This window comes from Allorhizobium sonneratiae, assembly GCF_023700755.1.
Lineage (GTDB): Bacteria > Pseudomonadota > Alphaproteobacteria > Rhizobiales > Rhizobiaceae > Allorhizobium > Allorhizobium sonneratiae.
Genome location: NZ_JAMKOJ010000006.1, coordinates 1 through 57671, shown reverse-complemented (window position 1 = coordinate 57671; position 57671 = coordinate 1). Strand labels below are relative to the sequence as shown.

The window sequence follows — 57671 nt, the reverse complement described above, 5'->3', positions numbered from 1 at the left end:
CCCGGTTCATAAGCATTCGATCAGTGGACATCGCGTATGGGAAACCGGAATATGGACGGCAAAAATGACGACCAGCTTCACCCTTTCATCAAGGCCGATTGCTTTTATCATGATCTTCACGACGGTGCGGAGAGCCGGATCTATCGCATTTTTGTCCATTTGCCGAGAAAGGCCGCGCCGGAAACCGGCTGGCCGGTGCTCTATCTCACCGATGGCAATGCCTGTTTTTTGACAGCGGTTGATGCGATGCAGGTGCAGGCGAGCTATCCCCAAGGCACCGATGTCGAGGATGGCGTGGTGGTGGCCATCGGCTATCCGACCGACGAGCCCTATGACCCCTTCCGCCGCTCCTGGGATTTGAGCCCGCCGCCGGTGAGGGCACATCCGCCGTTTTTTGCCGGGGGGCCGGAGGTGATGACCGGTGGCGCCAATGAATTTCTGGATTTTATCGAAGCGCAGCTAAAGCCCTGGCTTGCCGGTCTCGTCCGCATCGATCCCGCACGCCAGACCTTGTTCGGCCATTCCTTCGGCGGGCTGTTCACGCTGCATGCTTTGTTTGCCGGACCGGAGCGGTTCCAGCGCTATGTTTCGGCAAGCCCGGCGATCTATTGGGAAAATGCCGAAATCCTCGATGAGGAACAGCGTTTTCTGGCACGCGGCGTCACCTCACCCATCGAACTGCATCTGTCTGCCGGAGAATATGAAGGCGACCGCATCGCCCCCTTTCATAAGGGGACAGCGGAGGAGGAAAAACGGCTGGAAAATGCCCGCAAGATCCGCACCGTCGGCATGGCCCGCGACATGGCAGAGCGGCTGAATGGCGTCATGGCGCTGAAAGACCGGGTGGTGTTTGAAGAATTTGCCGGAGAAAACCACATGTCCGTCCTGCCGGTTGCCGTCAATCGCGCCGTGCAGATCGCCTTTCGCCGCCTGATACCAAGGCGCGAAGATTTTGACGCATCCTCGTCTTGAAAAAATTTAGAAGATCTCAAATGCTATCCGAGTGCTTGAGATATTCGAAAATGGCATAGGAAGAGCCATTTTTAATGACTCCTCCTATGACCAGTCCGGCATGAAGCCGGGGCGTGCTGCAATGGGCGGCGCTTCGGTAAGACCGGCGAGATCGACGGACGGAACGCTAAAGACCGGATCGTCTTTGAGCATGGCTTCCAGATCGGCGGCGATGGCCAGAACGCCGAGATCGTCATGGCGGCGACCGATAATCTGCAGGCCGAAGGGCATGCCGAGCGCATCGCGGCCAACCGGAATGGTGATCGAGGGATGGCCGGAGAGCGTCGAGGCATAGGCCATGGCCAGCCAGTGATAATAGCTTTTTGTCGGCTGGCCATCGATCTCGGTCGGGTAAAGCTCGCGCCAGTCGCGTGGGCTGATGGTCACTGCCGGGCAGAGAATGAAATCCCAATCGTCGTAAAATCTCTGCCAGTTGCGGTAATAGACGGTCTGGGCGCTCATCGCCTCATAAATATCGCGGGCGGAAAAGCTTAAGCCCTCGGCAACATTGACGGTGACATTCGGCCCGACCTTGTCTGCGGCCATGTCGAGATATTTTTGATGGCCTATGAAGGCAATGCCGCGCAGCACGGAAAAGATCCGGTCCGCGCCGGAGCAATCGGGATGGATCGCCTCTGTCTCTCCAAGCTCGGGGGCCAGACGGGCGATGACCTTCTGAAAGGCTTCGCGCACCACGCTTTCCGTCGGGGCGAAACCGAAATCCTCAGTGACGGCGAAGCGGAATTTTTTGCAGTTGAGCCGGGGCAGCGCCCGGAAATCTTCCGCCTGCCACGGTGTCCTGCCGTCAAGAACCATCGTATAGGGGTCCATGCGGTCGGCTCTGGCCAGAACGGAAAGCATCAGCCCGGTATCGGCCACCGTGCGGGCCATCGGGCCGCTGGTGGAAATCGGCAGCAGTCCGAGAGCACGGGTATCGCCGGGAACCACGCCGGGAGAGGGGCGAAAGCCGACCACACCGCAAAAGGCGGCGGGATTGCGCAGGCTGCCACCGGTGTCGGAACCGGTGGCCAGCGGCGCCATGCGGGCGGCAAGCAGCGCGGCAGAGCCGCCGGAGGAGCCGGCCGCACTTTTTTGCGGATCATGCGGATTGCCGGTGGCGCCATAGACCTTGTTGATCGTGTTGCCGCCCGCACTCCAGTCCGGATTGTTGGTCTTGCCGAGCGGGATCGCACCTTCGGTCCGCATGGCAGCGACGATGGCGTCATCCTTGACGGCAATATTGTCGCGAAAGATTTCCGATCCGAAGGTGGTTGGCAGGCCGATGACGTCGATCATGTCCTTGACGCCGAAGGGCAGCCCATGCAGCAGACCGAGCGGTTCATCTCGCATCACCTTGTCCTCGGCCTCTTTTGCCTGCTGCATCACGGCGTCGAAGTCCTTGGCCACCACGGCATTGATCGCCGGATTGAGGCTTTCGACCCGCTCGATTGCGGCCTGCGCCAGTTCGACGGGCGAGAGCTTCCTCTCGGCAATCAGGCGAACGGCATCGGTTGCAGTCAGATCGGCGGGATGGGTCATGGGATGTGCCTTTTTGTCAGGTCAAAGCGGCAAGGTCTGGTGCTTCCCAACCTCTGCCGGGCATGGCTGCGAGCAGTTGCCGTGTATAATCGCGCTGAGGATTGCCGAAAACCGAATCAACCGTACCATATTCCACTGCCTCGCCTTTTTGCATCACCAGAAGATGATCGGAGATTTCGGCGGCAACACGCAGATCGTGGGTGATGAAGATCATCGTCAGCCCGACCTCCTGCTTGATATCGGTGAGCAGCTTGAGCACATCCTTCTGCACCGAGACGTCGAGCGCAGAGACCGCTTCATCGGCAATCAGGATTTTCGGCTCGACCATCAGCGCGCGGGCAATCGAGATGCGCTGGCGCTGGCCGCCGGAAAATTGCGCCGGAAATCGCTCCAGCGCATCCTCTTCCAGCCGGACGATTTTCAGCAGTTCCCGCGCTTTCTTGAGCGCTTCTGCCTTCGCAACGCCGAAATTCAGCGGACCTTCGATCAACAGATCGCCGATGCGGCGGCGCGGATTGAGCGAACCGTAAGGGTCCTGAAACACGATCTGGATGTGTTTTCGAAACGCGCGGCGGCTTTGGGCCGTGCCGGTTTCCAGCCGCTGATTGCCAAGCCAGATCGAGCCCTCATCCGGTTCGACAAGACCCATCAGGCAGCGCACCAGCGTCGATTTGCCCGAACCCGATTCCCCGACAATGCCGAGTGTCTGCCCCTCCAGCACGGTGAAATCCATTGGGCGGACAGCCTGAACCGTGCGGGCCGGTTTGAACAGGCTGGCCGGTGAGCGGAAGGTTTTTTCAATGCCGGCCACCCGCAGACCGATCGGGCGGTCAGTCTGAGGCGCGCCCTTGGTTGCATGGCGGCGTGGTACCGCATCGATCAGACGTCGGGTATAGGGATGGCGGGGCCGGTTCAGAACCTCGTCCGCCGTGCCCTCCTCGACGACGACGCCTTTCTGCATGACCAGAACCCGGTCGGCGATTTCCGCCACCACGTCGAAATCATGGGTGACGAAGAGAATGCCGGCTTTGCGGCTTTCCTTCAGCGCCTTGAACATGTCGAGGATCTGCATCTGGGTCGTCACATCCAGCGCCGTGGTCGGCTCATCGGCAATCAGCAGGCGCGGCTCCATGGCAAGCGCCATGGCGATGACGATGCGCTGGCGCTGGCCGCCGGAGAGTTGATGGGGAAAGGCGTGATAGAGTCGTTCCGGCTCCGGCAGGCGGACTTCGTCCATGAGCGCAAGCGTGCGGGCGCGCTGCTCGGCCCGCGACAGCGCCGTATGGGCGCGGAAAATTTCCGCGATCTGTTCACCGACCGTATAGCAGGGGTTGAGCGCCGTCATCGGCTCCTGAAACACCATGCCCATGCGCCGTCCGCGAAGGGCGGCGTGATCCTGGCGGGGCAGTTTCAACACGTCCTGTCCGTCGAACAGGATTTCGCCCGATGAAGGTTTGAGCACCTTCGGCAGAAGCCCCATGGTGGCGAAGGAGGTGATCGATTTGCCGGAGCCGGATTCGCCGACGATGCAGAGGATTTCCTTCTCACGAATGGTGAGCGACAGATTGCTGACCGCGTGCGGTCGGTCTCCGCCTTGCGGCAGGTCGATGGTGAGGTTTCTGATCGAAAGAACCGGGTTATCCGCAGAGAGGCTCATCCGTTTCTCCCTTCCGGCGTGGTGATGTCGCGAATGCCGTCGCCGAGCATGTTGATGGCCAGCAAGAGAATGAAAAGGGCACTGCCGGGAATGGCGATCAGCCAGCTTTCAAACAGCAGCATGTCCTTGCCTTCGGAAATCATCAGGCCCCAGGACGGGGTCGGCGGCTGCACGCCAAGGCCGAGAAAGGAGAGGGCGGCTTCGAGAATGATCGCATGGGCCATTTCCAGTGTCATCACCACGATCAGCGCGTTCATGATATTCGGCGCGATGTCCTTGAAGAGAATGCGCAGCGTGCTGGCGCCCAGCACATCGGCGGCGGCGATATAATCCATCTGCTTGATCTGCATGGTCGTTGTCCGCATCACCACGGCGAACCGGTCCCAGAGCAGGAAGCCGAGCACGAGGATGACGACGGTGAGCGAGCCGCCGAACAGCGCCACCACCGCCAGCGCCACCAGCGTGGCGGGCAGCGCCAGCCGCACAGAGAGAATGAACATCACCGCGGCATCGACCTTGCCACCGAAATAGCCACCGAGAACGCCCAGCACCGTGCCGATCACCGCCGAAATCAGCGCGGCAACGACGCCGATGGTCATAGAGACCCGTGCGCCATAGATCAGCCGGGAGAGATAGTCGCGTCCCAGCGTGTCGGTGCCGAGAATATGGTTCCATTTGCCGCCGAGAAAGACAGGGCGCGCCATGCGGGCGAGAAGATCCTGCTTGTAGGGGTCGTGAGGGGCAAGCAGCGGCGCAAAGATGCCGATAAGCGCGATCAGCACGACAATAGTAAAGCCGATCATGAAGCCGGGATGACGAAGCGCTCGTTTCAACAGCACGAGAGCGGGTCTTGGGCGGGCGGTGGCGGTGAGGGAGGCGGTCATGTCCGTCATGTCAGGCAGTCCTCAGGCGCGGATCGAGCCATGCATTGAGAATGTCGGCGAGAAAGGTGGCGAGGATATAGAACATCGAAAAAATCAGAATCAGCGCCTGGATGGTCGGCAGATCGTTGCGCGAGATCGATTCCCAGGCAAGAAACCCGGCGCCATGCAGGGCAAACACCGTTTCGACCACGACCGAGCCACCGAACATGAAGCCGAGTTGCACTGCCGCCAGGCTGACGACAGGAATGATGGCATTGCGCAGCGCATGTTTGAACAGGATGAGGCCACCGTTCAAACCCTTGGCGCGGGCCGTGCGGATATAGTCGGAAGACAGCACGTCCAGCATACCGGCGCGCGTCAGCCGCATGATGGCTGGCGTGGCGTAATAGCCAAGCACGATGGTCGGCAGGATATAGCCGGTCCAGTCGCGCGTGCCCGAAGCCGGAACCCAGCCGAGATGCACGGAAAAAAACACGATCAGCAGCAGTCCGAACCAGAAGCTCGGGATCGCCTGTCCCATCACCGCCACCGTGAGTGCCAGCCGGTCGATAAAGCTGTTGGGAAAGGCTGCAGCCAGAACGCCCATCGGAATGGCCAGCAGCAGCGCAAAGCTCATGCCGAGCGCGCCGACCGTCAACGTGACCGGCAGCCGTTCCGCTACAAGCGCCGAAACCGGCATCTTGAAATAATAGCTCGTGCCGAAATCGCCTCTCAGCGCATGAAAGAGCCATTCGCCATATTGCACCAGCATTGGCCGGTCGAAACCGTATTGATGGCGCACAGCGGCGATCACATCGGCGCTGGCGCTTTCTCCGGCAATCGAAATCGCCGGATCACCGGCCATATAGAGCAGCAGGAAACTGATGAAGGAGACCGTCAGGGCGACGGCGAGTGCCAGAAGCAGTTTTCTGAACAGGAACCTTGCCATGCGTTCCTCTTTACAAAGCTGAAGGGCGGATGATGCCGGGCGGCTGTTGCATCACGCCCTGAAGCACAATCGGCTGAAGGGCACTTGATGCAGTCACAACCGCACGGCGCTTTAGTGACGTCGCCTATTTCCAGCCGATGTCGTAGAAGCGGATCAGCTCATCCGGCGTCGGAGCAAATTTAACATCCTTGGCCATGATGTAATTGCTGCCATAGGTCCAGAGCGGCACCCAGTAGGCCTTGTCGGCAATCATCTTCAGGGCTTTGGAGTAATTGTCTTTTCTGACGTCGGGATCGACAGAATTGTCACCCTTTTCCAAAAGTGCTTCAACGGCTGGATCGCGAGCGTCGTCCTCGCCCGAGCCGCGGAAGAAAGCGCTGGTGATGGCGGAAATATCGGCGACGGAATTGGAGCCCCAGGTCATGAAGGCCATGGGCACGCCATCCTTGATGCGTTTTTCACGCAGTGCTGAATATTGCAGGTAATTCAGCTTGGCAGTGATACCGATATCGGCCAGCATGCCGATCATCGCTTCGGCGATCGGCCGGTCGCGATAGGCGTAAAGCTCGGTGGTAAAGCCCTTGGGATAGCCTGCCTCAGCCAGAAGCGCCTTGGCCTTGTCCGGATCGTAAGGATAGGTTTTCACCTGCTGTTCACAACCGAACTGGATCGGCGCGCAGGCGCTGTTGATCACCTGGGAAGAGCCCTTGAGCAAGGCATCGACAATACCCTGACGGTTAATGGCCATGTTGATTGCCTGACGAACGCGCAGATCCGTCATCGGGTTTTTCGCCCCGGTGCGCCCAATGGCATCGAGACTGATATAGCCGACGCGCATGGTCGGCGCATTGATCACCTGAAACTTGCCGGTACCCGCCATTTTATCGGCCTGATCGGAAGGAACGCCCCAGACCATGTCGAGATCGCCATTGAACAGTTCCGCCATCTGGGTATTGGGATCGGGTACGGTACGGATATCGATAGTGCCGATGGTGGCCTTCGGTTTGACGGCGGCAAAATAATCGGGATTGCGCTTCAAAACGAAATGCTTGCCCGGATCGACGCTGACCACCTCATAAGGGCCGGTGCCGATCGGCTTCAAGGCTACGCCCTCAGGGCCGACCTTTTTGAAATAGGTATGCGGTTCAATGATCAGTGGACCGGCGAGATATTCCAGCGCTGCCGGAAAAGGCCCCTTGCTGTGAATGCGCACGGTGTAATCGTCGATCTTTTCGGCCGATTTGATCCACTGGCTGTTGGTGAGCGATTTGTTGCCGTTGGACGGATCGATGATGTAGTTGAACGTGAAGACGACATCGTCGGCGGTAAAGGGTTCGCCATTGTGAAATTTCACGCCCTTGCGCAGCTTCAGCTCCAGTGTCGTCGGGTCGATCCATTTCCACGACGTGGCAAGATTGCCTTCGTAAGCACCGGTTTTGGGATCGCGGTACAGCAGACCGTCCCAGACAGCGGAACCGAGGATAACGCCTTCGCGTGCGGTGTTGAAATAGGGATCGACACTTTCAAGCTCCTTGGTGAAGGCGAGGTGGAGCGTGTCATCGGCTTTCCCAGCATGGGCGGCGGTGGAAAAAAGGCAGGCAGGCAAGAGCATGGCCGCAAGGGCGAGAGCATGTTTCATAGCGTTCCCCTATGCATATTAATTATGCAGATTTTTTTCATTGATTATAGTCTATGCAATTTTGTAGGATTGTACACAAAGAAATCGAGATTGAATGCAAAAAGTGCTCCTTAGGCGATAAAAGTGAATGAAGCTCTCGATCCACCGGAGAATAATGACTTGAACTCGCTTCCTGTTGCAACTGCAGATATGATTTATGAACGGTTGGAGGCGATGGTCGCCGAAGGGCGCTTTGCCGATGGCGAGCGTCTTGATGAGGTGCGGCTTTCCCAGGAATTCGGGGTCTCGCGCACGCCCCTGCGCGAGGCCTTGCGCATGCTGGCCAACGCGGGACTGGCCCGGGCCGTGCCCAATCGCGGCACCTTTGTACGGCAGCCGGATTTCACCCGGCTGGTGGAGATGTTCGAGGTCATGGCCGAGCTGGAAGCCTGGTGCGCGCGGCTTGCGGCAAGCCGCATCACCAGTGCCGAGCTGTTATTGTTGCGCGAGACGGCGTTGAAATGCGAGCGGGCGTTGGCAGTGCAGGATTCCCACCTCTATTACGCCGAGAATGCCAGCTTTCACGATCTTATCTATAGAGCGGCCGGAAACGGTTTTCTGGCGGAGGAGGCCCGCAGCCTGCAAAGGCGGCTCAGGCCCTTTCGCCAGGCGCAGCTGTTTGTTGCCGATCGGCTGGAACATTCCATGGAGGAGCACCGCCAGATTCTGGCGGCGCTTGAAAGCCACAATGCCGTGGAGGCTGAAAACAGGATGCGCGACCATATCCGCATTCAGAGCGTCACCTACCGACAGTTTCGCGGGTGAGGGCCTGTTTTATTTGGTCGCTCCCGCTGTCAGGCCCTCGATGAATTTGCGCTGGAAAATCAGGTAGACGACGATGATTGGCAGGATGACCAGCACAGCGCCTGCCGTCAGCACCGGCGTGTTGACGGTGTAGCGGCCCTGGAAGAACAGCATGCCGAGCGGCATGGTGCGGTACACATCGTCATTGACCAGGATGAGCGGGATCAGGAACTCGTTCCATGTCCAGATGAACAGGAAGAGGCAGAGCGTCGAAATCGCCGGTTTCAGCAGCGGGATCATCACCCTGCGCAGGATCAGCGGGCGCGATGCCCCATCCAGCACCGCCGCTTCGAGAATTTCCTGCGGTAACTGTTCCATGGCGCTGGCCATGAACAGGGTGGCGAAAGGCACCGACATGGCAATCTGCGGAATGATCATCGCCCCATAGGAATTCAGCAGGCCCAGATAGCGCATCTCATAATAGAGCGGGATGATGAAGGCTTCCGTCGGCACCATCATGCCGATGGTCAGCACGGCAAAGACGGCTTTCTTGTAGGGAAAAGATAGGAAGGCGAAGGCAAAGCCGGTCATCAGCCCGATGATGACGCTGATGACAACGACCGGAATGACGACGATGATCGAATTCCAGAAATAAATGCCGAAATGCCCGTCCACCCAGGCGCTGACATAGTTTTCAAAATGCGGATATTTCGGCAGGACAAAAGCGCCGCGAAACAGGTCTTCCTTGCTTTTGATCGAGGTCAGGAGCAGCAGGCCGAAGGGAAACACGGTAATGAGGGCAAAGCCCCACATGACCAGCCGGAAGGAAACGGTTTGCAGCGTGCGGGAGGAAGATTGCGCCATCATCTGGCTCCTTCGGTTTGTGGCCGCACGAAGCGATGGACGGCGTAATTGACGATGAAGATGATGATGGCGCCGATAATGGCGACAGCCGCCGCATAGCCATAGCGGTTCAGATGGAAGCCAAGCTCATACATGTAGATATTGGGAACCAGCGTGGCATTGGCAGGCCCGCCGCGGGTCATGGTGAAGACCAGATCGAAGCTCTTGATCGAGGCGATGATGGTCAACAGCAGCACCACACGGATCTCCGGCAAAAGCAGCGGCAGCGTGATGCGCCGGAAGATGGTGAAGGGGCTTGCGCCATCGACGCGGGCGGCCTCGAACAGCGACGGATCGATCCGTTGCAGGCCGGTGAGGAAAATCACCATGCAGAAGCCGAAATAATACCAGGCGGCAACCGCACCGACCGCCGGAAGCGCAAAGGTGAAATCGCCGAGCCAGGGCAGTGCGATCGCGCCGAGGCCGATGATCTTCAGGCCCTGATTGATCGGGCCGAAGGCCGGATTATAGAGCCATTGCCAGATAATGCCGAGCACGGCGGACGGCATGATATAGGGCATGAACAGAAGCGTGCGCAGTGCCAGTTGCTCGCGTGTCTTGATCGAGCGGATGATGGCGGCCAACACGATGCCGAGAGCAAGCGGTGCCAGGCAATAAAACAGCATCAGCACGGCATTGTTTTTCAGCGCTGTGAAGAAGCGGCTGTCGCTGAACAGCTCGATATAATTGCCGAAGCCGACGAAGCTTGGCAGGCTGAGACCGTTCCAGCGGGTGAAGCTGATCACGACGGCCGCTACGATCGGCCCCAGAACGAAAGCGCCATACAGGATGAGCCCCGGCAGAACGAAGATCAGGTTCTTGCGGACAGGCGCATCGAGGACTGAGATTTTCATGGATTTTCCCCGAAGGCTGCGGCCGCAGGAATGCGGCCGCGTATAAAAGGCAGTGGAAAGCCGTTATTTCTTGCTGGCCAGATAGGCGGAATAATCCTTGTCGAGCGCAGCAACGAACGCTTCTGGCGTCTCGTCATTGGCCATAAGTTTCGGCGTATTGTCATCGAAGGTCTTCAGCATGGTGGGGCTTGCCCAGTCAGGATAATGACCGATGGCATTTTCTGCATTGAGGGTCTTCCACATGGCAATGCCTTCGGAGAGCAACTGCGGCAGCTTGATATCGGCATTGGCGGGCAGCGCCGTGGACGGCAGATAGCCTGCCTTTGCCCATTCCACGGCGGCTTCCGGCGAGACCATGTAATCGATATACTGACCGGCCAGATCCTTAGAGGCCTGATCCTTGGCGAGCGAGGTAATCGCCCAGGCGAGATCGACGCCGCCGACCGTCAGCGGGTCCTTGACGCCCTTCGGGGCGGGGATAGCCATGAAATGGATATCGGGATTGGTCTTGACGTCGCCGAAATACCAGGTGCCTGAAACGAGGAAGGCAGACTGTCCGGCAATGAAGAGCTGCACGGCGTCATCGCCGGAAATGCCCTGATAGCCGGGCGTGAAATAACCATCCTTGGCCCAATGCTGCACCAGTTTTGCGGTTTCGAGATTGCCCGGTGTTTTCCAGCTGCCGCCGCGGCCATAGATCAGGTCGTCCAGCGATTTGCGGTCCTTGGCATCGATATGCGCCTGGGCGATGGCCGCAATCAGATGCAGCGCCAGATGCTGTTTCGACGTGCCCATGGTGATTGGCGTGATGCCCTTGGCCTTCAGCTTATCGAGGGCAGCGAGAAAATCATCGAAATTCTTGAGCGGCAGGGAAACGCCTGCGTCTTTAAGCAGTTTCTCATTGTAAAACAGGCCGACCATTTCGCCCAAGCCGGAAATGCCATAGGTCTTGCCGGTGCCGAAATCGCCCTTGTCCGACCAGCGGTCGCGGGCCAGAATGCTGTCGGACTGGCGCTTGTCCCAGCCATATTTGGCAATATAGGGATCGACCGGCTCCAGCAGATGTTCCTTGACCATCAGGCCCATGTCGCCCGCGCCCTGATTGACCTTGGTCACCATCGGGCCGTCACCGGCGGAAACGGCCAGCTTCAGCGTCAGCGCCATGTCGTCGAAGGTGCGCTGGGTGCGCTTGATGGTCACGCCCGGATGGGCGGCCTCGAAATTCTTGTTCAGCGTCTGCATGACGGCGCTCTGGCCCTCATAGGTGTAATCGTCCCAGACCGGCAGATCAGCGGCGGAGGCTGCCTGGGAAAGTGCCGCGAAAGCCACCACGGCCAGCGCTGTCGAAACGTTTGCTTTTGCCCGCAAGGACGATGTCTTGCGCATCAGGAAATTGGTAAGCATGGTCTGACCCTTCTGAAGTTAACCCGTTCTTGTTGTTCTCTTTCACATCCGAACCTTTGGACGGGGCGTCTGTATTCACTGACAGTTTTGCCGCAGAAATTTTCCTAATTTTGCCTTCTTTATCTTGCAAGAAAAGGCAAAATCTAAATGAAAAATTCTCACTTTTGTCCAATTATATTCGATATAGATTTATCCATGAGTATTTTTATGGATTATATCGAAAATCTTGTCCGGAGTTTATTTCAATTGGAATTTTATTCCAGTTTTTTTCTCGAATTTTTGGTTTTTCATATTTTACATCCTCCCTTTTTATTGTAGTCAACTTATTGATTCAGAGGTTTCCCGATTTGATCTTTCCCGGCGTGCCATAGGTTTTGCGACCGGTACAAGGATGAAAACCTGCCAGACTTGCTCTTACCATCCGCGCGATAAGGACCCATCAGATGAGCCATTTCTCTTCCAGACTCTTTCTTCGTCCGCTGGCTGAGGCGGATATGCCGGCTTTGTTCGATATCTGCCTGAGAACGGCGGATGGTGGAAAAGACGCAACGGCGTTGTTCAGCGATGCTCGCCTGCCGGGGTTTATCTGGGCGGCACCCTATGGACAGTTCGAGCCGGATTTTGCCTTCATTCTTGCCGATGGCGACAAGGCCGTCGGCTATGTCATCGGCGCTCCGGATACGGGAGCCTTCCTCGACCGGCTCGATGCCGAATGGTGGCCTTATGTGCGCGAGGAGCTCAAGACAATTGCGCCGAGCCGACCGCTGGATGAAATGGCACTTGCGCGCATTCATGCGCCGGAAAGAACGAAAGGCTGGCTGCTCAAGGACTATCCGGCTCACCTTCATATCAATATTGTCGAAGAGGCGCAGTCTTCCGGCTGGGGCCGCAAAATGATTGAGGCTGAATTGAACGCCTTGAAAAGCCATGGTGTGGCCGGTGTTCACCTTGGCGTTCACCCTCTGAATGAACGCGCCAAGGGTTTTTATCGCCATATCGGATTTGAGGATCTGAGCCGCGATGGCAATGTGATTTTCGCCATGAAATTGAACGGCTGATGCTGCCCGGCTTGTGTTCGCGGCGTGAAGAGTTTTTTCGGATCCATGTCGATGGTCGGCACCATCGACATGTGCCCCTTCGTTTGGGCAAACAGGGTCGTCTGTCAGGCTGGTATCGGCGTCGAATGGCGCTGAATTGACCTTGTCTTCATAGGTTTTTTCGGCAAAGCCGGTTTCTGCTCTTTCCGCCAAAACTCTATTCGTGCCTGTGAAGCCAGAAAGACCTTTCCCAGCGTCGAGCCAATGCCGTTTTTCCCCTCTGATGACCATCGCGATTTCCGTTCATATCGGTCAACGATGTCTAACGGTACAAACAGGGCAGCCTATTTGTCAAGGTGCTGAACAAATTAATCCGGAGTCACGCTTGTGGAACAAAATGATGGCAAGGGGGCTGCGTATCCGGGACGGCCATGCCACGTTGCGACAAAAAAACCTGCCCGACTCGTGAGGGGCCGGGCAGGTTTCCAGATCATATCATGCCACTTTGCTTGTGGGATGAGAGGCAGAGATGCGGCATGATATGAGTTCGTGAAGATCAGGCTTTCAGATCAAAGCGATCCGCATTCATGACTTTCGTCCAGGCGGAGACGAAATCCTCCACGAATTTCTTTTGATTGTCCGACTGCGCATAGACTTCGGCAAGCGCGCGAAGCTGCGAGTTGGACCCGAAGACCAGGTCGACGCGGGTGCCGGTCCACTTGACCTCGCCCGTCTTGCGGTCGCGGCCTTCAAACAGGCTTTCCTGTGCATTGACCGGCTTCCAGACCGTGGCCATGTCGAGCAGGTTGACAAAGAAGTCATTGCTCAAAGCGCCCGGTTTCTTGGTGAAGACACCATGCTGCGTTCCACCGTAATTGCCGCCGATGACGCGCAGACCGCCGACCAGAACGGTCATTTCCGGTGCCGTCAGGGTCAGAAGCTGAGCCTTGTCGATCAGGAGTTCTTCCGAGGAGATGGTAAACTCGGTCTTCTGGTAGTTGCGGAAGCCATCGGCAACCGGTTCCAGCACGGCAAAGGACTCAGCATCCGTCTGCTCGGCGCTGGCATCGGTGCGGCCCGGCGCAAACGGAACCTCGATCTCGTGACCGGCCTGTTTTGCTGCCAGTTCAACGGCAGCCGAGCCGCCCAGCACGATGAGATCGGCGAGAGAAACCTTCTTGCCACCCTGTGCCTGCGCATTGAATTCTGCCTGAATGGTTTCAAGCTTGGTCAGAACCTTGGCAAGCTGGGCTGGCTGATTGGCTTCCCAGTCCTTTTGCGGGGCAAGGCGAATACGTGCACCATTGGCGCCGCCGCGCTTGTCGGAACCGCGGAAGGTCGAGGCCGAAGCCCAGGCCGTCTGCACCAGTTCCTGCTGGGTCAGGCCGGAGGCAAGGATTTTCGCCTTGAGAGTGGCGATATCGGTCTTGTCGATCAACGGATGGTCGACGGCGGGAACCGGGTCCTGCCAGATCAGGTCTTCTTTCGGCACTTCCGGGCCGAGATAGAGCACTTTCGGCCCCATGTCGCGGTGGGTCAGCTTGAACCAGGCGCGGGCAAAGGCGTCGGCAAATTCCTCGGGGTTCTGATGGAACCGGCGGGAAATCTTCTCATAGGCCGGGTCCATGCGCATCGCCATATCGGCGGTGGACATCATGATCGGCACACGCTTTGTCGGGTCTTCGACATCCGGCGCCATGTCCTTTTCAGCCAGGTTTTTCGCATGCCACTGCCATGCACCTGCCGGGCTCTTGCCAAGCTCCCACTCATAGCCGAACAGCACGTCGAAATAGCTCATATCCCATTTGGTCGGTGTCGGTGTCCAGGCGCCTTCAAGGCCGCTGCTGATCGTGTCGCGCCCATGGCCCTTGCCAAATGTGCTGACCCAGCCCAGGCCCTGGTCGGCAAGGCCTGCTGCTTCCGGATCGGGGCCGACATGGGCGGCATCGCCGGCACCATGGGTCTTGCCGAAGGTGTGGCCGCCGGCAACCAGCGCCACGGTTTCCTCGTCATTCATCGCCATGCGGCCAAACGTATCGCGAATGTCGCGGCCGGAAGCAATCGGGTCGGGCTTGCCGTCCGGGCCTTCCGGATTGACGTAGATAAGACCCATCTGCACGGCAGCCAGCGGGTTTTCAAGATTACGATCGCCGCTGTAGCGGCTGTTGGCCTTGTCGCTGGTGGCGAGCCACTCGGTTTCGGAGCCCCAGTAGATGTCCTCTTCCGGCTCCCACACATCGGGACGACCGCCGCCGAAGCCAAAGGTCTTGAAACCCATGGATTCCAGCGCGCAATTGCCCGTCAGGATCAGAAGATCGGCCCAGGACAGCGCATTGCCGTATTTCTGCTTGATTGGCCACAACAGACGACGTGCCTTGTCGAGGCTGACATTGTCCGGCCAGCTGTTGAGCGGGGCAAAACGCTGGGTGCCGGAGGTTGCCCCCCCACGGCCGTCGCCGGTACGATAGGTGCCGGCGCTGTGCCAGGCCATGCGGATGAAGAAGGGACCATAATGGCCGTAATCGGCGGGCCACCATTCCTGGCTGTCTGTCATCAGAGCATAAAGATCCCGCTTCACGGCAGCAAGATCGAGTGTCTTGAAAGCCTCGGCATAGTTGAAGCCGGTATTGAAGGGGTTGGACAGGGCAGAATTCTGATGCAGAATTTTCAGGTTGAGCTGATTGGGCCACCAGTCGCGGTTGGAGCGCATCGACATGTTTGTCGCGCCATGAACCACCGGACATTTTCCGGCGGCAGTCGATTTGGTCACGTCCATTTTTCCCTCCTGTGGAATAGGTTCTTCTTCTTCCTACCAAAGTCTCACGATTAGTGTAATTTGGAATAACTGATCGTTTCGATAGGAAAAGGTTATGATAAACCTGACTTTGCGACAATTGCGTTATTTTGAGGCGCTAGCGAGGCTCAACCATTTCGGACGGGCGGCGGAAGACTGTTCAATCTCGCAACCGGCGCTTTCGGTGCAGATCAAGGAACTGGAGGAGGCGCTGGGGGTCGAGTTGCTTGAGCGTGGTATGCGCCAGGTGCGGCTCAGCCCTTTCGGCGAGGAATTTGCCCGCCGGGCTCGCGATATTTTAAGGTCGGTCGACGATCTGGCCGATCTGGCGCGGGCGTCGCGGCAAACGCTGGTCGGGAGGCTGAGGATCGGTATCATTCCGACGATTGCGCCTTATGTTCTGCCGATGATGATCGCCAGCCTGAACCGGACCCATGCCGGACTGGAGCTGCATCTGCGCGAATCCGTCACCTCCAAACTGCTGCATGAATTGATGGATGGACGGCTGGAGACCGCCATTGTCGCCTTGCCGGTTTCGGAGCCGTCTCTGGTAGAAATGCCGCTTATGGAAGAAAATTTCCTGCTGGTGCGGCCACAGGAGGACAGGGTGAAACCTGTTCCTCATCCAGACAAGCTCAAGGAGATGCGGCTTTTGCTGCTGGAGGAGGGGCATTGCTTTCGCGAACAGGCCTTATCCTTCTGCAACATGGAGGCGGTCAGGCCACGGGAGCTTCTGGATGGCAGCTCTTTGTCAACGCTTGTGCAGATGGTGGCGGCCGGAATTGGCCTGACGCTTATTCCCGAGATCGCCGTTTCAGTGGAAACGCGGCTGGCCGATGTCTCGATTGCCCGTTTCGAGGAACCGCAGCCTTCGCGCACGATTGGCATGGTGTGGCGCAGAAACACCCCTTTTGCCCGGCAGTTGGAAGAGATCGCCGCCGTGGTGCGCAGTTCGGCAGAAAAGGCGCGCGCGGCTGCTGCTCAAATAGCGGCCTGACGGCGCGCCCATTCGACAGCGGCAACGATGCCGCCTAGCGGAAAAAGATGAAACTGGCTGATCAGGCTGTCGGGATGGCTGTTCTTGTAGGCCATGAGGTGATCGGCAACCTCGGTTGGCTCGTAGGGCGAAAGCAGGCGTGTGACATCGAGCGCCCGTTTCTGCAACACCTTGAGTGAGGGGCCAACCCCGCAGGTGACGGCATATTGCAACAAGGTCTTCAATTTGGCCGGGCCAGCCAGCCCGACATGGATGGGCAAGGTCACGCCGAGATCGCGGATGCGCTCGCTCCAGTCGATCACCGGCTGCGCATCGAAGGCAAATTGGGTGACGATGGCCATGGCGGCATCGGTTCGGCTGGCAAAACCGGTTTTCCATAGCAGAGACTGATCAACATTACGGGTTGAGCCGTCCTTGTCTATATCACGGCTGCCTTCCGGGTGGCCGGCCACGTGCAGTCGTTTGAAACCGAAACGATCGAAGAACCCGGTTTCGATCATCTGAATACTGCTATCGAAATCTCCGGCGGGGCGGGAATCGCCGCCGCCCAGCAGCAGGGCCTCGGTCACATCGGCTTCGCTGCGATACCGGTTAAGCCAGAGCTCCAGCATGGTTCGGTCGGCAATGGCGCGGGCGGGTAGATGTGGCATGACGGCAAAGCCGTCTTGTCTCAGACGTCTCGCCGTCTCCACCATGTCATCGATCGGTGTTCCTCCGATATGGGCGATATAGATGCGCGTTTTTTCCGGCAGGATCGGCTTGAAATCGGAAATTTTTGCCGCCGTGCGTGGCATGACCTCAATCGACCAGCCGCTATGAAGATTGGCGCGACCGCTATCACGCGGCAGACTGGCGGTATCATCCTCGAAGTTCATGAAGGCCATGGCGCACTCCTCTTCCTGGTTTATGTATACATCTTGAACGTTAAGCTGCGCAAGATCGTTCTTGTCAGGCCAAAATTGCCTTGGAAAGCCACTCCGCTCTGGCGTATATTCTGACATTCAAATTCAGAAGAATACATCATGGATGAGGCGGGGCCGATGCAAATGGTGGAAGGGACGACCCATGGTCGGCGGGCTGTGGTCTTGCTGCGTGAAATGATCGTCAAGGGTGAATTTCCAGGTGGCAGCCGGCTCTTCGAGGTCTCCTTGACTGAAAAGCTTTATATGTCTCGCACGCCGGTGCGCGAGGCGCTGTCGCGTCTGGCAGAGGAGGGATTGCTGGAGCGCCTGCCGAATGGAGGCTTTGTTGTGCGCCGTTTCGGTTATCGCGATGTGGTCGATGCCATTGAACTCAGAGGTGTGATGGAGGGCGTTGCCGCCCGGCTTGCCGCCGAACGTGGCGTGACGCAGGATATGTCCGATGCGCTGCGTCGGACTGTGGATGAACTGGACGGATGTTTCGGTCCGGGTCTGGATGATGTCGATTTCGATCGTTATGCGCAAGGCAATGAGGCGTTTCATCAGCATCTGGCGCAGGCTTGTGGCAGTGAGGTGATTCGTCGTGAGGTGGAGCGCGCCGTGGCCTTGCCCTTTGCCTCGCCATCGGCCTTTCTGCCCTCCGGCATCGGCATTCTCGCCTTCAGCCGTTCGCTGCGCCGGGCTCAGGAGCAGCATCATGGTCTTGTCGAGGCGGTCCTTGCCCGCGAAGGTGCGCGCGCCGAGGCGCTGGCGCGCGAGCATGCCCGGATCGCCAGGGCCAATGTCGATTATCTTTTCCATGTAAAGCCCGATCTCATCGATAAAATTCCGGGTCTTGCGTTGGTCGAGCGATAAGGTCGACCGATCCTTCATCAAAAAACAGGCTTGCAATCGCGGGCGTGATGGGCATTCATGTATACATCGCCTGTACAAGCCTTGGAGGAAGGAAAATGGCAAACACCAGTCTCAGCGACATCATGCGTGAAAATCCCGATATTGTCGGGCGGTTGCGCAATTCCAAAATCGGCATGTATGTATACCCGGTGGTGGCGCCGGAATTCAACAACTGGCGCGCCGAACAGGAAGCCTGGCGCAAATCCGCCGTGCTGTTCGATCAGTCGCATCATATGGACGAACTGATCGTCGAAGGGCCGCAGGCGGAAGCGTTTCTCAGCCATCACGGCATCAATTCTTTTGCCAATTTCGGTTTGAACCGCGCCAAGCATTTCGTGCCCGTCACGCCGAACGGCCATGTGATCGGTGACCACATCATTTTTCGCGAGCGGCAGGATAAATTCATCCTCGTCGGTCGTGCCCCGACCTCGAACTGGCTGATGTTCTGCGCCGCTTACGGACAGTGGAATGTGCGCATCCGGCATGATCCGCGCTCGCCGTCGCGGCCCGAGGGCGAGCGTGTCTTGCGCACCCATTACCGCTATCAGATCCAGGGACCGGATGCGCCGAAGATCTTTGAAGCGATGAATGGCAGCCCGATCCCCGAGATCAAGTTCTTCCATGTCGATTGGATCAATGTCGGCTCGAAAAAGGTGCAGGCCCTGCGCCATGGCATGTCGGGTGCGCCGGGACTGGAAATCTGGGGTCCTTACGAGGACAAGAACTACATTCTCTCCTGCATTCTGGAGGCGGCGCAAAAGGCAGGAGTCGATCTGGTGCGCTGCGGCAGCCGTGCCTATTCCACCAATACGGTCGAATCCGGCTGGATTCCCTCGCCGCTGCCGGGCATCTACACCGGCGACGGCATGCTGGCGGCCTATCGCGACTGGCTGGGCGCCGACAGCTACGAGGCCAATGGCTCGATCGGCGGCAGTTTCGTTTCGGGCAATATCGAGGATTACTACGTCAATCCCTTCGAACTGGGCTATGACTTCTATATCGGTTGGAAAAAGCCGGATTTCATCGGCAAGGCCGCGCTTGAAACGATGAAGGGCCAGACGAATCGCAAGAAAGTGACCTTCGAGTGGAATGCCGAGGACGTGGTGGATGTCATCGCCTCTGCTTTCCGTCCGGGAGAAGAGAGCTATAAGTGGATCGATTTCCCGGTTCTGAATTATGCCTCCACCAGCGCCGACATGATCGTCAATGATGATGGTAAAACGGTCGGCCTCTCCATGTTTGCCGGTTATTCCTATAATGAGCGTTGCGTTCTGTCGCTTGGCATCGTTGATGCCGATGTCAAGGAAGGCGATGTGCTGACCCTGATCTGGGGCGAGCCGGATGGCGGCAGCGGCAAGACCTCGACGGAAAAGCCGCATAAGCAGGCGAAAATCCGCGTGCGCATCTCGCCCACCCCCTATGCCCGCGAAGCCCGTGAAAACTATGCCGAAAGCTGGCGTACCAAGGGGAAGTAATCCCCGTTACGTGTCGTGATAACTCTGAAGCCCGGCGTGAAAGCGTCGGGTTTTTTCGTTTCGTGACCCGTCTGTCACACGCCTGTTATGGAAAAATGGCAATATGGAAACGTTTCCAAAGGGGGATTCTCCATGCCGGATCGGGTGACAATCAGGGATGTGGCGGAAAGGGCGGGCTGTGGCGTGGCCACGGTCAGTCGCGTCCTCAATCAGTCGGGTTCAGCAAGCCCTGAGACGCGGGAAAAAGTGCTGGCGGCTGCGGCTGAGCTTGGGTTTGAATTCAATGAGCTTGGCCGGTCGCTGCAAAGCCGTCGTTCACGCTCGCTTGCCGTGCTGGTGCCGTCGCTTCGCAACGAGGTGTTCGCCATGGCCATTGAAGGACTACAGCAGGCTGCTGCCGAGGCCGGTTATCAGATGCTGCTGGCCTGCGTGAATTATGACGAGGCAAGCGAAATCGAAGCGGTGCGCACCTTTGTCGCCAAGCAGGTGGACGGCATCGTGCTGACAGTGGCCAATCCGGACAACAGCCGGGCGCTGGACTATCTGGAGCGGCAATCCATTCCCTACTGTCTTATGTTCAATCAGCCGTCGGGCGACCGGCCAAGCGTGGGGGTGGACAATATCGCTGCCGCCGCCATGGCCGGGAAACTGCTCATCGAGGCCGGTCATCATGAAGCGGGCTTCGTTGCTCTGCGCTTTGGCATGTCGGAGCGGGCGCGCTTGCGTTTTGAAGGGTTCCGCTCGATCATGACCGCGAGCGGTCGCAAGCCGCCGCATCTGCTGGAGCTTGATGGTGATGCCGGTGAGATATTGCCACAGCTTCAGAGCTTTCTGGTCGAAAACCCTGGTGTGACGGCTATTTTCGCCTCCAATGATCTTCTGGCGCTGGCGGTGATCAAGGCGCTGCGCAAACTGGATCGCCGCGTGCCGGACGATATTGCCGTGATCGGCTTTGACGGGATCGATATCGGCGAACTTGTCGATCCGACGCTTGCGACCATCGTTACCCCTAATGTCGAAATGGGCGTTCTGGCCGCCAGAACGGTGATTGCCGCGCTCGATAACAAAGGGCCGACAGCCTCGGCCGGTCAATTCCTCTCTTTCGACTATCGTCCGGGGGCAAGCCTTGGAGATGTCAAACCGCCGGTGGATGAGCTGCCACTCAGCCACCGGCCCGTCCAACCCTAACCCATCAGGATCAGGAAGCAGACCTCATGAAACTTAATCTATCAGCGGTGGTTGCCGCAAGTGCAATGCTGGCCTTTGCCTTAAGTCCCGTGACATTCTCTCCGGCCCATGCCGAAGACCAGAAGGCTGTGTGCTACAATTGCCCGCCGCAATGGGCCGATTGGGGCACGATGCTGAAAACCATTCACGACAAGCTCGGCATCGACATTCCGGAAGACAACAAGAATTCAGGTCAGGCGCTGGCCCAGCTTATTGCCGAGAAAGCCTCTCCCGTGGCCGATTTTGCCTATATGGGCGTGACCTTTGGCATCAAGGCTGCGGCTGACGGTGTGGTACAAGCCTATAAGCCCAAGGGGTTCGAGGATATTCCTGCCGGTCTCAAGGACCCGGAAGGTCGCTGGTTCACCGTGCATTACGGTACGCTTGGCCTGTTCATCAACAAGGCAGCCCTTGGCAAGACGCCGGTTCCGGCCTGCTGGTCCGATCTCCTGAAGCCGGAATATAACGGCCTTGTCGGTTATCTCGATCCGTCGAGCGCCTTTGTCGGTTATGCCGGTGCCGTTGCCGTCAACCGCGCGCTTGGCGGTAATCTCGATAATTTCACTCCGGCCATCGACTATTTCAAGAAGTTGAAGGCCAACGGCGCCATCGTGCCGAAGCAGACCTCTTACGCCCGCGTCGTTTCCGGAGAAATTCCGATCCTTTTCGATTATGATTTCAACGCCTATCGGGCGAAATATACAGAAAAGGGCGATTTTGTTTTCGTCATTCCCTGCGAGGGTTCGCTGTCTGTGCCCTATGTCATGAGCCTTGTTGCCCATGATCCGCATCCGGACGCGGCGAAAAAGGCGCTTGATTTCATCCTGTCGGATGAAGGCCAGACCATCTGGGCCAAGGCCTATCTGAAGCCTGCCCGCCCGGTGAAACTGCCGGAAGATGTCAAGGCCCGCTTCCTGCCGGACAGCGACTATGCCCGCGTCAAGCCGGAAGACTATGCCCGGATGGAAAAGGTCGAAAAAGCGTTCAGTGAGCGCTATCTGGCCGAAGTTCACTGATTTTTGCGGGATGGGTCTTGCCGGTGTGAGGGATGCCCTCCCTTGGCGGATCACGCACCGGCCACCACCGTTTGAAAACAGGTACACCGCCGGCTCCGTCAGACAGATGATCTGACGGAGCCTCTTGTGACATTCCTCTCCCCGATGGTTTTGATGACGAGAAATCGCTCTCTTTTTATCTGGCTTGTGCCGCTGGCCGCTTTCAGCCTCGCCTTTCTGGCGTTGCCGCTGGTCCGGCTGTTTGCGTCCTCGGTTTCCGGCCCGGATGGCTTTGCCATCTATCGCGCCGTTCTGACCAATCCGCGCTATCTCAACACGTTGTGGAATACGTTTGTGATTTCCGCTGCCGTGACCTTTGCGGCGCTGGCCATTGCCACGACGGCTGGCCTGTTTCTGGCGCGTCACGATTTCTTTGGCCGCAATGCCCTGATTTCGCTGATGACCTTTCCGCTGGCCTTTCCCGGCGTGGTGGTCGGCTTTCTGATCATCCTGCTTGGCGGTCGCCAAGGGCTGATGAACGATATCTCCCGCGAGCTGACCGGCATGCGGCTGGTTTTTGCCTATTCCTCTTTCGGGCTGTTTCTCGGCTATCTCTATTTCTCCATCCCGCGGGTGATCCTGACGATCATGGCGGCGGCGGAAAAGATCGATCCGCATCTGGAAGAGGCGGCCCGCTCGCTGGGTGCCTCCAGCCTTCGCATCGCTTTTGACATTCTGCTGCCGGCGTTGATGCCTGCCCTGATCGCGTCCGGCGCCGTGGTCTTTGCCACCGCCATGGGCGCCTTCGGCACGGCTTTCACGCTCGCAACCGATATCGATGTGCTGCCCATGGTGATCTATACGGAATTCACGCTGTCGGCCAATATTGCCATGGCCGCAGCACTCTCCGTGATGCTGGGGAGTGTGACATGGGTATCGTTGCTGGTGGCGCGCCATTTTGCCAGCGGCCCCATGGTCGCGGCGGGGTAAAATCATGAAAAGACGTGGAATATCCTATTATCTGCAATGGCTTGTGACATTGCTGACCGCAGCCTTCATGGTGGTTCCGGCGCTTCAATCCATTGCGGCCGGAGTGACCGTGGATTATTTTCATGGCCTCGCCTCCGGGGTCACGCTGAAATGGCTGATCGAGGTCTGGGGGCTTTATCAGTCCAGCATCTGGCTGTCGCTCTGGCTGGCGTTTGCCTGCCTCATCGTGACGCTGGTGATCGGCGTTCCGGCAGCCTATGCGCTGGTGCGCTGGAAGGGCTGGGGCGCGCGGATCATCGAGGAATTTGTCTCCCTGCCATTGGCCGTGCCGGGACTGGCGATTGCGCTGGCGCTGTTGCAGCTTTATGGCGGCTTTCGCGAGTTTCGCAATTCCTGGCTGTTTATTCTCACCGGTCATGTGGTCTATACCTTGCCCTTCATGATCCGCTCGGTCATGGCCGTTTTATCGATCATCGATCTCAAGGGCATGGAAGAGGCGGCGGGCACGCTCGGCGCGGGTGCATGGCGCAGGTTTTTCGATATTGCCGTTCCCAATGCCGTGCCGGGTATTCTTGCCGGTGCGCTGACGGTGGTGACGCTGTCGATTGGTGAGTTCAACCTCACCTGGATGCTGCATACGCCCTATATGAAAACCCTGCCGGTGGGCCTTGCCGACAGCTATGCCTCGATGCGCCTTGAGATCGCCTCGGCCTATACCCTGATTTTCTTCCTGATGATCGTGCCACTCTTAAGCCTGCTGCAGTGGGTAACGGCGCGTGCCAACCGATATGCAAAGGCTGTGCGATGATATTTAAGCGAAACGGAACCCCCGTTCATCTTGTCTCCTGCGCCAAGACATTTGCTCATGGCAACCGTGCGCTGGAGCCGACAAGCCTGTCTGTCGCGCCAGGCGAGATCATGGCGCTGCTTGGCCCTTCCGGTTGCGGCAAAACGACCCTGCTGCGCATCATTGCCGGGTTGGAAACGGCGGATCCGGGCGCGAAAATCCTCTTTGGCGAGGACGATGTCACGGCGGTGCCGATTGAAAAACGCTCTGTCGGCATGGTGTTCCAGTCTTATGCGCTGTTTCCCAACATGTCGGTCCGGCAGAACATTGCCTATGGGTTGAAGGTGCAGCATGTGCCCAAAGCCGAGGCGGAAAGTCGTATCGAGCAATTGCTCGATCTATGCCGGCTTCAGCCCTATGCCGAACGGTCGATCTCGGCGCTGTCCGGCGGCCAGCGGCAGCGCGTGGCGCTGGCGCGTGCCGTGGCCCCCCAACCGCGGGTACTTTTGCTGGATGAGCCGCTCTCGGCGCTGGATGCGGCACTGCGCGATCAGTTGCGCAACGAACTGGCCACGCTTCTCAGGCAATTTGCCATGACGGCGATTTTCGTCACCCATGATCAGGCCGAGGCACTGGCCATTGCCGACCGCGTCGCCGTCATGCGGCAGGGCCGTATTCTGCAGATCGACAGTCCGGAAAATCTTTATCGTCGCCCGCAAACCGGCTTTGTCGCGGAATTTCTCGGGGGTGCCAACCGCCTTGAGGGACAGGTCGAGGGAGAGGCTCTGCGCCTGAAAGGCGGGCTTTTGCCTCTGCCGCGCGGCTTGAAACCCGACGAGGCCGTTTTTGTCCGGCCCGAACATATCCGCTTAAGCCCAGCCGCGGATGCTCGCCTTAAAGGCAAGGTCGTTTCGGTCATATTTCAGGGCGCCCATTCGCTGGTCACGATAGATGGGGTCACCGAGACGCCGCTGATGGTGAAGGTCTCCGGCAGCGAAACGCCCGGCATTGGCCGCGAGGTCGATCTCACCATTCATCCTTCCGACATTCTCCTCCTCCCTTGCGAGACAGACAAAGCATGACAAGTATTCTTCAGCTTTCCGACACCCATATCGTTGAAGAGGGCAGCCTTGCCTATGGCGTGGTGGATACCGCCGCAGCACTGGAAAAGGCGGTCATCACCATCAATGCCGCACTGGAGCGCATCGGACCGGTCGATGTCGTGATCGTCTCCGGCGATCTGACCGATTTCGGCAGCCCGCAGGAATATCGTCGCTTTCGCGCCATCACCTCCGCTTTGACAATGCCGATCCTGGCGGTGCCGGGCAATCACGACCGCCGTGAGGCGATGCGTGCCGCCTTTGCCGATGAGGATTTCATGCCGCAAGACGGGCCGATCAACTGGCACCGGACCTTTGAACATCTGCATGTCATCGGTCTCGATACGCTGGTGGAGGGGGAGCCTTACGGGCTCTTGACCGATGAGACGCTTGCCTGGCTGGAAAAGGTTCTCAACGGACTGGATGACCGACCGGTGCTGATTGCGCTGCATCATCCGCCTTTCATCACCCGCATCGGCCATATGGACCGGCAGAACCTGAAAAACGGCGATGCGCTGTTTGCCGTTTTGGCGCAGGCAAAGGGCGAGGTGCGGCTTGCCTGCGGCCATGTGCACCGGATGATTGCCACCGTTCAGGCCGGCCATGCGGTGTTCATCGCCCCTTCGCCGTCCCATGCCGTGGCGCTGGACCACAGACCGGATGGACGGCCGGATCTGATGCTGGAGCCGGGCGGGATGTTGCTGCATCATTATCAGCCGACGGCGGAGTATAGCGCCATCGTGACGGAGCAATTACCGGTTGGCGATTATCCGGGACCCTATCCGTTTTTCCCCGATTGATCGGTGAGCGGGGTATCGGTGACAGACGGCAGGTCCTTTTCCGCGAAAGGGCCGCCCAGCAGCGGACCGATGACGTCACTTTCCCGGTTTTCCGCCATAGGTGCGTCTTCGGAGCGGTCTTCAGCCTGCCAGCCGAGTTTTTCGGCATCGGCACTCTGCATCACGCCGCGCGCATTGTTCGAGACGCCGTACAGCATCAGGCAGCCGAGATGATCGACGCTAAACGCGCGGTCGATCATCGATGTCAGGTCGCGGGCGCTGATCCAGGTGGTCAGCATCCGGAAACTGCGCACCGTCTCGAAACAGGAGCCGATGCGGATCGACAGCGACTGGATGCCGCATTTGTCGTGATAGGTGCGGGCGAGCATTTCGCCATAGGCTTTCGACAGGCCGTAGAAACTGTCGGGCCTCAGCGGCGAGGTCTCGTCCACCGGCGCTCCGGTGGGATACATGCCGACGGCATGATAGGAACTGGCCAGCACGATGCGCCTGACGCCCAGTTGCCGTGCCGCCTCGAAGACGTGATAGGTGCCACGGATATTGGCGTTGAGCACTGTCTCGAATGGGGCTTCCGTGGCCATGCCGCCAAGATGGACCACACCATCCACCCCCGCCATCACGCGGGCAATAGCGGGATAATCGCCAAGATCGGCAGCGACAATGCCCTTTTCGGCATCGTCCAGCCGGTCGCTCAACACCAGCTCATGGCCGAGCGCCTGAAGTTTTGGCGCAATCATGGTGCCGATATTGCCGGCAGCGCCGGTGATCAGTAGGCGGGCCATGGGTTTTTCCTGTCGTTGCTGTAAAGGTCTGCCGGGCGGCCCTGATAGGGCAGGGAGACGGCGAAGACCGATCCGGCAAGCGCATCGCCCCCCTCCTGCGGATTGAGGCTGGTGAGATAGGCGGTTTTCAGATCACTGCCGCCGAAGGTGATATTGGTGGGATTGCGGGTCGGTACGCGGATTTCCGCATCCAGCCTGCCATGCGGATCGAAGCGCAGGATACGGCCGCTGTCGGAGGCGGCGATCCAGTAACAGCCATCCGCATCGAGCGCGGCACCATCCGGCCTGCCGCCATAGGCGGAAAGATCGAGAAAGGGCTGACGCTCTTCGAGGGGCATGCCCTCATCGTCGAGCCGCATTGTCCAGACCCGGGCAATACCTGGAAAACTGTCGGAGACATAAAGCCGTCTGCCATCGGCGCTGAAGGCGAGCCCGTTCAAGGTTTTGAAGCCCTCCATCACCTGACGGGCTTCGCCGTGATCCAGTAGATATAGTCGTCCGAGCCCCTTGCGGTCACGTTCGATCGTGCCGGACCAATAGCGGCCTTTCGGATCGGCAATGCCGTCATTGAAGCGGATACCGGGGCCGGGCGCGAAGGGCGAGGCGACAAGATCCCGTGCAAGACCCGATTGCGACAGTGTCAACAGCTCAAAACCGCGCTCCGTGCCGGCCATCAGCCGGAGGTGATCCTCGCGGGTATCCTGTCCTGCGACGGGGGCAAAGGCTCCAAGTTTGCCGTCGATCTGCCAGCTATCGTGTGCGCCGGTTGCGGGATCGAAGCGCATAAGCGCGCCCGCCTCGATATCGCAGTACCACAGCCTGTCGGCAAACCAGACGGGGCTTTCGGCAACACCCGCTTTCGGGCAGGCAAGCGGTTCGGCGTCAAAGCGTTTCATGACGGAGCCATCAGGGATTGAGCGCGCCGGTCAGAGGTTTGCGGCGTCTGGACAGGTCGGGTTGCGGCACGGAGGCGATCAGGCTTTGAGTATAGGGATGTTGCGGGTTCAGGCAAATCTGATCGACCTCGCCGATTTCGACCACCCGGCCTTTCTGCATCACCGCCACACGGTCGCAGAAATAGCGGATAACCGTCATGTCGTGGCTGATGAAGATGAAGCTGATGCCGAATTCAGCACGCACTTCCGCCAGAAGATCAAGCACCTGATGGCGCAGCGACACATCCAGCGCCGAGGTCGGCTCATCGGCAACGATCAGCCGTGGATTGGGCGCAATGGCGCGGGCAATGGCGATGCGCTGTCGCTGGCCGCCGGAAAAGGCATGCGGATAACGATTGGCCGCATTGGCAGGCAGACCGACCCGGTCGAGCAGATAATGGACTTTCCTGCGCATCTCGTCTGCGCTGAGATTGAGCATTCGCAAGGGTTCGGCAATGGTTTCGAACACGGTCAGCCGTGGATTGAGCGAGGAATGCGGGTCCTGAAACACCATGCGCATATCCGCATAGAGGCCGCGCATGGTTTTGCGGGAGGCGCTCGCAATGTCCACAAGACCTTGCTGGCCGGAGCGATAGCGGATCTGGCCTTGTGTCGGGTCATGGATCTTCAGGAGCGCCCGCCCGAGCGTCGTCTTGCCGGAGCCGCTTTCTCCGACAATGCCCAGGGTCTCGCCGGTTTTGAGCGTGAGATCGATACCGTCGATGGCCTTGACGCCGAAGCTTTTCCTGCCGCCCCACAGGCTCTTGCCGCCGAAGGTCAGCCCAAGACTGTCGATCTCGACAAGGGCTGGTGTCTCTTGCGGCAGGCTGCGGCGCGGCAGGGGTGTTTCAAGCTTCATCACCGCACCGAGCAGCGCGGCTGTATAGGGAGCGGCAGGACGGCGCAGCACCTGTTCGACCGGGCCTTCCTCCACCTTTTCGCCGCGATACATCACCATGACCCTATCGGCGATTTCGGCGACGACGCCGATATCATGGGTGATGAAGAGCACGGCCATACCCCGCTCACGTTGCAGCGTGACGATGAGATCAAGGATTTCCGCCTGGGTGGTGACATCGAGCGCCGTCGTCGGCTCATCCGCGATCAACAGATGCGGATTGCACGAGAGCGCCATGGCGATCATCGCGCGCTGGCGCATGCCGCCGGAATATTCGAACGGATAGCGGTCGATGGCCTGTTCGGGATCGGGAATGCGCACCTGACGCAACAGGTCGATGGTGCGCTTGCGTGCTGCGGCAGGATCGAGGTTTTCGTGCAGGAGAATGGCTTCGACAATCTGGTCGCCGATCTTGTGCACCGGCGATAGCGAAGTCATCGGCTCCTGAAAGATCATGGCGATCCGGCTGCCACGCAGCGCCTGCATCTGACGGTTGCCGGCGGCGGTGATGTCGATCTCGGGCCTGCCGTTTTCTCCGGCAAGCAGGATCCTGCCGGAAGTGATTTTTCCCGGTTCCGCCAGAAGTTTCAGGATGGCGCGTGCCGTCACGCTCTTGCCTGAGCCGCTTTCGCCCAGAACGCAGAGGGTTTCGCCGGGATAGACGCTGAAGGAGACATCCTTGACCGCCGCGATCACCTGTTTGTGGACCGGAAATTCAACGCTGAGATGGCTCACCTCGAGCAAGGGTTTCTGGGGGGCGTCCATGGTTTGTCCTTCACGCATAGGGGTCGGCTGCATCACGCAGGCCGTCACCGAGAAAATTGAGCGCCAGAACCGCAACGATCACGGCGACACCGGGGGCCAGCAGCCAGGGCGCCTGCGTCAGCGCTCTCAGATTTTGCGCATCCTGCAACAGCACGCCCCAGCTGACGATGGGCGGTTGCAGGCCAAGACCGAGAAAGGACAGCGAGGTTTCGGCCAGAATCATATTGGGAATGGCAAGGGTCGCCGCAGCGATGATATGGCTGGTAAAGGAGGGCATCATGTGCCGGGCGATGACCCTGAATTCGCTGACGCCATCGAGCCTTGCGGCAATGACGAAATCTTCCGTGCGCAGCGATAAAAACCGTCCGCGCACCACACGCGCCATTTCCGTCCAGCCGATCAGCGACAGGATGACGAGAATGACGAAATAGACCTTGAGCGAGGACCAGTCTTTCGGCATGGCTGCGGCCAGACCGAGCCAGAGCGGGATGGTCGGAATGGAGCGTAAAAATTCGATCACCCGCTGAATGGCGCTGTCGATGACGCCGCCGAAATAGCCGGATATGCCGCCGAGCGCCATGCCGATCACAAGGCTGAGGGCGACGCCGATCAGTCCGATCGACATGGAAATGCGTGTGCCATAGATCAGCCGGGTCAAAAGATCGCGGCCCAGCCGGTCAGCGCCGAGAAGATAAAAGGGCTGGTTACTCTCCAGCGGACCGATCAGGTGGATATCGCTGTCGAACAGACCCCAGAAGGAATAGGGTTCACCGCGCACGAAAAGGCCGATGGGAATGATCTTCGTCTCGTCCACCTTGTAGACGCGGCTGTAGGATTTCATGTCCACCACGCTTTTATAGCCTTCGACATGCGGCAGGAAATGGCCGTCGTGAAACAGGCTGATCGGTTGCGGCGGGGCAAAGGTATATTGCGGCTTGAACGTGCCCGGCAGGCTGGGAGCGATGATTTCGGCAAACAGCGCCACCGTATAGATGAGAAGCACGACTGTCAGCCCGGCCATGGCCAGCCGGTGGCGGCGGAATTTATGCCAGATCAGCGCCCATTGCGAGGCAACCACCATGCGGTCGCCGCCGGTCTGGTTGTCGAGCAGCTTTTCCGGTCCGGGAGCGGACGGGGTGATCGACGCGGTGTGGGGGGATGTCATCTGAGCCTGATCCTCGGGTCGATAATGGCAAGCAGGATGTCGGAAAGCAGGGTGCCGATCAGCACCAGCGCGCCGTTCAGCAGCAGAAAGGCCCCGGCGAGATACATGTCCTGGGATTTCAGCGCCTGCAGCAGGAGCGGTCCTGCCGTCGGCAGATTCATCACCGTGGAAACGATCAGTTCGCCCGAAATCAGCGAGGGCAGCACCCAGCCGACCGTGGAGATGAAGGGATTGATGGCAAGGCGCACCGGATAGCGCAAAATGGCGCGGCGGTTCGACAGGCCTTTGGCAAGCGCGGTTTCGACATAGGGCTTGCGCAATTCATCGAGCAGGTTGGCGCGCATGACCCGGATCAGCGCTGCCGTACCGCCCGCACCAAGGATCAGCACCGGGATCCAGACATGTTTGAGAAAGTCCCATATCCGGGCAAGAGACCAGGGCGCATCGACGAATGGCGGCGAAAACAGACCGCCCACGCTCTGGCCGAAGCCGATGGTGACAATATACATCATCAGGATCGCCAGCAGGAAATTCGGCGTTGCCATGCCGATGAAGCCAAGCAGCGTGACAATGTAATCGCCCGGTGAATATTTCCGCACCGCCGAATAAATGCCGATCGGCAGCGCAGTCACCCAGATGAAGACGAGCGTCAGCAGCGACACCAGCGCCGTCATGCCCATGCGCTGCATCACCAGCGCGCTGACCGGCTGGTTCCACTCGAAGGAATAGCCGAAATCGCCCCGCACCACGCCGCCGATCCAGTGGAAATACTGCTTTACGACCGGTTGACCGATGCCGTAACGCTCGCGCAGCGTCTGCATCTGCGCCTCGGTCATGGTGTTGCCTTGTTCTGCCGACTGAGCGGCCAGCGTCGTGACGAAATCGCCAGGCGGCAGCTGGATCACCACAAAAGACAGGATGGAAATGGCGACCATGGCCGGAATCATGCCGGCAAGGCGCATCAGAATAAAACGAGCCATGGCTTATCCTTTCCGTTCGCAGGGTTGGGGCGACTGCTCTTGCCCGAGAGCACAAGTCAGGCGTCCATCGGGTCGCTGTTCATTTCTGAATGAACCACTGCTCGGTGTTGGAGGGCGCCGGGCTGGGATAGATCCATGAGGTCGGCGCGACAGCCATGACATTGTGCAGATCATTGGCCTTGACGGCGAATTGCTGCGGCATGTCGGAAATGCCGATCTCGTAGAACTGGTCGGCGGCTATATCGAGGATCTGTTTGAACAGGGCCGTCTGCTTGTCGCTGTCGGATGTCTGTTTGATCTCAGCGTAAAGCGCCCACTGTTTCTTCACGGCTGGTGGCGGTTCTTCGCCGCCCGGCAGGCCGAGATAGGTGTTGGCCCAGGCGATGGCGAAATTCGATTCCTGTGAGTAAGGCATATAGGAGCGCGGGTCGAGCAACGCATCGACACCATAGCCCTCGCCGGACCAGACGGTGACGTCCTGATTGTTGTTGCTCTTGATGTCATAAAAGCGCGTGCGGTCGACCGACTGGAAACGGGCATCGACGCCGACCTGCTGCCAGTAGCGCACCACAAGTTCGGCGACATCCGAATAACCGGTCAGACCCGCCGGGGCAATCACCGTGAAGGTCAGCCGCTTGCCGTCCGGCCTCAGACGAAAGCCCTGAGCGTCGCGTTTGTCGAGGCCGATGGAATCGAGCAGCCTGTTGGCCTCTTTCACATCATATTTCGTATATTGTTCAGCCAGCCTCTTGTTGGCGTAAATGGTGTTTTCGCCGGGTGCGACCTGTTTCGGCTTGGTCAGGCCCAGATAGACGGCATCGATGATCGACGGGCGATCGATGGCTTCCGACATGGCGATGCGGAAATCCTTCGTGTCGAAAATCTTGCGCAGCACCGGGTCCTTATGCGTCAGGTTGAAGCTGAAGGCGGTGTCGGAGGCATTGGCAGGAACCCGGTTGACCAGCGTATAATTGCCCTTTTGTTCTCCCTCCGTCAGCACGGCGCGGTACTGATTGATGCCGATATGGCGCTCCTGATAATTGATCTTTCCGGCAAGAGCCGACAGAAGCACCGTCTGCACATCGGCATTGATGGTCAGCCGGGCGCCATCGAGATAGGGAAGCTGCTGGCCCTTGGGATCGACCTTGAAATAATAGGGATTGCGGGTGAAGGTGACCTGGCTTGCGCCCGAAACATAGGGCTGCACGATTTTCCAGGGGCCGAGAACCGGCATGTCGGGATTGCGCCAGCGCTGGATGTTCTCGATCTCCAGCCCGCATTTGTTGGTCAGTTCCTCAACCCAGCCGGAGGCGCCATCGGCCTTGGCGAGATCCACGGCCTTCGGGTTGAATTTCGGCATATAGCGGCTGCAATAGTCCTTGGACATCAGGGTCAGCTGCGTGCCGAAAACCCCGGCGACATTCTTGATGAACAGCCCGTTCGGACCGTCGAAGGTGATGGTGATGCTGGTCGGGCTGTCGATGGTGGCCTTTGGCAGCTTGCCATCGACCAGCAGCCAGGACGGCTTGGCCGGAAAGAGCTTGTCATCGGGCAGCACGTCATTGATCATGAAGGCGATGTCGGCGGCGGTGAAATCCATGCCGTTCGACCATTTCATCCCCTTGCGCAGGTTGAAGGTGAAGCTACTGGCATCGGGACTTGCCGTATAGCCCAGTGCGACATTGGGAATGATCTTGCCGCTCCATTCCCGGTCCCAGGCCATCAGCGGCTCGTAACCGGTTAATTTCGCCAGCATGTTGCGATCATTGCCGCCCACCATGCCTCCGGTGCGTTCGCCGCCATAGACGCCGACGCGCTCGACCATGGTTTCGACAAGCGGCTGCTGCGGCAGCCTTGCCTCGACCGGCGGCAGCTTCCCGGCCTTCACCAGCGCATCCAGCATCGGCGCTTCTTTATAGGTTTCAGCCGCAGCCGGAACGGTTGCAAGGCAGGCCAGTGCGGCGCTGCACAGCAAGGTCAATCGCATCATCGTCTCCTCCCGATAGATAATCCGCCCGATGGCGGTTTTCTTTATGGTCTGCGCCGCCAGGGTGCGATCAGCGCCTCCAGCATAACGACTTCTTCTTGCGTCAGATCGGTCAGCGGCGGGCGCATATGGCCGGCATCGAAACCCTGAAGGCGCACGCCCGCCTTGATGGCCGAGACGGCATAGCCTTTCTGGCGGCTGCGCAGATCCATGAAGGGAAAGAAGAAGCTTTTGAGAATGCGTTCGCATTCGCCACGCTCGCCGCTTAACAGCGCGCGGTAGAAATCCTGTGCCAGTTGCGGCACGAAATTGAACACCGCCGAGGAATAGGTGGAAAAGCCCGCTCCCAGATAGGCCTCGGCAAAGAGTTCCGCCGTCGGCATGCCGCCGATATAGGTCAGCCGGTCGCTGAGCGTCGCGGTGATGCGCCGCACCAGGCCAAGCTCGCCCGTGCCGTCCTTGAAGCCGACCAGATTGGGGCAGGCATCGGCAAGTCTTTGCAGCGTCTTAGTCTGGAGAATGGCGTTGTCGCGGTTATAGACGATGACGCCGATATCGACGGCGTCGCAGACCGCTTTCACATGGGCAAAGAGCCCCTCCTGCGGCGCTTCCATCAGATAGGGCGGTAAAAGCAGTATGCCGTCGCCGCCCGCCTTTTCGATCCCCTTGGCCACCGCGACGGCCACATGCGTGCCGCCGCCGCAACCGCCAACGATTGGCACGCCATTGGAGGCGGCCTTGGCATGGGCGACGACTTGCGGGATTTCCTCGGGCGTCAGCGAAAACATTTCGCCCGTGCCGCCGGCGGCAAACAGAACCTTGGCGTCATAACCCGACAGCCAGTCGATATGGGCACGATAGGCCTCAGGTTTGAAGGCCCCTTCGGCATCAAAGGGGGTGACTGGAAAGGAAAGCAAGCCGGAGCCGAGCGCCGATTTCAGGGTTTGCGGATCCATTGCTTACTCCTTCTGTTGCAATCGCACCGTGCGGGTCTTGAATGACGAGCGATTCTGATGCTTTATGATGATAGCTTTAATGTCGTATCATGAATTTTGTCGAAGTCATAATATGAATTTATCATCCTGTCCAGCCTCTTCCGGCAGTCGGATGGTCTTGGTGTGTCGATGAGAAAAGAGAGGCTGAATGGACAAGAGCCCGGTTAAAGGTGAGGGCCCGATGAAAAGCGAGGGCCCTATTAAAAGCGAGGGGCAGAGAAAACCCCGCCTTGCTGAAACCGTGATTGAGGCGTTGCGCGCCGATATCATCGGCGGTCGATTGCCGCTCGGGGCGCAATTGCCGACCGAGCCGGGACTGATCGAACGCTTTGGCGTCAGCCGCACCGTCATTCGGGAGGCGCTTGCAGAGTTGAGGGCGGCGGGCCTTGTCCATGCGCTTCAGGGCAAGGGCGTTTTCGTTGCCGATGATCTACCCGGACAGGCCATGCGGCTCAGTGTGGAAGAGCAGCGCTCCATCCCGAAAACGCTGGAAATGCTGGAGTTTCGGGTGGCCTTCGAAAGTGAGGCCGCCGCCCTTGCCGCCCAGAGGCGAAATGCGGCACAGGATTATGAAATTCGTCATGCCCATGATGTCATGGCCGATCTCGTTGCGGAAAAGACCGCAGCGACCCGGGCTGATTTTGATTTTCATCTCGCGATTGCCCGCGCCACCAACAACAGTTTTTATATCGACGCCATGCAAAGTTTCGGTGCCAGCGCTATTCCGCGCGCCAAGCTACCCAATCTGGCCTCTTCGCGCAGCGAAACCTATCTGAACCAGGTCGTTGAGGAGCATGGGCGCATTGCTGACGCTATTTCTGGTCAGGATGCCGAGGCCGCGCGCAAGGCCATGCGGCTTCATATTGAAAATTCCCAGCAGCGCTATCGCGCCATTGCCCGATCGGTGCGAAGCTGAGACGGAATATCATCATATGAATTTGGGTGCAGTCCTGCGTTCTGTGCGGATTTCTACCGGCGTTCTTCAGTTTTCGTTCGTCGATGACTGATTCAAGGCCCAACAAAGACTGAGAGGATGTTGGCTGAGGCTGATAAGCCGCAATATGTTGCGGCGGTGTAACAATAAAGATACATAATCTAAAGTTGACTTGTTTGTAGAATTTATGCAGGTTCCTTTTCGTAGGTTTGAATCGGTCGGATGTGCTTGTTGCAAAGCGCGCCAAAGCATATTTTTTGTGTTTTGCTAAGAATTGGTGTTGTCCTGCAGATAAGTTCTATGACTGTGACGCATATTTAAAACAACTTTATAAATCTTTCAGGCGTGGCACAGGGGGATCTTGCGTGGCCGACCATCACACCAAAGAGGTAACTTTCTATCTGAACGGCGAAAAACGGGTGATTTCGTCACCTTCGCCCGATCTGATGCTGATCGACTGGCTGCGCAGCCCCGAAGTCGGGCTGACCGGGCCGAAAAAGCCCTGCGGGCAGGGCGGTTGCGGCGGCTGCACGGTGGTGCTCTCCCATTGGGATGAGGAGGAGGGCAAGCCGGTTCATCTGCCGATCAATTCCTGTCTCAGGCCTGTCGCGGCCCTGAACGGGCTTGCGGTCACCACCATCGAAGGCACGGGCAGCGTGCGCGAATGCATGAACAAGGTTGCCTATCGGGTGGCCAAGAACAACGGTACCCAATGCGGTTACTGCACCAATGGCTGGGTCATGGCGATGACCGGTTTTCTGGCCAATGAGCCGGACAACCGCAGCAAGAAGGATATCGAGGAACTGTTCGACGGCAATCTCTGTCGATGCACCGGCTATCGCGCCCTGCTCGACGGCATGAAAACCTTCGCCAGCGACTGGACGGCCGAAGACGAAGCCAAGCTGATGAAATGCTATGTCGATCCGGCTTTTGCTGCCGCTGCCGTGGCGGAAAAGGTCGAGATCGCCTTTCCCGAAGGCGCAAGACGTCCGGTCAAGCCGGTCGGTTACGAGCATGACGGCAAGCGCTGGATCGAGGCAGGCAGTGTCGATGAAGCCATCGCGCTTGTCCGGGGCAATCCGCGTGCAAGGCTGGTCAATGGCAACACCTCCTTCGGCATCTATAAGGATGAGGTGCTGGAGGCGGAAGTCTACGTCGATATCGGCGCGATCGAGGATCTGCGCGGCATTGTCCTAGACAAGGGTGAGCTGTCGATCGGCGCAGGGGTGACCTATGGCGAATTGCTGGCCTATCTCGGACCGAATGGCCGCGAAGGTCATGGCGTTCTCGCCATGCTGGATTATATGGGTCGGCGCACGGCGGGCAGTCTGGTGCGCAATGCCGCTTCGCTTGCCGGCAACACCATGCTGGTCCTGCATCATATTCATGACGGCGAACCTTTCCCCTCGGATCTGGCCACGGCCTTTTGCGCCGCCGATGCTCTTGTTGACTACGTCCTGATCTCAAAAGGCGAGCGCCGGCAATCGAGCCTCAGCGCGCTGATGTCAGCCTGTGCGGCAGATCCGCATCTTGCCGGGGATCTCTTCCTGTTGCGCTACCGGGTGTCCGTAGAGCGCGACGGGGTGTTCTGGGCGCAGAAGACGGCGTTGCGCGAGGTAAATTCTCATAGCATCGTCAATTCCGGCTCCTGCATCACACTGGAGACGGCAGGCGGACAGGAACCGAAGATCGCCTTCGTCAATCTGGTGTTTGGCGGCATTGCGCCCTATGCTTGGCGGCCGGAGCGGACCATAAGCTTCCTGCAGGGGAAAAAGGCCAGCCCCGACGTGGTGGCCAAGGCACTGCACTGTCTTACGGTCGAGGTGAAGGACGAGCTTGCCGCCTGGGCCAAACGCATGGCAAGCGTGCCGAATGAAGGTTTCACCGACGCCTATCGGCTGGAGCTGGCTCAGTCCTATCTTTATAAGGCAGTGCTGAATGCACTTCTCGTCGTCGATCCGGCGCTGGTGCCTGAGGAGTTGCGTTCGGCAGCCGTCACTCACTGGCAGAACTGGCCGGTCAGCGGTGGCAGCCAGAGCTATCAGACCAGCCATTACATGGAGCCATTGTCCGAGCCCTATATCAAGCTGATGGCCATGTATCAGGCCCAGGGCGAGGTGAAATACACCCATGAGACGCCGGTGGTGGCCGGCACGCTTTTTGGCGCGATGATCGGGGCGCAACGGGCCGTTGGCACCTATCGCTTCATCGATCCGTCCAGTGGAAAGACCGTCAAGCCCGAAGCGCTGGGAGAGCATCTGAAGGAGCGGCTTGGCGGGTTCTCCCGGCTGGTCACCGCCGCCGACATTCCCGAAGGCGGCAGCAACATGGCCGGTGACGCCAGCGATCAGCCCCTGTTTCTCGAGCCGGGCGATGCGATCATGTATGCCGGGCAATCGCTGGCCATGGTGCTTGGCACATCGGAGCGCAGCGCCGAAGCTGCCGCCGATTATGTGGCGGAGCATTGCATCGCCTATGACAATCATGGGGATAGCGAACAGCCGGTGCTGTCGATCGAGGATGCGCTGGCCAAGGACTGGATTTTCCCCGATTGCCCGCAGACGGCAAGCTGGATGGCGCATATCTGGAAGGTGAAACGGCCCGGTACGAAGACTGATTGGGTCTTGCCGCGCACACCGGGTGACATGACGGTGGTTGTCCGCGAGAAAGAGCGGGATGGTGTGTTCTACAAGGTGGTTGCCACCGGCCAGAGGGTCGGCAGCCAGCTGCATTTCTATATGGAAACCCAGGCGACCGTCATTCAGCCGCGCGATGATGGGTCCATCACCGTGCATTCCTCGACGCAGAGCCCGAAAAGCGTGCAGGATGCCGTGGCCAAGGCGCTGGGCATGCCGCATAACGAGATCGGCGTTCAGGTGCGCCAGCTCGGCGGCGGCTTTGGCGGCAAGACCGGGCCTTCCACCTTCACCGCCTGCATGGCCGCCATTGCCTCGCGGGCGTCCAACCGCCCGGTGCATATGGCGCTCACCCGCGAAAGCGACAGCGGCATGATCGGTCGGCGTCACCCCTATCTCGGCCAGTATCAGCTTTTGGTGGATACCGGCGCAACCGATCCGGCCACCAAAGGTTTGATCCATGGTCTGAAGGGCGATCTTTGGGGCAATGGCGGCGCGTTTTACGACTGTTCCTTCATCGTCTCGGATTGCATTCAGCTGCGCGTCGACAATGCCTATAATATTAAATATTATGAAACCACCATCGATGTCTGCCGCACCAATACGGCGCCGAATACGGCCTATCGCGCCTTCGGTGACATTCAGGGCACGCTGATCCTCGAAAACGCCATTGAGGATGCCGCTGTGGCGCTCGATATGGATGTCACGGAACTGCGCGAGAAAAATCTCTATAAGGAAAAGGATCTAACGCCCGGCGGCCAGCAGCTCGACTATTGCTATCTGCGCGATGTCTGGAAATATGCCAAGGAAAAGAGCGATTTCGAGGCGCGCAAACGCAAGGTGGAGGATTATAACCGCGCCAACAAATGGCGAAAGCGCGGCATTTCGCTGATCCCGTTGAAATATGGCTCCGGCTTCAATCTCGTCATGCTGGAGCAGACCACGGCGCTTCTCAGCATCTATGAGAGCGACGGCACGATCATCATCCAGCAGGGTGGTGTCGATATGGGCCAGGGCATGATCACCATGCTGACCCAGATTGCCGCCTATGCCCTGAATGTGCCGCTATCGACGGTGAGGGTGGAAAGCAGCGATACCCGCGTCATTCCCAACCCCTCCAGCACCGGCGCATCCACCGGCACGCAGTATAACGGTACGGCGATCAAGAATGCCTGCACGGAAATGAAAGCGCGGATGGAAGCCTTCGTCGAGGGTATTCGCAAGATCAAGGGCGACGATTACTGCAAGTCCAAGAATATCGACTACTGGAACTATAACAACGGCTGGCAGGCGGTTCCCGCCAACAATAACGGCAAGACCATCTGGCAAAACATCGTCTCGATGGCCTTTAACGAGCGGGTCAATCTTCAGGTTCAGGCAAATGCGAAGATCACCGGCGGCGATCACAAAGTGCCCAATGTCGAGTTCAGGCCCTATGCGCTGCAACCGACCGGAACCGGCATTGCCATCGACAGCACCGCCTCCTTCAGCGAAACGGTCAATACCTATATCGGCTTCACCTATAATGCGGCCTGTGCCGAGGTTGAGGTCGATATCCTGACCGGCGAGACGAAGATCCTGCGGGTCGATCTGATCTATGACATGGGCAAGAGCCTCAACCCGGCCATCGATGTTGGCCAGATCGAGGGCGGTTTCATGCAGGGTGTCGGCTATGTGCTGAGCGAAAACATCGTCTATGAGGACAAGGGCGAGAGCGCCGGGGTGATGACCACCGATAATACCTGGCGTTACAAGCCGCCGGCGGTCTCGACCGTTCCGATCGAGATGAATGTCATGCTCTTCCCGCGTGAACTGGCGAAGAATGTACCGGAAGATCCCCACCTGCTTTATTCGTCCAAGGAGGTCGGCGAGCCGCCACTGGTTCTGGCCAATACGGTGTTCTTCGCGGTGAAATCGGCCATTCGCGCCTCGCGTGTCGAGCGTGGCCTGAGCCCCTTCTTTGAACTGCCGGCGCCGGCAACGGTTCAGGCGGTCAGGACGGCGGCAGACGTTACGGCCCTGGCATAAAGGGCAGGGCGGGCAGGCAACTGGCTGGAAAGGTCAATTGCCTGCCCGCACTTGCCGTCCTTCTTCCGATGGATTGTCGAAAGAGCTGGTCATGACCTTCATGGAGCGACCTATGTCTATGGAGAGGCCGTCTTCGCCTCACCCGAAGACGGCGCAGGTGCGCGCCTGCGAAATTCCGCTTGTTGCGGGCCGAACACCGGTGGCCATGGCCTTCATCATCGGTGTGGAAGGGCCTTCTTACCGACCGCCCGGCGCCTGCATGATCGTCTGGGATGATGGGCATCGCACCGGTACGCTCTCCTCCGGCTGTATCGATCAGGATATCGCCGCCCATGCCGAGGCGGTGGCAGAGACCGGCAAGGCCAAATGTCTGCGCTATGGGCTGGGATCGCCGTTTCTCGATCTTGTCCTGCCTTGCGGCGGCGGGCTGGATATTCTTGTCGTGCCGCCGCCAAAGGCCGAGCATCTTCAAAACATTTTGGCGGATGTCGCCGCCCGCCGCAGCTTTTTTCTCTGGCTGGGACTGGAGGGCGTCCTGAACGAGCCAAGCGCTTCGGCCAAACTGGCTCTCACCGTTCTGCCCGATCCGCGCTTTCTCGTCTTCGGCAAGGGGCCGGAGGCTGTCGCTTTTACCGCCATGGCTGCAGGCGCAGGCTATGATACCGTGCTTGCCTCGCCGGATGAGGAGACATTGCAGCGTGCGCCTTCGGCCAGCCGCAGGGTTCACCTGACGGGGCCATCCTCTTTCACCAGCCTCGATCTTGATGCGCAGACAGCAGGCGTGCTGTTTTTCCACGATCACGATATGGAGACGGTGATCCTGCAATGGCTGTTGGCCAGCAATGCCTTTTACATCGGCGCGCAGGGTAGCCATCGCGCCGCGGCCCGACGGCTGGAACGATTACGGGCGGCAGGTCTTGGCGAGGACGCCTTGCAAAGGCTGCACGGACCCATTGGCGTCATTCCTTCGGCGCGCGACGCCCGCACCCTTGCCGCTTCCGTTCTGGCGGAAATTCTCGGCCTCGCCACCACGGTGCAATAAGGCTCGGACAAGCCAGACAGGGCCTAACTGGCGTTATCGAAGACGGATGATCGACACGCCTTGGCATCTCAAGGCAGGTTTATCAAGCCCGGTTGAGATGCTGTAAAGGTTTGAATGCACTGGATAATCTCAGAGATGCGGTTTTCCGGCCTCGCATTGTGCAGAAAGGGATTGCCGCTTGAGAAACGCCTCTGCAGAAAAGGATGAGTCGCCTGCCGGGCAGCCAGGTTTCGTGCCGGCACGTTTTCAGGACATGCATCTACAGAGACTGTCTGGCCTTGCTGATCAACAGGGGGCGTCCTATCTGTTGATGCTGCTGCAGGAGGGCGGCGATCAGCGCATTCACTGCGATCCCCTCAGTGGTCGCAACCGATACGGCACGCGCTGCCTGCCTGATCCGCAGGAGATCGGCTTCTCCTCCACCACAGCCAGCACGGTGTCGCCCTCAGGCTTTGCGCTTTCTCTCGACGCCCTATCGCGCTTTGACGAAAGCGATGCCGAAGGCTGGTTTGACCATGTGAGACGCAGGCTTGGCCGTTGTTTCGAGCTTGGTGCAGAGCAGGTGGTGCTGTCCCCATCGGGCACCGATGCCGAGCTGATGGCCGTGTCACTTTATGCCGGTCTGAGCCGTAACCCTGTGAGCGTCATCCTGATCGCCCCGGATGAAACCGGTAGCGGCGTGGCGAAAGCCGCAGCAGGCTGCCATTTCTCCAGCCTCACGGCGCTTGGTGTCACGGTCGAGGCCGGCCAGCCGGTTTCCGGTTTTCCGGTCGACAGGCAAGAGCTCATGACCATAGCCATTCGCGACATGTCCGGCAGGGCGCGTCCGACGGACGAGATTGACAGTGAAGTGCTGGACGCCGTCAAGGCGGCGCTGAAGCGTGGGCGCGACGTCGTGCTGCATGTTCTCGATACATCGAAAACCGGCCTTTCCGGCGTGTCGCGTCCGGCAGCCAGGGCAGCTCTGGCGCTCGATCCTGAGCGGGTCGGTGTGATCGTCGATGCCTGCCAGTTCCGCTGCCGGGTGGAGGAGATTGCCGAGGATGTGCAAAACGGCTTTCTGGTGATTGTGACCGGATCGAAATTTCTGGCCGGGCCGCCTTTCTCAGCCGCGTTGCTTCTGCCTGAACGCTTACGCTCAGAGCTTTTGCACAAGGGCGGCTTGCCGCAAGGATTGGCCGATTACAGCGCCGATCTCGACTGGCCGTCTGATCTGCGGGGTTCTCTCGGCTTTCATGCCAGAAGCAAGATCAATCTCGGCCTTGGTCTGCGCTGGATTGCGCCGCTTTCCCATCTTGAGGCACTGACATCGGTGACAGCAGAGGTGCAGGCAGAGATCAAGGCGCATTTTCTGGCGCTGATCCGGCAGCGTCTGGCCGTATCCCGGCATGTTGTCCTGCATGAAGATGACGAAGGTGATTACCTTTCGCGTCGTGCCATTATCCCCTTGAGCCTGTTCGACACCTTAGGCCATGCAGTTGGCGCGGATGAAGCGCGGCGGATCTGGCAGGCCATGCGGGAGGATGGCTGCGGTCCGGTCTGCCAGATCGGCCAGCCGGTCATTCTCGGTGAACGTGTCGTGGTGCGGCTTGCCGCCTCGGCCGCCGATGTGCTCTCCCTTGCCGAAGGTCTCACCTCGGGCCAAAGCCTGTCACAGGCCGCACAGCCGGTCGAGACCCGGCTTGATAGGGTCTTTGACAAGCTGGAGCGGTTGCTGTCCCGGCAGGACGGGTGCTGATGACCCGCTCGCTCGATCCTGAGGACTGGCAGGCTTTTCGCCAGACGGCCCATGCGCTGCTGGATGAGGTGATCGACCATATCGCCACGATCCGTGACCGTCCGGTCTGGCGGCAGGCGGATGCGGCGGCAAAGGCCCATTTTACCCGACCCCTGCCGGTCAGCGAAAACCCACTTGAGGCGGTGGTGGACGATGTGAAAACCCATGTCATGCCCTTTGCCACCGGCAATCTGCATCCGCTGTTCATGGGCTGGGTGCATGGGGCGGGCACGCCCACCGGCATGGTGGCAGAGATCGTTTCAGCCGGGCTGAACATGAATTGCGGCGGGCGAAACCATATCGGGCTGGATGTTGAGCGACAGATCGCCCTGTGGATGAGCGAGGCGCTGGGTTTTCCGAAGACGGCAAGCGGTGTGTTCGTCACCGGGTCTTCCATGGCCAATTTCATGGCGGTGGTCATTGCCCGCACCCGTTGCCTCGGCCCTTCCGTGCGGGTTGACGGGGTGGTGGGGCAAGCCCGTCAGTTGATTGCTTATACATCCAGCGAGGCGCATGGCTGTATTGCGCAGGCGATGGAGCTTTCCGGTCTGGGGTCGGCACAATTGCGCAAAATCCCGGTGGATGATGCCGGGCGGATCAGGACGGACAGGCTGAAAGCAGCGATTGCCGCAGATCGGGCAGAAGGCCATCTGCCCTTTCTTCTGGTCGGAACGGCAGGTACGGTCAATACCGGCGCCATCGATCCGCTGGGCAGGCTGGCTGCTATCGCCACGGAAGAAAGCCTCTGGTTTCATGTCGATGGTGCCATCGGGGCGATGATGGGATTTTCGCCTGCCTTGCGCGGTTTGCTTGAGGGCGTCGAACAGGCCGATTCCATTGCCATGGATTTCCACAAATGGGGACAGGTGCCCTATGATGCCGGATTTCTGCTGGTGAAAGACCCTGAGGCGCATCGCGCCGCCTTTGCCCAGCCGATGGCCTATCTGCAAAGAGCCGAGCGCGGGCTTGCGGCAGGCGAGATCTGGCCCTGCGATCTGGGTCCCGATCTGTCGCGCGGCGCACGCGCCCTGAAAACCTGGATGACGATTGAAACGCTTGGCAGTGCCCGCATCGGCGCGGCGATTGAGCGGAGCTGCCATCTGGCGCGTTCTCTAGCCGAACGGCTCGGCGCGGACCCGCGCCTTGAGATCAAGGCGCCCGTTGCGCTCAATATCGTCTGTTTTGGCATCCGTGGTGCAGATCGCGACATGATCCGCACCATCGTCATGGATTTGCACGAGAAAGGGATTGCCGCCCCCTCCTGGACGACACTGAATGGCGAAGAGGTGATCCGCTGTGCACTCGTCAATCACCGCACGAGCAAAGCCGATCTCGAGCGTTTTATCGCGGCCCTGCAGGCGCTTATGGAGCATTATGCTTTGTAATTTACAGCGCCGTGCGCCAAATATGGCGCACAAATGACGCTGTAACACTTTTAATCTGCTGCATAATTTTCACCTTAAATCGATTCCGATTTAAGGAATTATGCAGTAAGATCTCAAAAGGTCGGCGGTGTGCAGGCGCTGATTATCTCACAAGGCACCGGACCGACGCAACGGAAGCGATGCGGTCTGCGGCTGTCGAAATAATAGGCGTCGCCGGGGCCGAGAATACGTCGCTCGTCATCGACCGTTACTTCGATGCGACCGGAAAGCACGATGCCACTTTCCTCGCCATCATGTGCCAGAAGCACCTTGCCGGTATCGGCGCCGGGCTGATAACATTCCTTCAGCATTTGCAGGCTGCGGCCAAACAGGCTGTCGCCGATCTGCCGGTAGGAAATCGGTCCCTTGCCGATTTCCGTCAGTTCTTCCGCCGCATAAAAGGCCTTGCGGGGACGTTCCGGCTCGAAGGCGAAGAATTCTGAAAGGCCGATGGGAATGCCGTCGAGAATGCGCTTCAGCGCGCCAACGGACGGATTGGTGGCATTGGATTCAATCAGGGATATGGTGGAGTTGGTCACGCCAGCGCGCTTGGCCAGTTCCCGCTGGGACAGGTTATGGGCCATGCGCAGATAGCGCAGGCGACCGCCGATGTCGACGCTCATGGCATCATCCGTTTCTGCTGTTTGAAATAGCGAAAGTATCTCTCTTTGCAATCAATAAATTCAATAACTTATGGTAGTCAAGAAAAAGGCTTGTTCAAGAGACGAAAATCGCTCATCCAGTCTCATCGTCATGGAGGCCATCATGGATCACACTAGCAGGACCAACACACCCGTACTCGACAATTTCTGGATGCCGTTTACCGCCAACCGGCAGTTCAAGGCTGCGCCCCGGCTTCTGGCCGCTGCCAACGGCATGTACTACACCGATGTGGACGGCAACAAGGTTCTGGATGGCACGGCGGGCCTCTGGTGCGTCAATGCCGGCCATGGACGGCGCAAGATCGCCGAAGCTGTCGAGCGGCAATTGTCCACCATGGATTTTGCCCCGACCTTCCAGATGGGCCATCCGCTCGCTTTCGATTTTGCCGCGCGCCTTGCAGCCAATGCGCCGGGTGGTCCCGATGCAAAGCTCGACCGGGTCTTCTTCACCGGTTCCGGTTCGGAATCGGTCGACACCGCCTTGAAGATCGCCATTGCCTATCAGCGCGCCATCGGTCAGGGCACCCGCACCCGTATCATTGGTCGGGAAAAGGGCTATCACGGTGTCGGTTTCGGCGGTATTTCCGTCGGCGGTCTGGTCAACAACCGTCGGGTTTTCCCGCAGATTCCCGCCGATCATATGCGCCATACGCTGGATATCGAGAAGAACGCCTTCACCAAGGGCCTGCCTGCCCATGGCATCGAGCTGGCCGAGGATCTGGAGCGGCTGGTGGCGCTGCATGGCGCAGAAACCATCGCCGCCGTCATCGTCGAACCGCTGTCTGGATCGGCCGGTGTGATCCTGCCGCCAAAGGGCTATCTGGAGCGGCTGCGCGCCATTGCCGACAAATACGGTATCCTCTTGATTTTCGATGAGGTCATCACCGGTTTCGGCCGTCTCGGTACGCCCTTTGCCACCGATTATTTCGGCGTTGTTCCTGATCTCATCACCACGGCCAAGGGGATCACAAATGGCACGATCCCGATGGGTGCGGTCTTTGCCAGCCGCAAGGTGCATGACGGTCTGATGACCGGGCCGGAAAACCAGATCGAGCTTTTCCATGGCTATACCTATTCCGGCCATCCGGTTGCTTGTGCCGCCGGTCTTGCCACCATGGACGTCTATGCGGAAGAAGGCCTGCTCACCCGTGGCGCAGACTTGGCCGGGCACTGGCAGGAGGCGCTGCATTCGCTGAAGGGTCTGCCGCATGTCGTCGATATCCGCAATCTCGGCCTGGTTGGCGCCATCGAATTGCAGCCGCGCGACGGCGCACCGGGCACACGCGCCTACGACGTCTTTGTCGATTGCTTCAACAAGGGCCTGCTGATCCGCGTTACCGGCGATATCATTGCACTGTCACCGCCGCTGATCATCGAAAAAACCGAGATCGACACCATCGTTTCCATGCTGGGCGATGCACTGAAGCGGGCAGCATAAAGGCCGGATGCATCCCCCCATGGATGCTCTAGTGGATTGAATTTGACATTTGATACCCATTTGCGGCACCCTCTGAGATCAAATGTCAAATTCTTAAAAATCCACTAGAAACATATAGATAGCTAGTGGTCTTTATGATCGTCACATTTGCACTCAACGGTGCAGCAATCGGTAGCAAATGTTACGATCAGACCACTAGAACATGTCGCGTTTGATTGTGATCAATGAAACGCGACATGCACTACAGCGACCTTTGTGCGCCATATTTGGCGCACAACGCTGTAATGCCTGCCACCCACCGGATCATTTGAACGTCGTATCCGACCGCAATGTCTGATGACTTTTTCGCAAGACCAGACAGGGATTGATCTGCCAGACAGCGATCGATCTGATTGATAGATCCGGGATGCCATCTGGATGAAAACCAGCCATTCGCCTATGGCCAAATATATCCATTGGCTTCCGGGTAGGACCAGTCTTCAAGCAGGGTCATATCCGGTCTGAAAATTTCGATTTTCAGAGGATAGCAGGCGGCGGTGTCACTGGAGTGGGTTGCGGAGCAGTCACCGCCCGGACAGGCGGAAATGGCGCCTAGAAGGTCGATTTCGGCAAAAAGCTCCAGATAATCACCGGGACGCACCGGGCTTGCCTTCATGAAATACTGATGGGTGTCATGGGTGAAGCCGGTGCACATGAAGACGTTGAGCACGTCATGAACATGAGGTTCGGCTTCTGCCTCGCTCAGCCCCGTTGCTTGGGCCATAGCCCGCGTGAGGTTGGAATGGCAGCAATGATGATAATTCCCGCCGCTCAGCAGTTTATTGGTATAAGGGTCGCAGCGTGTGCCGATGACGTCGTGAACGCCTGCGCCATCCTTGTCGAAGCCATACCAGCCGAGCGTGTCGTGGGTAATGGTTGCCATAGGGCGCAGATACGGCAGTGTGCTCCATAACCGGTTGCCGGTCGTGACATGGGTGGCGTGCAGGGCGCGTGTCTTGCCGCTGAAAAAACGCTCCGAAAGGTTTTGCGCGTTCCAAAGGTTGAGATCGCCGACCTGCGGTCCTTCGACGCTGACAAAGCGGACAAAATGCCCTTTCAGAACGGAAAAACTGCCGCCTTCGCGTGGCGGTACGATCACTTCATCGATCTTGACCAGCGTCTCACGCATTGCCACGAGGCCGTCCATATCCGGTTCAGGAAGGCTGCCGACAGGATAGACAATCACGGGCTGTTTGGCCCGGCGCTGGTCTGCATCTTCGGGTGTGGTGACGGAAGTCGATGGAATGAAAGACAAGGCAATTCTCTCCGGTATGGTGCAGCCGCTTTTTCTATCACCTTGCATAAATTGAGGAAAAGAAAAAGAAAATTCGATCCCTCATCTTTGCCTCAACAAGAAAAGCCGCGCATGGATTTTCATGCGCGGCTCTTTCATCTTTCTATGAAGACGAGGGTGGGATCAGGCGTCCGATCCGGATTTTTTAGCAGGCGCTTTGGCCATAGTAAGCTGATCCTGCTGCATTTCCACCCACATCGCATTGACGACACCGAAGAGGGCTGCAAGCGGCAGACCAAGAAGCCAGGCAAAATACCACATGATATGTCCTTTCTCTATCAATAGACGGTTTCGCTATGGTCGACGACGCTTTGCTCGGTCACCTTGCCCCAGAGCACCTTGTAGACCCAGCTTGTGTAAGCGAGGATGATCGGAACGAAGATCACCGCCGATACCAGCATGACGAACAGGGTCTGATGCGAGGAGGAGGCATCCCAGACCGTCAGCGACGAACGCGGATCGATGGATGACGGCAGGATGAAGGGGAACATGGTTAGCCCGACCGAGGAAATCGTGCCGATAATCCCAAGGCTCGAAAACAGGATCGGGGTCACCTCACCGCGGCGGCGCAGGGAAATCAGGGCAAGAAGTTCGCCGACAATGCCAAGAACCGGCGCAATTATGATCCAGGGACGGCTGTCATAGGCGACAAACCAGCTCGGAATGCGGGCAGCATCCTTGAGAAGAGGGTTGGACGGACCATTGGCGGCAATGGCGCTGGTGACGCTATAGCCTTCAATGCCTGCCGAGAGCCAGAGACCGGCCAGAATATAGGCGACGATCATGACGAGGGCGGTGATCGAGCCGATGGTACGGGCGCGTGCCTGAACCGTGCCTTCCGTCTTGAGCGCCAGCCACGATGCGCCGTGGGTGAGAAGCATCATCAAGGAGACGACGCCAGTAAGAAGAGCAAAGGGGTTGAGCAGGCCGAAGAAGGTGCCATCGTAAAAGACCCTGAGATCCTGGTCAAAACGGAAGGGTACACCTTGCAGGACATTGCCCATGGCCACGCCGAAGATCAGGGCGGGAACCGCGCCACCGACGAAGAGGGCCCAGTCCCAGGCATTGCGCCAGGTCTGGCTGGGGCGCTTGGAGCGGTATTTGAAGCCGACCGGGCGCAGGATCATCGAGGCCAGAACGGCGAACATGGCAAGGTAGAAGCCGGAAAAGCTGGTGGAATAGAGCGGCGGCCAGGCGGCAAAAATGGCGCCGCCACCCAGGATGAACCAGACCTGGTTGCCTTCCCAGACCGGGCCGATCGTGTTGATAGCGATGCGGCGCTCATTATCGGTTTTGCCGACGAAGGGGATGAGTGCGCCGACACCCATGTCAAAGCCATCGGTGAGGGCAAAACCTGTCAGCAGCACGCCAAGCAGCAGCCACCAGATGACACGCAGAATGTCAAAGTCGATCAGTTGATAGAGGATCATGGTCCTTACTCCGCTGGCTGGATTTGGTTGTGATGGGCCGAAAGCCGCATCTGATGTTCGCTCTGCCAGCGATCGGTTTCAGGAACATCGATATAGGGGCCCTTGCGGATATATTTGATCATCAGGCCCATCTCGATGATGAAGAGAACCGTGTAGAACAGGACGAAACCGGCAAGGGTGAGCGCCAGATCGGTGACGCTGAGCGAGGAGGCAGACAGGGCTGTGGGCAGCACGCCATCCACGGTCCAGGGTTGACGACCGAATTCGGCAACGAACCAGCCAAGTTCGGCGGCAATCCACGGGGCGGGAATGATCAGTACAGCCAGCTTCAGCATGAAGCGGGGATATTGCATCTTCTTGAACGAAGTCTGGTAGAAGAAGATGGCAAGCACGGCGATGAAGGCAAAGCCGAGACCGGCCATGATGCGGAAGGCCCAGAACAGCGGCCAGACGGTCGGCACGGTGTCGTTGGCGGCCATGGCAATCTGTTCAGGCGTTGCCTGGCGCGGATCGTCGACATAGCGCTTCAACAGCAGGGCAAACCCCAGATCGCCGCTATGCGCTTCAAATTTCGACGTGACGGCGGCAGGCACATTGCCCTTGTTTTCCCGAATGGTCATCAGGGCGTCATAGGCGATCAGACCGGAACGGATGCGATCCTGAGCCTGGGCAACCAGCTTGTCGATGCCGGGAATTTCCTTGGTCAGCGAACGGGTGCCGATCAGGCCCATGACATAGGGAATATGGATGGCATAATGGGTTTCACGAGCGGCCTGATCGGGAAAGCCGATCATGGTGAAGGGGGCGGGCGCTTTTTCTGTCGTCCACATGCCCTCGATAGCGGCCATCTTCATCTTCTGCGAATGGCTGACATTGTAGCCGGATTCATCGCCGAGAACGACAACCGACAGCGCCGAGGCAAGGCCGAAACTGGCGGCAACCGCCAGCGAACGGCGGGCAAGCTCGACATGGCGGCCCTTCAGCAGATACCAGGCGGAAACACCCAGCACGAAGACGGATGCCGTGACATAACCGGCAGAAACAGTATGGACGAATTTTGCCTGGGCGACCTCGTTGAAGACCACATCATAGAAACTGGTCATTTCCATGCGCATGGTCATTGGGTTGAACTGGGCACCAACCGGATTCTGCATCCAGCCATTGGCGATCAGGATCCACAGTGCGGAAAAATTGGTGCCGATGGCGACAAGCCAGGCAACGACCAGATGCGCCCGTTTCGACAGCTTGTCCCAACCGAAGAAGAACAGGCCGACAAATGTCGCTTCCAGAAAGAAGGCCATGAGACCTTCGATTGCCAGTGGCGCGCCGAAAATGTCGCCGACATACTGGCTGTAATAGCTCCAGTTCATGCCGAACTGAAACTCCATGGTCAGACCTGTTGCCACACCCAGTACGAAGTTGATTCCGAAGAGTGATCCCCAGAATTTCGTCATCTGCCGCCAGATCGGGCGGTTGGTCATGACATAAACGCTCTCCATGATGGCGACCAGAATTGACAGGCCGAGCGTCAAGGGAACGAACAGAAAATGGTAAAGTGCCGTCATCGCAAATTGCAGGCGCGACAGCTCGACAATATCGAGTTGCATGATCTCATCTCTCTTACTCGAAGGCATGTCCGGGATGACACGATGTTGTCTTTTTAAGACGGCAATGCCGAGCGGGTATTGATCGAGATCAAAAATAAGAAAACAATAAAACAATGGGAAAACGAGTGGTTTGATTCTGAGATTTGCTCGGCATTGGCGGACATGTTGAGAGCACATGTCAGAATCATGAAAACCACGAGAAACGACATGATTCTTGTGGAATCCAAGGAATTTGACAGGTGAGTGCGGCGCTATGCAGGAAACCGGGACTCAAATGTCAAATTCATTTCACGAGAGTATCGGATCGAAAATCAGTTGAGATCCGATGCTCTCAGTTTTTGTGTACGCATCGGATTTATCCGAAAACAGGTTCCTACTTTTCGGCGGATGCCAGAAAGCACGTTGCGGTTTATCAGCCTCCGTCAACGCGCGTTAAGCCTTTGTTTTTTCATATGTCCGTTATCATTTTATCGAGGACAATAAAACGCGACCGGCTTTAGAGAGATTGAGGAGCGCTATGGAGTTTTACCCCCGCGATGACAGGGTATCACCGGCTTGTCGGAAGGTCTGCCTCTTTCCCCGCGGGCATGGTCTTTGAAAGCGTGATGACGCGCTCTGCAAAGCCTTGTTCCACCGACCTGTGGGAGGCCATGAGAATGGCGGCTTTGGGCAGTAGGCGTCGCACACCGTCGAGAACTGCCCGGGCGGTAGCCTCATCGAGCCCTTCTGTCGGCTCGTCGAGGAGTAAGAGGGCAGGACGGCGCAGCAGTGTGCGCGCAAGGGCAAGGCGGCGTTTTTCTCCACCGGAAAGGCCGCTGCCGGCTTCCTGCAGCACCGCATCGAGGCCACCCTTTGTTTCTATGGTGCTGGTCAATTGTACAGCATCGAGAACGTTCCAGGCGTCCGTGGCGTTGAGATTTGGTCTGGCAAGACGCAGATTATCGAAAATACTGCCGCTGATCAGGGTGCTGCGCTGCGGCAAAAGGGCGATACGCTCCAGCAGGAAGGCTTGACTATATTGCTGAACAGGCATGCCATACAGCAGTATCTCGCCGCTATCGGCAGCAGATTGCCCGCAGATAATCGATAGAACCGTGCTTTTGCCAATGCCGCTTGCGCCGCAAAGGGCTAAGGTTTCACCGGCATCAAGGGTCAGGCTGAGGGATTGCGGACCGGGTCTGCTGGTCACGGCGGTTGCATCTGCACAGAAGCTGACGGATTGAAGCGCTAGGAGTGGCCCGGTGTTCAGTGACTTTTTCGGGGCAACGGGTGCGGCGACCACGGTTGGCGCAGTGGGTGAAAGACAGGCTTCGACCCGGCGTGCGGCATCGCTCATACGGCCCAGTTCGCTCACACCGCGATGCAGCATGGCGATGGCTTCTGCGAGCCCCAGTGCCGCAAAAAAGCCGAGTGCGGCCAGCGCGGGATCGATCTGGCCCTTGTCCGCCAGCCGGATGCCGATGTAAAGGCTTGCGGCCGCCGCAAGGCTTGCCGAGGCTGACAGGATGAAACCGGAGAGCCGCTCGATCTTGTCCACTTTGGCCTGCGCATCTTGCAGCCGGTTCTGGGCTGCCATGATCCGCTCATGGGTTTCGTCCAGCCGTCCGGCCACGGCAAGCTCGGTCTGGGCGCGGATGGAATCGATATAGCGGGCGCGAAGCGCCTGCATGGCCCGCTGGGCAAAGCGGGAGGGTGTCATGGTGAGCCGTAGCGATAGCGCCATGGCGATTAAAAGCCCCAGCATGAAGCTTGTTGCCTGCGCTATTGCCAGAGAGGGTGAGACGACGAAAAACATCGTCAGCAGCCCGAGACCGAGTACAATGACCGCAGACAGAAGCGGCATGAACAGTCTGAGCGCCAACCCATCCAGGGCATCGACATCGGTGGTCAGATGATTGAGCCGTTCTGATCCGGCCATGGTGGAGAGCTGGCGCAGCGGTGCTTGCGAGAGCGCTGAAAGCAGCCTGGCGCGCAGTTCTGCAAGGCCCTTCAATGTGGCGTCATGGGTGGTCAGCCTTTCGCCATAACGGGCGGCGGGCCGCCCGAGCGCCAGAAAGCGGATACCAGCACTTGGCCCAAACACGTTAAAGCTCGCACCCAAACCGGCCAGACCGGCAAGGCCGGTGGCCGTGATGAACCATCCTGAGAGGCCAAGCAGAGCTGCTCCGGCAAGAAGCACGGCAATGGAGAGCAGGCTGCCGCGCAGAAAGGCGCGTAGATGGGGCCGCCAGACGAGCAGAAAGAGATGAACGAGCCGTTTCACGCTGCAACCTCCAGACGGATTTCCCGATCCAGTTCTGCGGCGAGCCGACGGTCATGCGTTGCCACCAGAAGGGTGCGGCCTTCGGTTTTCAGCTGCATCAATGCCCTGGTGATCCACTCCGCCGTGTGTCGATCGAGATCGGCTGTTGGTTCGTCGAAAAAAAGCAGATCGGCATGACTGTAGAAGGCGCGCGCCAAAAGCACGCGGCGCGCTTCGCCGCCCGAGAGCCGATTGCCATTTTCACCCAGCCGTGTTGCTATGCCGTTCGGAAGGCTGGCGATGACTTCGCCGAGACCGGCTGAGTCAAGGGCTTTGGCCATGCGCGCCGCATCATAGGGCTGCGACCAGCAGATATTGGCCTGGATGCTGCCGCTGAGGAAGCGGGCGCTTTGACCGATCCAGCACAGACGGGCCCGCCAGCGATCGGCATGGCCGTCGTCTAGTGGTACGCCGCAAACGGTGATCGCGCCATTTTCGGGGGCTTTCAACCCGGCCAAAAGCGCCAGAAGCGTGCTCTTGCCGACGCCGCTCGGTCCGGTCAGAGCCACGGCTTCGCCTGCTGTGATTTTCAGGTCGGGATATTGCAGCTCATACCATTTGCTGGGGCGGGTCATGAGGCCGTTTGCAATGATTTCAATGGGGCCTGCAAGCGGTTCTGCCGTTTTACCATGCCCGATGATGCGCGCTGTGGCTTTGGTCTCGTCATCGGCCAGTTCCTTGGCGGCGGCAAGGGCTGCGGCCTTGTCATGCCAGGCACTGGCCAGATCGCGCAAGGGGGTGAAGAATTCCGGCGCCAGCAGCAGCATGAACATGCCTTCCGTCAGGGTCATGCTGTGGCCGTAGACCCCGAAATTCAGTGTACCGAGGAGGCTGAAGCCGACATAGACCGCAACCATGGCCACGCCGAGGGCAGAAAAAAGTTCCAGCACGGTGGAAGAAAGGAAGGCAAGCCGCAGCACCGCCATGGTTTTCTGCCGCAGCTGATCGGCTGAGGTGAAAAACTGGTCGACCATGGCCTCGCGGCCATTCAAAAGCTTGATATCGGCCAAGGCATTCAGCCGTTCCAAAAGCAGGCTGTTCAGCGTGCCGGTCTCGGCCAGATGTTTTTCGCTGGCGTCGCGGGCGGCCATGCCCACAAGCGCCATGAAAACGGGAATGAGTGGACCGCTGATCAAAAGCACAAGAGAAGCCACCCAGGAGACCGTGGCCACCGCAGCCAGGATCGCAAAGGGCATGATGCTCACTTTCATGGCTGCCAACCGATAGCGGCTGAGAAAGGGTGCGATCAGATCGACCTTGCCGCCGATAATCGCAGCACCTGCCGCCGAGGAGGCCAGGTCCGGAGCAAAAGGGGAGCGGAGAAGATTGCGCCTGATAAAACCGGACCGCTCTTCGGCGACCGCTTTCTGAGCTGCAAGGAAGGCAATGCGCCCGCCAAGCGCGTCCAACGCATGGCGGATGAACGCCAGCAGCAGAAATGCCCCCGCAGCCATGAGGGGCGACAGCATCGGTTTTTCCCCTGCTGCCAGCGAACCGAACCCATCGGCGACAATCCATGCCTGACCGATATAGAGAAGATTGGCGGCAATCGACAGGCCTGCGGCAAGGGTTAGCGAGGCTTTTGCCTGCCGGGTGAGGGCACCAAGCCGGACCATGGCCGGATCGGCGGCGGGATTGACATGAGATGCTGCACTGGAACGGGACACGGGAAAAGCCTGTGAATGAGCGCGACTGACCTGACAATTATCAGGTTTGACCAGAGGCGATATGATCTATGTCAAATGAGCCCAACGTCGGCGGTGTTTCCAGCGATCAAGTCCTTGAGGGGTGTCAGCTCTGTGGCGAGAAAATCCATCAGCGCCCGGATACGGGGAGAATGACGCAGATCCGGATGGGTCAGCAGCCAGAGCGTGGCGGTAAAATCAGGCACAGTGTCTGAGAGACGGACAAGGCCCGGTCTCACATCGCCAATGAAGCAGGGAATATGGCCGATGCCGATCCCGGCCTCGATGGCTTCCGCCAGCGCCAGAACCGAGTTGGCCCGGTAGACCAGCCTGTTGCGGGCAATCGTGCTGATGGCGGAGCGCACCACATTGAGCGCTGCCATATCGTCTGAAAGCGCCACCCAATCATGGGTTGTCAGCGAAGCGGCATCCGATTTCGGTCCGATTTCGGCAAAATCGCGGGCACGGCCATAAAGCGCCCAGGCAATCTGGCCGATTTTTCGGCCAACCAGCGTTTCCGGCGGTTTATCGGTGGCACGGATGGCGATATCGGCATCACGTCTGGAAAGGTTCAGCGCCGGATTGCCAATGACAAGATCAAGCTGGATATCCGGGCAGGCCTTGCGAAAGCGGGCAAAAAGCGGGGTCAGAAGATGCATGAGCAGGCTGTCCGCCGTGGCGATGCGGATTTCTCCGGCGGGCAGGATTTCCTGCCCCTTCAGCCGTCTTTCCAGCGCCATCACATCCTGATCGATGCGCCTGGCGGTGCCGACCACCTCCTCGCCGGTTGCCGTCAAGGTGTAGCCGCTGCGGCGACGCTCGAAAAGCGGCTGGCCAAGCGCCGTTTCCAGCGCGCCCAGACGGCGAAAGACGGTGGAATGATCGATGCCAAGTTCGGCAGCTGCCCCCGACATGCCGCGGGCCTGTGCCACGGCCTTGACCAGTTGCAGGTCTTCCCAGGCCAAGGGTTTTGTCAATGCCATGATACGCCTGTTCGCTTGTTTCTCAAATGCATCGATCATTTATATCATGCAAATTCAACTTTGCATCCATGCAAGGTAATTTGCCTGACAGGCGGGGAAAAAAGACGTATCCCTTGACCATCGAAAGCGACGGAGTTTCGCTTCAACCATATGATTTCAATGGAATTTCCTGTTTCACTCTGTGCGGTCAGGAACTTTTCTTCCAAGGAGGCAAGACAATGGTCAGTGCAATTCATCATGTCACGGCAATTTCCGGTCCGGCCAAGCGGAACCTCGATTTCTACACACGGGTTCTTGGCCAGCGCTTCGTCAAGAAGACTGTCAACTTTGACGATCCCGGCACCTATCACTTCTATTATGGCGATGCGCTCGGCCATCCTGGCACCATTCTGACCTTTTTCCCCTGGGATCATGTTGCGCCGGGTCGCCTCGGCATCGGCGAAACCCAGGAAACCAGTTATCGCGTGCCGAAGGCATCGCTTGGCTTCTGGACGCATCGTTTCATCGAAATGGGTGTGGTGCATGGCAATCTGGAGCAGCGTTTCGGTGAAAGCGTCCTGCCATTCCGCGACCCGGATGGCATGCGGCTGGCACTGGTCGGGATTGACGGGATCGAAAGCGAACCGGCCTATGCGGTCGCCGGCATTCCTGAAGAACATGCGTTGCGCGGCTTTCAGGGTGTGACCCTGTTGCTTGACAAGATCGAGGCAACCGCTGCCGTGCTGACGGATGTTTTCGGGTTCGAAAAAGTGGCAAAGGAAGGCACGATCACCCGCTACAAGGCGCCGGGTCATGCAATCGGCAGCATCGTCGATCTGCGTGAAGCAGGAGAGTTTCTGCCTGCCCGTCCGGGTGCGGGCTCGGTTCACCATGTCGCCTTCCGTGCTGCAAGCGATGCTGATCAGCAAGCCATGGCCGAAAAGCTGCAAAAGAACCATGGGATGCGCACCACCGAACAGAAGGACCGGGATTATTTCCGCTCTGTCTATTTCCGCTCTCCAGGCGGGGTGCTGTTTGAAATCGCCACCGACGACCCCGGCTTTGCCGTCAACGAACCGGTGGAAAGCCTTGGCATGGCACTGAAACTGCCAAAGGGACTTGAATCCCATCGCGCTGAAATTGAGGCGGTTCTGCCCGATATCAGTGGCGTCGACATTCCAGCGTATCATCCTGCAACCCATTGATAATAAGTAAAATTACGCGAAGCCGGACCGGGGAACTTTTCCCGGCCCATCTTTCTTGTGTCTGAATGAGGAAGCTCTCATGTCCCAGTCTCTTTCTTTTGTGCACCGGTTTTTACCGGCCAGCGTTGAAGGCCAGCGGCCCTTGCTGCTTCTGCACGGCACGGGTGGTGATGAGAATGATCTTCTGCCTCTCGGTCAAAGTCTTGCGCCGGGGGCAGCGCTTCTTTCGCCGCGCGGTCCGGTGCTGGAAGGCGGTATGCCGCGCTTTTTCCGGAGGCTTGCGGAAGGTGTCTTCGATGAGGCGGATGTGGTCAAGCGGGCGAAGGATCTGGCGGATTTCATCACGCAGGCCCGCACGCAATACGGGCTGGCTGCTCCTGTGGCGCTCGGTTTTTCCAATGGCGCGAATATTGCGGCGGCCCTGCTTTTGTTGCATCCGGGCACCTTGTCCGGCGCGGTGCTGTTGCGGGCGATGGAGCCTTTGCAGGCCACGCCAGCCATCGCCGGTCCAGGCGTGCCGGTGCTCATTCTCTCCGGGGCCATGGATCCCATCGTGCCTGAGGACAATGTTGCACGCCTTGCCGCAAAGCTCACAGCCAATGGCAACAGCGTCACCCATACGATTTTGCCTGCCGGTCACGGTCTGTCCCAGGCCGATCTGACGCTGGCGGCCGGCTGGCTGAAAACGCAGGGAGCGCCGTCATGAGTGATGGGGATGAGGAAGGCCGCAGGCCCTTCGTCTCCACGATCGGCACTCTTGGCCTGAATACAAAGCGAATGCGTTATCCGGGCGGCGACCTGACCCGTCTGCCGCCCATTGCCACACAGGCAGCCTATAGCGTCATCATCCAGCTGAAACCTTTCGAGCGGCATAGGTTATGGCGCAACGGAGTGCTGATCTTCGATGGCGGTCATGCCGCGGGAGCGTTGGCGATCACAGATCTCACCGAGACCTGGCAATGCCATCACCTGTCGCCTTTCGACAATCTGCGCTTTCTCATTCCATTTGACCGTATGCGTCAGCTGGCCGGTGAGCTAGAGCACGTCCACTTTACTCGGGGTCATAGCCGCAAGAAATGAA

46 protein-coding genes are annotated in these 57671 nt (G+C 58.6%); 21 read left to right on the top strand and 25 right to left on the bottom strand.

From position 1 onward, the window contains the following. Positions 1 to 51: 51 nt before the first annotated feature. Positions 52 to 972: an alpha/beta hydrolase gene (locus tag NAC44_RS12370; RefSeq protein WP_250941171.1), complete on the top strand. Its 921-nt coding sequence runs from the start codon at positions 52 to 54 to the stop codon at positions 970 to 972. A gap of 84 nt (positions 973 to 1056) precedes the next feature. Here NAC44_RS12370 and NAC44_RS12365 read toward each other — a convergent pair whose 3' ends face one another. The 5 genes from NAC44_RS12365 to NAC44_RS12345 all read right to left on the bottom strand — a co-directional run bounded on the left by NAC44_RS12365 (position 1057) and on the right by NAC44_RS12345 (position 7658). Then, a complete protein-coding gene (locus NAC44_RS12365) occupies positions 1057 to 2550 on the bottom strand; it encodes an amidase (protein WP_250941170.1) in 1494 nt (497 codons plus the stop codon). 16 nt (positions 2551 to 2566) lie between these two features. After that, positions 2567 to 4207 (bottom strand): dipeptide ABC transporter ATP-binding protein, encoded by a 1641-nt coding sequence (locus tag NAC44_RS12360; protein ID WP_250941168.1) that lies wholly within the window; start codon positions 4205 to 4207, stop codon positions 2567 to 2569. After that, the gene (locus tag NAC44_RS12355; protein ID WP_250941479.1) at positions 4204 to 5091 is read right to left on the bottom strand and encodes an ABC transporter permease; all 888 of its coding nucleotides are present in this window, start codon (positions 5089 to 5091) and stop codon (positions 4204 to 4206) included. The genes NAC44_RS12360 and NAC44_RS12355 overlap by 4 nt, the downstream gene beginning before the upstream one ends. 10 nt (positions 5092 to 5101) lie before the next feature. Beyond that, complete coding sequence (locus NAC44_RS12350) at positions 5102 to 6019, bottom strand: ABC transporter permease (RefSeq protein ID WP_250941166.1); 918 nt, start codon at positions 6017 to 6019, stop codon at positions 5102 to 5104. 124 nt (positions 6020 to 6143) lie between these two features. Then, entirely contained in the window at positions 6144 to 7658 is a 1515-nt protein-coding gene (locus NAC44_RS12345) for an ABC transporter substrate-binding protein (protein ID WP_250941164.1), read from the bottom strand. A 189-nt stretch (positions 7659 to 7847) separates the two neighbouring features. On the opposite strand from NAC44_RS12345, the gene NAC44_RS12340 reads away from it, so the two are divergent. After that, the gene (locus tag NAC44_RS12340; RefSeq protein WP_250941161.1) at positions 7848 to 8462 is read left to right on the top strand and encodes a GntR family transcriptional regulator; all 615 of its coding nucleotides are present in this window, start codon (positions 7848 to 7850) and stop codon (positions 8460 to 8462) included. 9 nt (positions 8463 to 8471) lie between these two features. On the opposite strand, the gene NAC44_RS12335 is transcribed toward NAC44_RS12340, so the two are convergent. The 3 genes from NAC44_RS12335 to NAC44_RS12325 all read right to left on the bottom strand — a co-directional run bounded on the left by NAC44_RS12335 (position 8472) and on the right by NAC44_RS12325 (position 11602). Next, positions 8472 to 9254 carry a carbohydrate ABC transporter permease gene (locus NAC44_RS12335; protein ID WP_420839935.1) on the bottom strand — a complete coding sequence of 261 codons (783 nt, stop codon included), beginning with the start codon at positions 9252 to 9254 and terminating at the stop codon, positions 8472 to 8474. A gap of 50 nt (positions 9255 to 9304) precedes the next feature. Beyond that, complete coding sequence (locus NAC44_RS12330; RefSeq protein WP_250941158.1) at positions 9305 to 10198, bottom strand: carbohydrate ABC transporter permease; 894 nt, start codon at positions 10196 to 10198, stop codon at positions 9305 to 9307. Between the two features lie 63 nt (positions 10199 to 10261). Beyond that, positions 10262 to 11602: an extracellular solute-binding protein gene (locus NAC44_RS12325; protein WP_250941156.1), complete on the bottom strand. Its 1341-nt coding sequence runs from the start codon at positions 11600 to 11602 to the stop codon at positions 10262 to 10264. Between the two features lie 443 nt (positions 11603 to 12045). Here NAC44_RS12325 and NAC44_RS12320 point away from each other — a divergent pair, with 443 nt between their 5' ends. Next, a complete protein-coding gene (locus NAC44_RS12320; RefSeq protein WP_250941154.1) occupies positions 12046 to 12660 on the top strand; it encodes a GNAT family N-acetyltransferase in 615 nt (204 codons plus the stop codon). 535 nt (positions 12661 to 13195) lie between these two features. On the opposite strand, the gene katG is transcribed toward NAC44_RS12320, so the two are convergent. After that, entirely contained in the window at positions 13196 to 15415 is a 2220-nt protein-coding gene (gene katG, locus NAC44_RS12315) for a catalase/peroxidase HPI (RefSeq protein WP_274706879.1), read from the bottom strand. A gap of 94 nt (positions 15416 to 15509) precedes the next feature. Here katG and NAC44_RS12310 point away from each other — a divergent pair, with 94 nt between their 5' ends. Then, positions 15510 to 16430 carry a hydrogen peroxide-inducible genes activator gene (locus NAC44_RS12310; protein ID WP_250941151.1) on the top strand — a complete coding sequence of 307 codons (921 nt, stop codon included), beginning with the start codon at positions 15510 to 15512 and terminating at the stop codon, positions 16428 to 16430. Here NAC44_RS12310 and NAC44_RS12305 read toward each other — a convergent pair. Next, positions 16415 to 17314 (bottom strand): methylenetetrahydrofolate reductase, encoded by a 900-nt coding sequence (locus NAC44_RS12305; RefSeq protein ID WP_250941149.1) that lies wholly within the window; start codon positions 17312 to 17314, stop codon positions 16415 to 16417. The two genes, NAC44_RS12310 and NAC44_RS12305, sit on opposite strands and share 16 nt — an antisense overlap. 138 nt (positions 17315 to 17452) lie before the next feature. Here NAC44_RS12305 and NAC44_RS12300 point away from each other — a divergent pair, with 138 nt between their 5' ends. The 8 genes from NAC44_RS12300 to NAC44_RS12265 all read left to right on the top strand — a co-directional run bounded on the left by NAC44_RS12300 (position 17453) and on the right by NAC44_RS12265 (position 25618). Beyond that, on the top strand, positions 17453 to 18205 hold the full coding sequence (locus NAC44_RS12300; RefSeq protein WP_250941147.1) for a GntR family transcriptional regulator: 753 nt from the start codon (positions 17453 to 17455) through the stop codon (positions 18203 to 18205). Positions 18206 to 18300: 95 nt separating this feature from the next. Further along, a complete protein-coding gene (ligM, locus tag NAC44_RS12295) occupies positions 18301 to 19719 on the top strand; it encodes a vanillate/3-O-methylgallate O-demethylase (protein WP_250941145.1) in 1419 nt (472 codons plus the stop codon). A gap of 132 nt (positions 19720 to 19851) precedes the next feature. Continuing rightward, entirely contained in the window at positions 19852 to 20907 is a 1056-nt protein-coding gene (locus tag NAC44_RS12290; RefSeq protein ID WP_250941143.1) for a substrate-binding domain-containing protein, read from the top strand. 26 nt (positions 20908 to 20933) lie between these two features. Then, positions 20934 to 21962 carry an ABC transporter substrate-binding protein gene (locus NAC44_RS12285; protein WP_250941142.1) on the top strand — a complete coding sequence of 343 codons (1029 nt, stop codon included), beginning with the start codon at positions 20934 to 20936 and terminating at the stop codon, positions 21960 to 21962. 153 nt (positions 21963 to 22115) lie between these two features. Further along, positions 22116 to 22931, top strand: coding sequence for an ABC transporter permease (locus NAC44_RS12280; protein WP_250941141.1), 816 nt, complete (start codon positions 22116 to 22118; stop codon positions 22929 to 22931). Between the two features lie 4 nt (positions 22932 to 22935). Then, positions 22936 to 23739: an ABC transporter permease gene (locus NAC44_RS12275; protein ID WP_250941140.1), complete on the top strand. Its 804-nt coding sequence runs from the start codon at positions 22936 to 22938 to the stop codon at positions 23737 to 23739. Then, positions 23736 to 24800, top strand: coding sequence for an ABC transporter ATP-binding protein (locus NAC44_RS12270; protein ID WP_250941138.1), 1065 nt, complete (start codon positions 23736 to 23738; stop codon positions 24798 to 24800). The genes NAC44_RS12275 and NAC44_RS12270 overlap by 4 nt, the downstream gene beginning before the upstream one ends. Continuing rightward, positions 24797 to 25618: a phosphodiesterase gene (locus NAC44_RS12265; RefSeq protein ID WP_250941136.1), complete on the top strand. Its 822-nt coding sequence runs from the start codon at positions 24797 to 24799 to the stop codon at positions 25616 to 25618. Before NAC44_RS12270 ends, NAC44_RS12265 begins: the two co-directional genes overlap by 4 nt. Here the strand turns inward: NAC44_RS12265 and NAC44_RS12260 are convergent. The 7 genes from NAC44_RS12260 to kdgD all read right to left on the bottom strand — a co-directional run bounded on the left by NAC44_RS12260 (position 25597) and on the right by kdgD (position 34086). Continuing rightward, a complete protein-coding gene (locus NAC44_RS12260) occupies positions 25597 to 26400 on the bottom strand; it encodes an NAD-dependent epimerase/dehydratase family protein (RefSeq protein WP_250941134.1) in 804 nt (267 codons plus the stop codon). The genes NAC44_RS12265 and NAC44_RS12260 overlap by 22 nt on opposite strands. Then, complete coding sequence (locus NAC44_RS12255; protein WP_250941132.1) at positions 26385 to 27296, bottom strand: SMP-30/gluconolactonase/LRE family protein; 912 nt, start codon at positions 27294 to 27296, stop codon at positions 26385 to 26387. Before NAC44_RS12255 ends, NAC44_RS12260 begins: the two co-directional genes overlap by 16 nt. Positions 27297 to 27306: 10 nt before the next feature. Further along, positions 27307 to 28998 (bottom strand): ABC transporter ATP-binding protein, encoded by a 1692-nt coding sequence (locus NAC44_RS12250; RefSeq protein ID WP_250941130.1) that lies wholly within the window; start codon positions 28996 to 28998, stop codon positions 27307 to 27309. 10 nt (positions 28999 to 29008) lie between these two features. Then, on the bottom strand, positions 29009 to 30079 hold the full coding sequence (locus tag NAC44_RS12245; protein ID WP_250941477.1) for an ABC transporter permease: 1071 nt from the start codon (positions 30077 to 30079) through the stop codon (positions 29009 to 29011). Positions 30080 to 30159: 80 nt separating this feature from the next. After that, positions 30160 to 31143, bottom strand: coding sequence for an ABC transporter permease (locus NAC44_RS12240; protein WP_250941129.1), 984 nt, complete (start codon positions 31141 to 31143; stop codon positions 30160 to 30162). Positions 31144 to 31222: 79 nt separating this feature from the next. Continuing rightward, entirely contained in the window at positions 31223 to 33130 is a 1908-nt protein-coding gene (locus tag NAC44_RS12235; RefSeq protein WP_250941127.1) for an ABC transporter substrate-binding protein, read from the bottom strand. A 44-nt stretch (positions 33131 to 33174) separates the two neighbouring features. Then, positions 33175 to 34086, bottom strand: coding sequence for a 5-dehydro-4-deoxyglucarate dehydratase (kdgD, locus tag NAC44_RS12230; protein WP_250941125.1), 912 nt, complete (start codon positions 34084 to 34086; stop codon positions 33175 to 33177). A 220-nt stretch (positions 34087 to 34306) separates the two neighbouring features. On the opposite strand from kdgD, the gene NAC44_RS12225 reads away from it, so the two are divergent. The 5 genes from NAC44_RS12225 to NAC44_RS12205 all read left to right on the top strand — a co-directional run bounded on the left by NAC44_RS12225 (position 34307) and on the right by NAC44_RS12205 (position 43927). Next, positions 34307 to 35041, top strand: coding sequence for a FadR/GntR family transcriptional regulator (locus NAC44_RS12225; protein ID WP_420839934.1), 735 nt, complete (start codon positions 34307 to 34309; stop codon positions 35039 to 35041). A gap of 383 nt (positions 35042 to 35424) precedes the next feature. Further along, positions 35425 to 39723, top strand: coding sequence for a molybdopterin cofactor-binding domain-containing protein (locus tag NAC44_RS12220; protein WP_250941124.1), 4299 nt, complete (start codon positions 35425 to 35427; stop codon positions 39721 to 39723). 112 nt (positions 39724 to 39835) lie between these two features. Further along, positions 39836 to 40765, top strand: a complete 930-nt coding sequence (locus tag NAC44_RS12215; RefSeq protein WP_250941123.1) for an XdhC family protein — start codon at positions 39836 to 39838, stop codon at positions 40763 to 40765. Between the two features lie 253 nt (positions 40766 to 41018). Beyond that, positions 41019 to 42503 (top strand): hypothetical protein, encoded by a 1485-nt coding sequence (locus tag NAC44_RS12210; protein ID WP_250941122.1) that lies wholly within the window; start codon positions 41019 to 41021, stop codon positions 42501 to 42503. After that, a complete protein-coding gene (locus NAC44_RS12205; RefSeq protein WP_250941121.1) occupies positions 42503 to 43927 on the top strand; it encodes a pyridoxal phosphate-dependent decarboxylase family protein in 1425 nt (474 codons plus the stop codon). Before NAC44_RS12210 ends, NAC44_RS12205 begins: the two co-directional genes overlap by 1 nt. Positions 43928 to 44040: 113 nt before the next feature. Here NAC44_RS12205 and NAC44_RS12200 read toward each other — a convergent pair whose 3' ends face one another. Next, the gene (locus NAC44_RS12200; RefSeq protein WP_250941120.1) at positions 44041 to 44589 is read right to left on the bottom strand and encodes a cupin domain-containing protein; all 549 of its coding nucleotides are present in this window, start codon (positions 44587 to 44589) and stop codon (positions 44041 to 44043) included. Between the two features lie 142 nt (positions 44590 to 44731). Here NAC44_RS12200 and aptA point away from each other — a divergent pair, with 142 nt between their 5' ends. After that, the gene (aptA, locus tag NAC44_RS12195; protein WP_250941119.1) at positions 44732 to 46066 is read left to right on the top strand and encodes an omega-aminotransferase AptA; all 1335 of its coding nucleotides are present in this window, start codon (positions 44732 to 44734) and stop codon (positions 46064 to 46066) included. Between the two features lie 436 nt (positions 46067 to 46502). Here the strand turns inward: aptA and NAC44_RS12190 are convergent, their stop codons facing one another. The 7 genes from NAC44_RS12190 to NAC44_RS12160 form a co-directional block, all read right to left on the bottom strand. Continuing rightward, the gene (locus NAC44_RS12190) at positions 46503 to 47351 is read right to left on the bottom strand and encodes a DUF1989 domain-containing protein (protein WP_250941475.1); all 849 of its coding nucleotides are present in this window, start codon (positions 47349 to 47351) and stop codon (positions 46503 to 46505) included. A 171-nt stretch (positions 47352 to 47522) separates the two neighbouring features. Then, a complete protein-coding gene (gene cydX / locus NAC44_RS12185; RefSeq protein WP_250941118.1) occupies positions 47523 to 47660 on the bottom strand; it encodes a cytochrome bd-I oxidase subunit CydX in 138 nt (45 codons plus the stop codon). 17 nt (positions 47661 to 47677) lie between these two features. Continuing rightward, positions 47678 to 48829 carry a cytochrome d ubiquinol oxidase subunit II gene (gene cydB, locus NAC44_RS12180; RefSeq protein ID WP_250941117.1) on the bottom strand — a complete coding sequence of 384 codons (1152 nt, stop codon included), beginning with the start codon at positions 48827 to 48829 and terminating at the stop codon, positions 47678 to 47680. A 5-nt stretch (positions 48830 to 48834) separates the two neighbouring features. Beyond that, a complete protein-coding gene (locus tag NAC44_RS12175) occupies positions 48835 to 50436 on the bottom strand; it encodes a cytochrome ubiquinol oxidase subunit I (RefSeq protein WP_250941115.1) in 1602 nt (533 codons plus the stop codon). 547 nt (positions 50437 to 50983) lie between these two features. Next, positions 50984 to 52699, bottom strand: coding sequence for an amino acid ABC transporter ATP-binding/permease protein (locus NAC44_RS12170; protein ID WP_250941113.1), 1716 nt, complete (start codon positions 52697 to 52699; stop codon positions 50984 to 50986). Next, positions 52696 to 54405, bottom strand: a complete 1710-nt coding sequence (cydD, locus tag NAC44_RS12165; protein ID WP_250941111.1) for a thiol reductant ABC exporter subunit CydD — start codon at positions 54403 to 54405, stop codon at positions 52696 to 52698. The genes NAC44_RS12170 and cydD overlap by 4 nt, the downstream gene beginning before the upstream one ends. 71 nt (positions 54406 to 54476) lie before the next feature. Continuing rightward, a complete protein-coding gene (locus NAC44_RS12160; RefSeq protein WP_250941109.1) occupies positions 54477 to 55406 on the bottom strand; it encodes a LysR family transcriptional regulator in 930 nt (309 codons plus the stop codon). A 218-nt stretch (positions 55407 to 55624) separates the two neighbouring features. Between NAC44_RS12160 and NAC44_RS12155 the strand changes: the two genes are divergently transcribed. The 3 genes from NAC44_RS12155 (at position 55625) to NAC44_RS12145 (ending at position 57670) form a co-directional block, all read left to right on the top strand. After that, positions 55625 to 56590: a ring-cleaving dioxygenase gene (locus NAC44_RS12155; protein ID WP_250941107.1), complete on the top strand. Its 966-nt coding sequence runs from the start codon at positions 55625 to 55627 to the stop codon at positions 56588 to 56590. A gap of 79 nt (positions 56591 to 56669) precedes the next feature. Next, entirely contained in the window at positions 56670 to 57296 is a 627-nt protein-coding gene (locus NAC44_RS12150) for an alpha/beta hydrolase (RefSeq protein ID WP_250941105.1), read from the top strand. Then, positions 57293 to 57670, top strand: coding sequence for a hypothetical protein (locus tag NAC44_RS12145; protein ID WP_250941103.1), 378 nt, complete (start codon positions 57293 to 57295; stop codon positions 57668 to 57670). Before NAC44_RS12150 ends, NAC44_RS12145 begins: the two co-directional genes overlap by 4 nt. Position 57671 lies beyond the last annotated feature (1 nt).

What these genes read in the sequence shown, in the direction of transcription:
- NAC44_RS12325 (WP_250941156.1), bottom strand. Translation starts at nt 11,602, where the DNA reads ATGCTTACCAATTTCCTGATGCGCAAGACATCGTCCTTGCGGGCAAAA.
- NAC44_RS12345 (WP_250941164.1), bottom strand. Translation starts at nt 7,658, where the DNA reads ATGAAACATGCTCTCGCCCTTGCGGCCATGCTCTTGCCTGCCTGCCTT.
- NAC44_RS12225 (WP_420839934.1), top strand. Translation starts at nt 34,307, where the DNA reads ATGAAAAGCGAGGGCCCTATTAAAAGCGAGGGGCAGAGAAAACCCCGC.
- aptA (WP_250941119.1), top strand. Translation starts at nt 44,732, where the DNA reads ATGGATCACACTAGCAGGACCAACACACCCGTACTCGACAATTTCTGG.
- NAC44_RS12305 (WP_250941149.1), bottom strand. Translation starts at nt 17,314, where the DNA reads ATGGCCTTCATGAACTTCGAGGATGATACCGCCAGTCTGCCGCGTGAT.
- NAC44_RS12250 (WP_250941130.1), bottom strand. Translation starts at nt 28,998, where the DNA reads ATGGACGCCCCCCAGAAACCCTTGCTCGAGGTGAGCCATCTCAGCGTT.
- kdgD (WP_250941125.1), bottom strand. Translation starts at nt 34,086, where the DNA reads ATGGATCCGCAAACCCTGAAATCGGCGCTCGGCTCCGGCTTGCTTTCC.
- katG (WP_274706879.1), bottom strand. Translation starts at nt 15,415, where the DNA reads ATGGACGTGACCAAATCGACTGCCGCCGGAAAATGTCCGGTGGTTCAT.
- NAC44_RS12285 (WP_250941142.1), top strand. Translation starts at nt 20,934, where the DNA reads ATGAAACTTAATCTATCAGCGGTGGTTGCCGCAAGTGCAATGCTGGCC.
- NAC44_RS12330 (WP_250941158.1), bottom strand. Translation starts at nt 10,198, where the DNA reads ATGAAAATCTCAGTCCTCGATGCGCCTGTCCGCAAGAACCTGATCTTC.
- NAC44_RS12255 (WP_250941132.1), bottom strand. Translation starts at nt 27,296, where the DNA reads ATGAAACGCTTTGACGCCGAACCGCTTGCCTGCCCGAAAGCGGGTGTT.
- NAC44_RS12270 (WP_250941138.1), top strand. Translation starts at nt 23,736, where the DNA reads ATGATATTTAAGCGAAACGGAACCCCCGTTCATCTTGTCTCCTGCGCC.
- ligM (WP_250941145.1), top strand. Translation starts at nt 18,301, where the DNA reads ATGGCAAACACCAGTCTCAGCGACATCATGCGTGAAAATCCCGATATT.
- NAC44_RS12145 (WP_250941103.1), top strand. Translation starts at nt 57,293, where the DNA reads ATGAGTGATGGGGATGAGGAAGGCCGCAGGCCCTTCGTCTCCACGATC.
- NAC44_RS12275 (WP_250941140.1), top strand. Translation starts at nt 22,936, where the DNA reads ATGAAAAGACGTGGAATATCCTATTATCTGCAATGGCTTGTGACATTG.
- NAC44_RS12290 (WP_250941143.1), top strand. Translation starts at nt 19,852, where the DNA reads ATGCCGGATCGGGTGACAATCAGGGATGTGGCGGAAAGGGCGGGCTGT.
- NAC44_RS12280 (WP_250941141.1), top strand. Translation starts at nt 22,116, where the DNA reads ATGACGAGAAATCGCTCTCTTTTTATCTGGCTTGTGCCGCTGGCCGCT.
- NAC44_RS12320 (WP_250941154.1), top strand. Translation starts at nt 12,046, where the DNA reads ATGAGCCATTTCTCTTCCAGACTCTTTCTTCGTCCGCTGGCTGAGGCG.
- NAC44_RS12240 (WP_250941129.1), bottom strand. Translation starts at nt 31,143, where the DNA reads ATGGCTCGTTTTATTCTGATGCGCCTTGCCGGCATGATTCCGGCCATG.
- NAC44_RS12175 (WP_250941115.1), bottom strand. Translation starts at nt 50,436, where the DNA reads ATGCAACTCGATATTGTCGAGCTGTCGCGCCTGCAATTTGCGATGACG.
- NAC44_RS12335 (WP_420839935.1), bottom strand. Translation starts at nt 9,254, where the DNA reads ATGTGGGGCTTTGCCCTCATTACCGTGTTTCCCTTCGGCCTGCTGCTC.
- NAC44_RS12365 (WP_250941170.1), bottom strand. Translation starts at nt 2,550, where the DNA reads ATGACCCATCCCGCCGATCTGACTGCAACCGATGCCGTTCGCCTGATT.
- NAC44_RS12215 (WP_250941123.1), top strand. Translation starts at nt 39,836, where the DNA reads ATGTCTATGGAGAGGCCGTCTTCGCCTCACCCGAAGACGGCGCAGGTG.
- cydX (WP_250941118.1), bottom strand. Translation starts at nt 47,660, where the DNA reads ATGTGGTATTTTGCCTGGCTTCTTGGTCTGCCGCTTGCAGCCCTCTTC.
- NAC44_RS12210 (WP_250941122.1), top strand. Translation starts at nt 41,019, where the DNA reads ATGCATCTACAGAGACTGTCTGGCCTTGCTGATCAACAGGGGGCGTCC.
- NAC44_RS12160 (WP_250941109.1), bottom strand. Translation starts at nt 55,406, where the DNA reads ATGGCATTGACAAAACCCTTGGCCTGGGAAGACCTGCAACTGGTCAAG.
- NAC44_RS12155 (WP_250941107.1), top strand. Translation starts at nt 55,625, where the DNA reads ATGGTCAGTGCAATTCATCATGTCACGGCAATTTCCGGTCCGGCCAAG.
- NAC44_RS12265 (WP_250941136.1), top strand. Translation starts at nt 24,797, where the DNA reads ATGACAAGTATTCTTCAGCTTTCCGACACCCATATCGTTGAAGAGGGC.
- NAC44_RS12360 (WP_250941168.1), bottom strand. Translation starts at nt 4,207, where the DNA reads ATGAGCCTCTCTGCGGATAACCCGGTTCTTTCGATCAGAAACCTCACC.
- NAC44_RS12260 (WP_250941134.1), bottom strand. Translation starts at nt 26,400, where the DNA reads ATGGCCCGCCTACTGATCACCGGCGCTGCCGGCAATATCGGCACCATG.
- NAC44_RS12235 (WP_250941127.1), bottom strand. Translation starts at nt 33,130, where the DNA reads ATGCGATTGACCTTGCTGTGCAGCGCCGCACTGGCCTGCCTTGCAACC.
- NAC44_RS12355 (WP_250941479.1), bottom strand. Translation starts at nt 5,091, where the DNA reads ATGACCGCCTCCCTCACCGCCACCGCCCGCCCAAGACCCGCTCTCGTG.
- NAC44_RS12205 (WP_250941121.1), top strand. Translation starts at nt 42,503, where the DNA reads ATGACCCGCTCGCTCGATCCTGAGGACTGGCAGGCTTTTCGCCAGACG.
- NAC44_RS12370 (WP_250941171.1), top strand. Translation starts at nt 52, where the DNA reads ATGGACGGCAAAAATGACGACCAGCTTCACCCTTTCATCAAGGCCGAT.
- NAC44_RS12340 (WP_250941161.1), top strand. Translation starts at nt 7,848, where the DNA reads ATGATTTATGAACGGTTGGAGGCGATGGTCGCCGAAGGGCGCTTTGCC.
- NAC44_RS12300 (WP_250941147.1), top strand. Translation starts at nt 17,453, where the DNA reads ATGGATGAGGCGGGGCCGATGCAAATGGTGGAAGGGACGACCCATGGT.
- NAC44_RS12245 (WP_250941477.1), bottom strand. Translation starts at nt 30,079, where the DNA reads ATGGTGGTTGCCTCGCAATGGGCGCTGATCTGGCATAAATTCCGCCGC.
- NAC44_RS12200 (WP_250941120.1), bottom strand. Translation starts at nt 44,589, where the DNA reads ATGAGCGTCGACATCGGCGGTCGCCTGCGCTATCTGCGCATGGCCCAT.
- NAC44_RS12310 (WP_250941151.1), top strand. Translation starts at nt 15,510, where the DNA reads ATGATAAACCTGACTTTGCGACAATTGCGTTATTTTGAGGCGCTAGCG.
- cydB (WP_250941117.1), bottom strand. Translation starts at nt 48,829, where the DNA reads ATGATCCTCTATCAACTGATCGACTTTGACATTCTGCGTGTCATCTGG.
- NAC44_RS12150 (WP_250941105.1), top strand. Translation starts at nt 56,670, where the DNA reads ATGTCCCAGTCTCTTTCTTTTGTGCACCGGTTTTTACCGGCCAGCGTT.
- NAC44_RS12350 (WP_250941166.1), bottom strand. Translation starts at nt 6,019, where the DNA reads ATGGCAAGGTTCCTGTTCAGAAAACTGCTTCTGGCACTCGCCGTCGCC.